A 55564-nucleotide genomic window follows, 5' to 3' on the forward strand; every position below is an offset into this window, starting at 1 on the left:
AAGATCCAGTCCTACAATTACGAGGCCACCAAGCAGGCCCTCGCCCGCGCCGTCAAGGGCGAGCCCTCCGCAAAGGTCGCCACCGAGCAGCGCGACGCCGTCAAGCATCCCTTCCAGGCCTAGGAACGAGACCACCCTGGGCAGAGCGCGCCCGCGCCGATGCCGACGGGACTGCTCCAGCGGTTGGCCGCCATCTTTCTGGGTCGCTGATTTCTGGGTCGCTGATTTCTGGGTCGCTGACCTTGCATCATATGTCCGCCGGCCGTGCGCCGGCGGATTTTCTCGCATCCCCGCGTCCGCACAGCCCCTAGGGGTCGCGGCGGATGAAGGCGCCGAAAGCCCGCGGTCCGTCGGCCACCGACACCGCGCCGGTCACGGTCAACGTCTTGACGTCGATGACCGAGAGCGTGTTGTCGAACCAATTGGCCACATAGACCTTGGTGCCATCGCCGCTGGCGGCGATGCCTTCCGGATACTCGCCCACCGCGATGATGCCGCGAGGCGCCAGTGTCGCGACGTCGAAGACGCTCACCGAGCCCGCATATTGATTGGTGACGAAGGCGAGGTCCTGGGCGAGAGCCACCCCATAAGGCCGCTCCCCCACTTTCACCGTGCCCACCACCGCCCGCTTATGCACGTCGATGACCGAGACATCGTTGGAGCCCACGTTGGCGGTGTAGGCCCGCCGGCCCTCGGCATCGAGGGTGATGCCGAACGGCCGCTGCCCCACCGCAATGACGGCGAGACGCTTCAGGCTGCGGGCGTCGATCACCGACACCGCATCGTCGTCGCGGTCGGCGGTGAGAACCAGCGCCCCATCGGGCGTCACCGCCACCCCGGAGGGCGAGCGGCCGGTTTCCGCCTGCCGGCGCAGCTCCGGCCGGTCCGGATCAATCACCAGCAGATGATGATCATACCAGTCCGCCACGAACACCGGCGTGCCCGACGGGGCAACGGCGATGCCGAGCGGACCGCCGCCCACCGGCCACCGGGCCACCACCGTGCGGCTGGCCGTGTCGATGGCCGACAGCATCTTGTCGTCGGGACTGGTGACATAGGCCCGGCGGCCGTCTCGGGTCACCGCGATGCCGGCTGGGGCGCCCGGCACCGGGATCTGCGCCACCACCGCGCCCGCCCCGCCGGCGGCGAGGTCGATGACCGCCACCGCATTGGCCGGCTGCTCGGTGATGAACGCTTCCTCCGCCCCGGCCCCGCCCGCAGCGAGAAGCAGCGCGACCGCCGCCAGGGTGGCCCGGCACGCGGTCCGGCTCACTTCTCGAACTTCGCTTTCAGGGCATCGAGCCCGGCACGGTAGACGCCGCTCACCGCCGCCACCGCGGCCTCGTCGCTCAGCTCCGGCGGCGGATCATTGTTGGGAAAGCCGCGATAGAAGGCGCCGCGCCACTCCACCTTGCTGTGGGTCGTATCCACCGGCGTGACGGTGATGGTCGAGGAATAGTTGGTGACCGGCAGAACCTTCACGTCCACTTCGGCGATCCGGTAGGAATAGCTCATCTTCTCGGGCTCGAACTTGTAGAGCACCTCGTCGATGGTGCCGCCGCCCTTCAGGGTGAGATGGCGGGTGGCATCCACCGCATTGCCGCCCTGGCCGGTGGTGGCGCCGATCACCGGATGCCAGCCCATGTCCTGGAAATTACCGATGGCGGCCCACACCTTGTCCGCGGGCGCGGCGACCTCGACGGTCTCCGTCACCTTCTTGCGGGTGGGCCCATGCGCCTCGGCCGCCAGCGGCGCGAGCACCACGGACGCCACCGCGGCGACGGTGAGAAGATGTTTCATGCGGCGTTTCCTTCCTGTCTTCCATGACGTGTTTTAGCGGTTGGGCGTGGGGTTCAGGGCGCCAGCGGCGCCTGTCCCGGTGCCAGAATGCGGTTCTTCATGAGGTAGCGCACCCCGCGCAGCCACGACTCCTCGGTATTGCCGCGGATCTCCACCTGCCCGGCGCGCAGCACCCGAGCGGGCGTGGCCACCTCTCGCACCTGAAGCGAGAAGGAGAGAATGAGGTTCGAGACCTTGCGCACCACGCCCAACACCTCCAGCTGCGCCCCCGCCGCGCGGGCGAGGTCCTCCTCGCAGCCATTGCATTTGTAGAACGGGGCGAGCTCGGTGATGCGGCTCGCCAGGGGCGCGAGATCCACCGGCGTCATCTCGCCCGAGGCGACCACCATGGCCAGCAATTCCGCATTGGCGTGGGCGAGCCAGATCTTTTGCGCCGCAACAATATCCGGCCGGGCATCCATGGTGTCATCGAAGAATTCAAAGCCAAACACGGCCGTCTTCACCGGCTCAGCCAGGGCGGTGACCGGACAGGACAACAACAGGAGCAGGATCGCAAGAAAACCGCGGCAGATCATGGTGTACACTCGAGCGCGACAGAGGGTGTCACAGCCCGCCCCATTCCGGCAAGGTGAGATTATCTTATTGTTTCCTTAGATATATCCGGTTGCACGCGCGACCTGATGATGCCTAGATCTCGGCACTGGACGCACCAGATCCAGGAACAACGACGACGATGGGGAGATGCCATGAGGAGCCTGCCTGCGCTGGCGTGCGCCGTGGCGGTAGCCGTGGCCGGCCTCTCTTCGCCGCTTGCAGCGCAGACGCCCCCCGCCCCGAACACCGCAGCGACAAGCGCCCCGGCGGCAAGCACCCGGGCAGACAGCACCCCGGTGGAGATCGGCATCGGCCTCATCACCCGCGAGGTGCCGCCGCCGCCCCTTTATGATCTGCTGGCCGTGCCCGAGGACGATGCGGTGGCTGGCGCCACCCTGGCCATCAAGGACAACAATTCCACCGGCACCTTCACCGGGCAGCATTTCACCCTCGACGCCCAGACCCTGGCTGAGGATGAGGATGCCGTGGCCGCCGCCACCGCCCTGGTGGCGCGCGGCACCCGCCTCATCGCGGTGAACCTGCCGGCCGACGAGCTCATCGCCGTGGCCGACGCGGTCCGTCCGCAGGGCGCCATCGTGTTCAACATCGGCGCCGGCGACGATGCCCTGCGCGGCGCGGACTGCCGGGCCAATGTGTTCCATGTGGCGCCGAGCCGCGCCATGCTGGCCGATGGGCTGGCCCAGTTTCTCGCGGCGCGGCGCTGGAACCGGCTGTTCCTGGTGGTGGGGCCACAGCCGGCCGACGTCGCCTATGCGGCGGCGGTGAAGCGGGCGGCCCGCAAGTTCGGCCTCACGATCGTCGCCGAGAAGCCCTGGACGCTCGGTCCCCTGGGCCGCGAGCGGGCCGACAGCATCACCCGGTCCGATGCCTTGGTGCTGACCCGTGGGGTGGATGCGGATGTGCTGGTGGTGGCCGACGAGGCCAACGATTTCGGCAATTACATTCCCTTCCGCACCGCCGCGCCACAGCTGGTGGTGGGCACCCAGGGCCTGACGGTCGGCACCTGGCACCCGGCGCAGGATGCGTGGGGCTCGGCCCAGCTGCAGAGCCGCTTCCTGCGCAGTGCCGGGCGCACCATGCGGCCCACCGATTATCAGGCGTGGCTCGCGGTGCGCATGGTGGGCGAAGCGGCCACCCGCACCCAGGGCGGCGATGCCGCGGCGATCGCCGATTTCATGCGCAGCCCGGCCTTCACCATCGCCGCTTTCAAGGGTGTGCCGCTGAGCGTGCGGCCCTGGGACCAGCAGGTGCGCCAGCCGCTGCTGGTGGCCCAGCCCCTCGGCATCGTGGCGGTGGCGCCGGAAGAAGGCTTCCTGCACCAACGCACCCCCCTCGACACCCTGGGCACCGACGCGCCCGAGACCACGTGCAAGCTGAAATAGGCCAAGCCGAAGGCCAACCGACAGGCCGCCACCGGAACGGCGGCGAAACGACAGAGCGCCCGCGCGCCACAGATTGGGAGGACACCGCCAATGACCGCCTTTCACCCCCCTGCCCCGTCGCGCCGCGGCGCCCCCCTGCGGGCGCTCGGCGTCGCGCTGATCGGCGCCGGCGCCCTTCTCGCCGCCGATGCGGCTGAGGCCTACACCGTGTTCGTCTCCAACGAGCGGGGCAATTCCATCTCGGTCATCGATTCCGAAACGCTGACCGTCACCAAGACCGCCAAGGTGGGCCGCCGCCCGCGCGGCATCACCACCAGCCCCGACGGCAAGGTGATCTATCTGTGCGCCAGCGACGAGCATGCGGTGCAGGTCATCGATCCCAGCTCCCTCAAGGTGCTGCGCAAGCTGAAGTCGGGGCCGGACCCGGAGCTGTTCGCGCTCCAGCCCTCGGGCAATCCGCTCTACATCGCCAATGAGGACGATAACCAGGTCACCGTGCTCGATGTGGAGAAGAACAAGGTCATCGCCCAGGTGCCGGTGGGCACCGAGCCCGAGGGCATGGCGGTGAGCCCCGATGGCAAGACCTTGGTGGCCACCTCCGAGACCACCAACATGGCCCATTTCATCGACACGGGCACCTTCAAGATCGTCGGCAACGTGCTGGTGGATGCGCGCCCGCGCTTTGCCGAATTCACCAGCGACGGCAAGAAGCTGTTCGTCTCCGCTGAGGTTGGTGGCACGGTGTCCGTGGTGGATCCGGAAACCCGCAAGATCATCCATAAGATCACCTTCAAGATCCCCGGCGTCTCCCAGGAGACCATCCAACCGGTGGGTGTGCGCCTGACCAAGGACGGCAAGACCGCCTTCGTGGCGCTCGGACCGGCCAACCGGGTAGCCGTGGTCAATGCCGAGACCTACGAGGTGGAGCAGTATCTGCTGGTGGGTCAGCGGGTGTGGCAGCTGGCCTTCACGCCGGACGAGAAGCTGCTGTTCACCACCAACGGCAATTCCAACGACGTCTCCGTCATCGACGTGCCGAACCGCAAGGTCATCAAGTCCATCAAGGTGGGCAATGCACCGTGGGGCGTGGTGGTCTCTCCCCAATAGGCGCGCAAAGGACCCCGCGTGATGACGGACACGCCCGACATGCCGGCGCTGGCCGTGGAGCAGGTGAGCCATAGCTTCGGCCGCCGGCTGGCGCTCGATCATGTCTCGCTGACCGTGCCGCAGGGCCGGTTCGTGGCCCTGCTCGGCCCCAATGGGGCCGGCAAGACGACCCTGTTTTCGCTGGTGACGCGGCTCTACGCCACCCGCGCCGGCGCCGTGCGCATCTTCGGCCACGATGTCGCCCGCAGCCCCTCCGCGGCGCTCAGCGAACTCGGCGTGGTGTTCCAGAGCCGCACCCTCGACCTCGATCTCTCGGTGCGGCAGAACCTCGCCTACCACGCCGCTCTGCACGGCCTCGCGGGCCGCGCCGTGAGGGCGCGGATCGACGAACTGCTGACCCTGGTGGGGCTGCAGGAGCGGGGCGCCGACAAGGTCCGCACCCTGTCCGGTGGCCAGTCGCGACGGGTGGAGATCGCCCGCGCCTTGCTGCATCGCCCGCGGCTGTTGCTGCTGGACGAGGCCACGGTGGGGCTCGATCTTGCGTCCCGCCGGACCATCGTCGCTCTGGTGCGGATGCTGGTGCGCGAGACCGGCCTCGCGGTGCTGTGGGCCACCCACATCTTCGATGAGATCGAGCCCGACGACGCGGTCTCTGTGCTCCATCGCGGCCGCATCGTCGCCTCGGGAGACGCGAAGGCCCTGGCCGCCGACGCGCCCTCGCTGGAGGCCGCATTCCGCGCCCTCACCGAGGACGCGGCGGGGGAGGCGGCATGAGCGGGGCCCCGGCGGCGTCTCCCTCCCCGACGCGGATCCTCGGCCCGCGCGGCTATGCGATCTGCCTCGGCGGCATCGTCTGGCGCGAGCTGCTGCGGTTCGTGCAGCAGAAGGAGCGCTTCCTGTCGGCGCTGGTGCGGCCGCTGGTCTGGCTGTTCATCTTCGCCGCCGGCTTCCGCTCGGTGCTCGGCGTCTCCATCATGCCACCCTATGAAACCTATGTGCTCTACGAGGTTTACGTGACGCCGGGCCTGGCGGTGATGATCCAGCTGTTCAACGGCATGCAATCCTCCCTCTCCATGGTTTACGACCGCGAGGTGGGCTCCATGCGGGTGCTGCTGACGAGTCCGTTTCCGCGCTGGTGGCTGTTGTTCTCCAAGCTCATCGCCGGGGTCGCCGTGTCGCTGGCGCAGGTCTACGTGTTCCTGGCCATCGCCCGGCTCTGGGGCGTGGACATTCCACCGCTGGGGTACCTGACCGCACTGCCGGCCTTCATCCTCACCGGCCTCATGCTGGGGGCCATCGGCCTCGTCATCTCCTCGCTGGTGCGGCAGCTGGAGAATTTCGCCAGCGTGATGAACTTCGTCATCTTCCCCATGTTCTTCGCGTCATCCGCCCTCTACCCCCTGTGGCGGGTGCGCGATGCCAGCGAGGCGCTCTATCTCGTGTGCCTCGCCAATCCCTTCACCCATGCGGTGGAGTTCGTGCGCTTCGCGCTCTATGGCGCGTTCGATCCGCTGTCGGGCGCGGTGGTGCTCGGCACCACCATCGTGTTCTTCGCCCTCGCCGTAATCGCCTACGACCCCGGGCGGGGTGTGATGGGCCGGCGCGGCGGACCGAAGGGAGAGGCCCCATGATCCGCCGCCCGCCCCTGTCCCGCAATCCTGATCCCCGAGGCTCGTCCGCCATGATCCAGCGCCCCCGTCGCGGTGCCCGCGGCCCGCTCGCTCTCCTGATCGCCAGCGCGCTGGTGCTGCTTGCGGGACCGGCGGCGGCGCAGCCACAAACCGATCCCGACTGGCCGTGCGCCCAGCGCAAGCGGCCGGACATCAGCCTCGCCACGGTGTGGACCGGTCCGGACATTGCCGCCGCCGGCCCGTGGGCCGCCGACCAGGACGCGGCCACCCTGGCCTACAAGCTCGCCTCGCGGCGCACCCCCATGGAGGAGGTGGACGGCCTGCTCGATGGCTTCGTGGCGGTGGCGGGCCCCGACGCCAAGACCCGCCTGGTGCGGGTGTTCGCCGGGGTCTACGAGATCACCAGCAGCGAGCGGGCGCAGCTCATGCACGGCATCGAACGCTATGCCCGCGGCCAGGAACGGCTCGCCGCGCGCCTGCGCGAGGAGGGCGATGCCTTAAGCCGGATCAAGGGCGCGCTGGACACGCCCGACACCCCCGAGAGCCTGGCCCTGGAAGAGAAGCTGAAGTGGGACACCCGCATCTTCGATGAGCGGGCGCGCTCCCTCACCTATGTGTGCGAGACGCCGGTGATCCTGGAACAGCGGGTGTTCGAGATCGGCCGGCGCATCACCGATCGGCTGTGATCCCGGCGCGGCTCAGCTGCCACCGCCGGGAAAGGTGTGGGTGAACACCTTGCCCTCGGTGTCCTCCGCCCGCACCGCCACCGGTTCGGCGGAGGGCCGATAGCTGAAGCGGAAGGTGGGATCCTCGCTGATGGAGATGCCACCCTCCATGCTCATCAGCAGCCGGCCGCCCTGGGTGATTTGCACCTCGCGCACGAACCAGGCCGGCGTGTAGCCCCGGGTCGCCTCGTCCATCTGCAGGCCGGAGAAGTTGGGGTGGCGGATCTGCACCTGCGCTTCGTCGCGCCCCGACGCCGCGAAGGAGCGGAACCGCATCTCGCCCAGATGGCTGATGGAGTCCGCCGTATCCTTGGTGGCCGGTGCCGAACAGCCACCCGCCGCCTTCACATAGGCCTTGGTCATGTGCAGGGCCCCGTCGCTGGTTTCGGCCACCGCGCGCACGTAGGAATAGGAGTTCACCCGCGCCCGCAGGGTGAGGGCGAAGTCTTTCTGGTCAGGGCCGAAGGCGAAGCGGGCGGCCACCGGCGACGGATTCTCGTCCACCACCACGGTCACCGCCTTGAAGCGGCGCGGATCCCCCGGCGGCAGGGTGAGCGCCACCGTGAGCGGCACCAGCGCCGCGTCTTCGGCGCGCGCCGGCGCGGTCAGGGTCACGAGCCCATCGGCCGCGCCGATGGGCTGGCCCGGAAAGATATCCGGCGCGATGCTCCGCCAGGTGGTCTCGGTGCGCTCCAGCGGGCTCTGTGCGGCGGTCTCGGCCGGGGACGCATCCGCCGGCTCCGCCGCCCGGCTCAGGGCCGGCGCAAGCAGCAGGGGAAGGCCCAGCGGCAAGGCCAGAAGCATCCGCGTCCGGGTAGCCCCGGTGCCACGCGAAGCGGTGCGCGCGCAGTGTCCTGTCATCCCCTTCCTCCCTCGCATGGGCGGACCTTGTGTGCGGCCCGTCTCAATTTGCCTCCGGCGATGCCGGATGCCAGGGTTCCACCGCAACCAGCGGCAGCCCGGCCTCCTTCCAGCCATCGACGCCGGCCGGATACCAGCCAACGGCGGTGTAGCCGGCGGCGCGGGCACGCTTGACGGCGTTCCACGACATCCAGCAGTCGCGCAGACAGTAAATCACCACGGGCGCCGCCCGGTTCCCGGCGGTCAGCGCCGCGAGGCCCTCCAGGAAATAGCGCGTGGTGGCGGCATCCAGCGCCCCGAACCCCACATTCGGCAGCCAGTGGGCGCCGGGAATGCTGTCATGGGGTGGATCGCGCCACACCGTATCGGCGGGCAGCGCCGCCGGGCGCGGCGGGCGCGGCAGCACATCCAGCAGAATGACCGCGCCGGCGCGCCACAGCCGCTCCACCTCGCCGGTGCTCACTCCCGCGACCCCATCCACCGTCAGCGGTGTCGGCGCACGATAGGGCTCCAGCCGATAGCCCGGCGGCTCCGCCGGCGGTTCAGCCCGGGCCGGCGCAGACAGGCCGGCGGCCAGCACCGCGACCGCGGCCAGCGTGCGCAGGCACGTCCGCACGGTGGCGGGGGCTGGCATAGGGCCTTGCGTCGTGGGGCATTGCGTCATGGGGTTTTGCCGCCGGTGGCGGGCAGCGCCGCGGTGATCAGTTGGTCGTCGTCGTCCAACAGCGGCACGCCATAGCTGAGCAGCACCGCATTGATCTCGCCGGCGCGCTCGGTGAGCACCCGGTTGAGCACCTGCTTCCACTGATGATCGGTGGGCCGCACCCCCATGGTGATGCGGTAGGCGAGCGGCGGGCGTTCCGCCTCGTGCAGCAGCGGCACCATCTTCAAGGGCACCTTGGAGGCCTGCACCACCGCCCCCGCGCTCGGCCCCCACAGCAGGGCGCCATCCAGGGTGCCGGAGGCCACGTCGGCCACCATCTGCTCCACCGGTGATTCATAGCGCCGATCCACCAGCAGCGAATAGGTCTTGGCACTGCCCAGCAGGTTCAGATCGAGCAGATGGTCAGCCGGCGGCGTGCCGGCGGCAAGCCCGAGCTTTGCTCCCTTCAGCCGCGGGTCGGCCAGCCGCTCCACCCCATCCAGCGGCCCGCCCGCTTTCACCACCAGCGTATAGACCGACTGGTAATAGGGATTGGTGTGCAGCACCGGATCGGCGCCGGCGGCATAGCCGATCACCACGTCGCACAGCCGCTTGCCGAGGCTGTTGCGGACGAAGCCGGGCCCCTGCGGCATGAAATAATAGCGCACGGGCACCTGCAGCGCGCCGGCGACGATCTCGGCGATCTTGTTCTCGAACCCTTCGCCGCGGGCGTTGCTGAACGGCATGTTGCTGGGATCAGCGCACACCCGCAGGGCATCCGCCGAAACCGAGCTTGGAATCTGCTGGCCATGGGCATCCGAGGGCGCCAGCAGGAGGATGGCGGCGAGCGCCGCCGTCGCCACCGAGGCGACCAGCGGCACGAAGCGCTCGCTGGCCATGCACTCGCGCCCGCCCGGCTCACTCCCCGAGACAGGCTTTTTCCGTGGCGGTGATGACCGGGGTCTTGTCTTCGCGCTTGGCAGGCCGCGCCCGGCCCAGGGCATCGTCCGATCGGGCGCGGAGATAGACATAGATGTCGTCGAGGTAGCACATGACATTCTTGTTGAGTCCAAAGGACGGCATGACCTTTTCATTGCCACCTCCCACATTCTGCCGCCCGCCGACGACCACCTCCTGGAAGTGGTCGTAATCCATGGTCTTCAGCGAATCGATCAGCGCCGGCGCATAAGTCGAGCCCATGCCGTCGGGCCCGTGACAGACGTGGCACTCGGCGTGATAGCGGCGGTAACCGGAATATGTGGCCCAATCCACGGTGCCATCCGGCTTGATATTGTATGTCGGTGCACCACTCTTATCGAAATACTTTCCGTCTTCATCCTTCACCGGGGTCGGATCCCCCTGCTTGCTGAGGGTCTGCGCCGAGACGGATAGGGGCGCCAGCGCCATGCAAAGGGCCACGGCCCCTGTGCGCATCAATGAGAGCTTTGAAAACACACGCCTTCTCCAAACACGAATCCGGGGACAAGGTGCAGGCTCCCGTTCACGGCGCCGCGCGCCATGTGGAACGTCATGCCATCGGCACCATCTGCGATCTCGCGGGCGCCGGCGTGGGAGGGAACCACGCCGGCGCCCCAGTCAAGGCTCCGGGGTCCGCCGCATCACTGCGGCAGGGTGAACACCGAGAGCTGACCACCCAGGGCGGTGTAGCTGCTGAGCGCGGAATATCCGCCCACCGCACCCAGACCGGCGTTGGGATCCGTGAGGCCCGCGGCGAGGCCGATGCCGGCCCATCCGCCCACGCCCGAGAGCACCGCAACATATTGCTTGCCCTTATGGGTGTAGGTCATGACGTTGCCGATGATGCCGGACGGCGTCTTGAAGCGGTACAGCTCCTTGCCGGTCTTGGCGTCCACGGCCTTCAGATAGCCTTCCAGCGTGCCGTAGAAGACCACGCCGCCGTCGGTGGAGAGCGCGCCGGACCACACCGAGAACTGCTCGGGCTTGGTCCAGACGATCTTGCCCTTGCGGGCATCCCAGGCGATGAAATTGCCCATGCCGCCATGGCTGTTGGGGGCCGGGAACATGGACAGGGTCGCGCCCACGTAAGGCTGGCCCGGCGTGTAGCTCACGTGGAACGGCTCATAGTCCATGCACACGTGGTTGGTGGGCACGTAGAACAAGCCGGTCTGCGGCGAGAAGGACGCCGGCTGCTGGTCCTTGGTGCCGAGGGCGGCCGGGCAGATGCCGGTGGTGTTCACGTCCTCGCCATTGTGCTCGGTGGAATACTTTTCCACCACCAGCGGCCGCCCGAAGGTGGGGCTGTTCTTGTCCATGTCCACCTTGGTGGCCCAGTTCACCGCCGGATCATACTTTTCCGCCAGCAGCAGCTCGCCGGTCTTGCGGTCGAGGGTGTAGGCGAAGCCGTTGCGGTCGAAATGCACCAGCATCGGCCGCATCTTGCCGTCGAACTCCTGGTCCACCAGGATCATCTCGTTGATGCCGTCATAGTCCCACTGGTCGTGGGGGGTCATCTGATAGACCCACTTGGCCATGCCGGAATCGGGATCGCGGGCGAAGATGGTCATGGACCACTTGTTGTCGCCGGGACGCTGGGCGGGGTTCCAGGTGGAGGGGTTGCCCGAGCCGTAATAGACCGTGTTGGTCTTCGGATCGTAGGAATACCAGCCCCAGGTGCAGCCGCCGCCGATTTTCCATTGATCGCCCTGCCAGGTCTTCAAGGACGAATCCTTGCCCACCGGCTTGCCAAGCGACATGGTCTTTTCCGGATCGAACAGGATCTCGTCGTCCGGGCCCATGGAATAGGCGCGCCAGATCTGCTTGCCGGTGTTCATGTCATAGGCGGTGAGGTGGCAGCGCACGCCGTATTCGCCGCCCGAGATGCCCACCAGGAGCTTGTCCTTCACCGGCATCACGGTGGCGGTATTGGTCTCGCCCTTCTTCGGGTCGCCGTTCACCGCAGACCACAGCACCTTGCCGGTCTTGGCATCCAGCGCCACCACCTTGGTGTCGGCCTGGTGCAGGAACACCTTGCCATCCGCATAGGCGAGGCCGCGATTGACCGTGTCGCAGCACATCACCGGAATGACGTTCGGATCCTGCTTGGGCTCATACTTCCAGATGATCCTGCCTTCGTCGTTCAGATCGAGGGCATAGACAATATTGGGGAAGGGCGTGTGCACATACATCACGTCGCCCACCACCAGCGGCGAACCTTCATGGCCGCGCAGCACGCCGGTGGAGAAGGTCCAGGCCACCTGGAGCTTGCCCACGTTCTCCGTATCGATCTGTTTCAGCTTGGAATGGCGGGTGTTCGCATAGTCGCCGGTCTGCAGAACCCACTGGCTCGGGTCCTCGGTGAGCTTCTGCACACCGTCGTTGGCCATGACCGGCGCGCTGAAAAAAGCGCTGCACGCCGCCACGGCGGTCACCGTCAAAAGTCGTCTCATCAGGGCTTCCTCCGATGGATGCGCGCCCGCGCCACCGCATGTGGAGCAGGAAACGCACTGAGCGTTGTTTTCGCCTTTGGGGGACTCCATCTACTTCGGCAGCGTGTCACGACCGGCGTGATGCCCTAGAAGCCATGCGGTGACAGGGTGTCCCGCAGGCCTGCGAACCAGCACCGCGTTCCCCGCGCGGTGCCGTTGAAGCCGAAGCTGAGAGGAACGTAAGCAAAGTTTCTCCGAGACGCAATACGCCAATAGAGCCGTTCTATATTGCAGGTGCGAAGTCGAATCGGCAGCTTAGATTTTGCAGTGCAGCGGCATGACGGGGGAGAGCGTGGATATTCCCGCAACGGCAGGTGCACCCGTTATTCCCACTCCAACTCATGAAACGTCGCGGTGGCGTTGCGCGCATTGAAGTCATCGAACAGCGCCCAGTCGGCGGCCTCCGCGCGGCCGGCCTGCCGCGCCGCCTCGTCCATGGAGCGGCCGTCGCGGACCATGCCGCGCACATCGGCCACCAGCCGTCTGAGATAGCGTTCGGTGGGCGCCGCGGCCGCCGGCCAGGGCTGCTGGGCGGGGCCATGGCCAGGCACCACCCGCGCGGCGGGACGGGCCTTCAACTGCTCCAGCAGGCTGATCCAGCCCAAGGCCTTGCCATCGATGGCCGGCACATGGCCGAGGAACAGCAGATCACCCAGGAACCAGGTGTCGGTGGCCCCATCGAACACGGTGAGGTCGGTGGCGGTGTGGGCGGTGGGCCACGCCTCCAGCAGCAGCGGCCGGTGGCCGAGATCCACGGTCAGGCTGTCGCTCACCGTCTGGTCGGGCAGCACCACCCGCGTGCCCTCGGCTCCGTCCGGCCCCACCAGGCGGCGGGTCGCCTCCAGATAGCTCTCCGCCCGCGCACGCAGCGCCTGCGGGAGATTGTGGTGGCCGATGAAGGTCACCCCGGGGCCGGCGAAGGCCGCATTGCCCAGCACGTGGTCGGGATGCATGTGGGTGTTGATGACATAGCGGACAGGCAAGGACGTGTGCGCCGCGATGGCCGCCTTGAGCCGCTCGCCGGCCTTCAGGGAACCGCCCGTGTCCACCACCGCCACCGCATCGTCGCCGATGATGAAGCCGGCGTTGCCGACAAAGCCGAGATTGCGCGGAAGCGCCAGGGCATAGGGCGCCTGGTGCACGAAGACCCCCGGCGCCACCTCCACCACCGGCAGGGGCTCGACAGCTTCAGGTTGCGCTGCAGCATGGGCGGGCAGCAGCAGGAGCGGGATAAAGATACCTGCGACCAGCCGCCGCACCCAGCCCCCTCGGTCGGCCCTCGCCCGTGTCTGCGCCATGCTGCCCTCCTCTTGTTCACCGGCGGGCGACCCCTTGCGAGCCTGGCCCCGCCTGCCGTCAGACCGGTGCCGGCGGCCTCTCCCCCGAAGCCGCGCCCGGCCGGGCCTCAGCCGCCGGTGGGGTCGCATCGAAGCACCGGGCAAGGCGCGCCGACTGGGCCTCGACCCAGGATGCGGTGCGCTCCGCCCGCGGCGTTTCCAGCACCATCTCGCCGACCACCCCCGCCGGCCGGCCGGCCAGCAGCACCAGCCGGTCCGCCAGCGTCAGCGCCTCGCGCACGTCGTGGGTCACCATGAGCACGGCGGCGCCGCGGCGGTCGGCGAAACGCTGCAGCTCGGCGCGCAGCCGCGCGGCCGCTGCCGCATCCAGCGACACGAAGGGCTCGTCCAGGACCAGCCAGTCGGGCTCCACCGCCAGCGCCCGGGCCAGGGCCACCCGGCGGGCGAGCCCCAGCGACAGCGCATGGGGAAACAGGCCGGCGTGATCGGCAAGCCCCAACTCCGCCAGCAGCGGGTGCAGATCGCGCGACCGGTCGGCGCGGGGCAGCACCAGGCGGATATTCTCCTCGACGGTGCGCCACGGCAGCAGCCGGGGCTCCTGAAACACGATGCCCATCGGCCCCTCTGCCCGCGTCACCCGCCCCTCGAAATCCGCGTCGAGCCCGGCGAGAATGCGCAAGGTGGTGGTCTTGCCGCAGCCGGAGGGGCCGAGCAGGCACACGAACTCCCCCCGGTTCAGCACCAGATGGACATCGCGCAGCACCGCCACCGTCGCACCATCCGCGCGGCGGTGGTGCTTGCGGCTGATGCGCGCCTCAAGACACTGCGGGGCGCCAGCGGCGGGCATGAGCTTCAAAGGGTTGCAGGATGAGATATTCAACGGCCAGCATCACCGCCATGAACGACAAGGCGTAGCCCAGCACAGCCCGCACATCGAACAGCTGAAAATACACCGAGATGGCATAGCCCACCCCATCGGGCCGGCCGAGCAGCTCTACCACCAGCACGATCTTCCAGACCAGCGCGAGCCCGGAGCGCGCCGCCCCGGCCACATAAGGCTCCAGCTGCGGCAGCATCACGTGCCGCAGCCGGTCGAGGGGAGCGAGGCGATAGGCGCGCGCCATCTCGTCCAGCTCCGGCGACAGCGCCCGGGTGCCCTCGCGCAGCAGCACCGTCACATTGGGCATCTTGTTCAGCGCCACCGCCACCACCGCGGCGGTCTCGGTGAGGCCGAGCCAGATGTAGCAGAGCACGGTGATGACCAGCGCCGGCGTGTTGAGCAGCAGCACCAGCCAGGGATCGAGGGCGCGATCGAGACCCGGCCGCCGGCCGAAGGCGATGCCCACCACAACGCCCACACCCATCGCCAGCAGGAAGGCCGCCACCACCCGCGCCAGGGTGATGGCGAGATTGGCCAGCAGGTCGCCGCCCACCGCCTCCCGCAGCATGAAGTCGAACACTGCCGCCGGGGGCGGCAGTGCCGGGCTGTGGGCGGCGCTGGCAGCCAGCTGCCAGCAACCGAGCAGGGCCGCCAGCGACAGCGCCTTGACGCCGACCCGGGCCATCAGCCGGCCGCTCACGGCACCGCCCCGCCGGCGGCCCAATAGAGGTTCGCCGGCAGCGCCTCCACCGGCCCCAGCAGCTTCGCCCCGCCCTGGGCCACCAGCACCGCCAGCAGCCGTCCGGCCGCCGCCGCCTCCTCCCGCGCCGAGCGTCGCGGCACACCGGCCACGAAGCCGGCCCGCAAAGCGGCGAAGGTCGCGTCATCCGGCGCCTGCATCAGCGGGCGGGCCGCCGCCCAGGCCGCGTCCGTCTGCGGCCCGGTGCCGATCAGCACCGCCTTGGTGGCGGCGACGGCGGCGGCGAACGCGGCCATGTCCGGGTCGTGGGGCCGCGCGAAATCCCCCTGAAACACATAGCCGACCAGCGCCGGCGGCGGAGCGATGCCGAAGCCCGCCACCACCGCGTCGAGGGTGATCAGCGGTGTGAAGCCCTTGGCTTGAAGGCGCGCGCCATAGGTCCAGTAGAGCAGCGCGGCGTCGAGCTCTCCCTGCTCCAGCTTGGCCGCCAGCAACGGCGGCGCCCCGAATGACAGCTGCGCCGCCGTCAGCTCCATGCCGGCCCGCGCCCGCGCATAGGCCCGCAGCAGCAGCCAGCTCTTGTCGAGAGGACCGCCGGCCACCCCCAGCCGCGCGCCGCGCAGATCAGCGAGACTGCGCAATGGCGATCCGGACGCTACCATGATGGCGCCTTCCGCCGTCGAGAACGGCAGATAGACCAGCGGGCGCCCCTCCACCCGCATGCGCGCCGCCCACAGCAGATCACTGACCACCCCATCCACCGCGCCGGTGAGAAAGGCGAGGCGGCCGGCGTCGTTGTTGGCGGCCCGGCGCAGCTCAAGGGTCAGGCCATGGGCCACATCGAGCCCGAGCGCCGTCATCGCGGCGAGCTCCCAGGCGGCGGTGCCGAACTGCAGCACACTGAGGCGAACGACACGCGGCACCGGCGTCCCCGCGGGACCAGATGCCGGCCCAGATGCCGGCCCAGATACCGGCCCTCCAGGCGCGGCGGCCGCGAGCACCCCCATCGGTGGAGCGACGGCCGCGCCAGCCACCAGCTGCAACACCCGACGGCGCGTGTGCATCGCCCGCCTCCTCCCACCTGGGCCGCGTCCGCCGGGACACACCCGTGGCGCCGCCTCTTCTCAGGTCCGATCCTGCGTGTTGCGCCGATCTTGCGGGGCCGCGCCAGGCTTGTGCAAATCCTAAGAGCCGAGATGCACGCCCACTAGAATTGCACGCCCACTTGCAGTCGCGCCTGCTGGCGCTCGAAATCGGCGAGGTCGAGCGCGGAATTCCAGCTGTCCGGCGAATCACCCGTCAGCTGGATCGACCAGGCGGCCTTGACGTACCAGGCCTCGGTGAGCTGGGCATAGAGCGTCGGCCCCATGAACAGGCCCCAGCCCTCGCGGCTGTTGAGGAAGTTGCCGTCATAGCTGGCCAGATAGCGGATCTCGCCGCCAAGAAAGACATCCTTCACCACCTGGGCGGTGAGCGCTGCGGACACTTCCAGACCGGAGCCGGAGGCCCAGATGCGCTGATCGAGATCGTTCTCGTCCCGCTCCCACTCGGGCTCGTAGACGATGTTCACGGCGCCGAACAGCACGTCCTTGATCAGCTCCTTGTCCGCCGCCAGACGGAATTCGATGCCATAGGCGGTGCCGCTCTCGCCCGACACCTCGTCATAGCGCGCCCATTCCGGCTCGATGGACAGAGACAGGCCGAACGGTGCCGTGCGGTAATCGAGGAAGCGATACTTCACCTCGAAAAAGGCGCCGCCGATGCCACCGCCATTGGTGTCATCGAGCCCCGGCACGCGGGAGATGTCGAAGCTGTTCAGCGCGGCGCCCAGGGAGACCTTCAGGTCGTCGGTCACGGCATATTCAAACTCCGCTTCCCCGGCCAGAGCGTTGTAGCGCTGCCCCCCTTTGCCCAGTCGCCCGTCCAGGGTGAAGGTCAGTTCCTTGTCCCCCTTCTCACCGGTGTCGGTGCCCAGGGTGTAGCCGAAGATGTTCTCGGTCTCGATGCCCTCCACCTCCGCAGCGCCGGCGGCGCCGGGCTTGTCGTCATCGTCATCATCCGCCCAGGCGCCGGTGGTGGCGAGGATGGTCGTTCCGGCCAGAAAAAGAGCCAGCCATTTCTTGGTGAGCGCCTGCATGTTTGCCCCGCAGCAGCGTTTCTTCCCTTGGGTTGAGTGCTAACGGTGGTAAAAGGCGCGGTCAATGCGAAGAACTCTTAGGAATCATTTATCTGCTGCGGTCGTTGCAGACGCATCACGGCCCTGCCCGTCTTCGCAGTGCAGCACCAAAACCCTGGCGTCCTGCCCGCCCGGGGGGTTGCGCACAGCGCCGGAGTGATTAAACAATTCGTCGCATTCGACTGCGTGCGGGGAAACAACCGCGGCGCCGCGACTGACGGACCGCCCCCACGGGCGCCGGTCCGGCGGTCAAAGGCGCGGCCACCCGCTAATGTTTCCCTCTGCACGGAGCTGCGCCCATGGCGGATTCCGCCCCCATCCTGCACATCATCACCCCCCTCGCCCATGTGAGCCCGTTCGACGTGAACATGGCGGTGGACGCGGGCTACACCACCATCGTCCCTTATCCGCGGGTCGCGCTGAACGAGGTGCGTGATCTCACCCAGGACATGATGTTCTCGCGGCCGCCGAGCGCGGCGCCGCGCACCGGCCTGTTCATCGGCGGCAAGGATGCGGCCCTCGCCCTCGACATGGCGGCGGAGGCGCAGGCCTCCATCTTCCCGCCGTTCGAGATCTCCATCTTTCCCGATCCCGCCGGTTCCTTCACCACCGCCGCCGCCATGATCGCCAAGGTGGAGCAGGCGCTGCTGGCGGTGCGGCCCGCGGGCCTTTCCGGCGCCAAGGTGCAGATTTACGGCGCCACCGGCGTGGTCGGCTCCATCGCCGCCGTCATCGCCGCCCAGGCGGGCGCCGCCGTCACTCTAGTGAGCCACCGCGAGATCGCTGCGGTGGAGGAGAAGGCGGCCGACTTCAAGAGCCGCTTCGGCGTCGATCTCGCCTGCGCCGCCGCCGTCACCGATGCGGAGAAGGCGCAGCTGGTGCCGGAGGCGGAGGTCATCCTGGCCACCGGCAAGGCCGGCGTGGAAATCCTGAACCCCGCCCATCTGGAAGCCGCCCGCCAGCTCATCGTCGCCGCCGACGTGAACGCGGTGCCTCCGGCGGGCATCGCCGGCATCGGCGCGCATGATGCGGCCGCCCCCCTGCCCCACGGCATCGGCATCGGCGCGCTCGCCATCGGCAACCTGAAATATGCGGTGCAGCACGAAATCCTGAAGCAGATGCGCGACACCACGACCCCCATGTTCGTGGACCTGCCGGCGGTGTTCGCTTTGGCCCGCACGCTGAAAGCCTGAGCGTCTCAGGCTCCGCCTTCGCCCGCCGCCGGCGCCCAACCCCGGCGGGCCATATTTGTCGGTCTCGAACGGACACGGCCATGACCCTGCAAGACCCCGCGGCCTCTGCCGCCCCTCGGCGGCGCCCCAGCCTCGCCGCCAGCGTCCGCCCCCTGGTGGATGCCCTCGTAAACGACGCGGACGCGCTGCGCCTCGCCCTCTCCACTGGCCCTTTGGGAGCACGCATCATCGATGCCGGCATCGCCGTTCCCGGCGGGCTGGAAGCCGGCCGGCGCATCGCCGAGATCTGCCTCGGCGGCCTCGGCCGCGTGACCTTCGAGGCGAGCACGCGCTTTTCCCCCTGGGCGACCCTGGTGAACGTCTCCACCACCGATCCGGTGCTCGCCTGCCTCGGCAGCCAATATGCCGGCTGGAGCCTCGCCGGCGGCGACTTCTTCGCCCTCGGCTCCGGCCCCGGCCGGGCGGTGGCGGCGGTGGAGGAGCTCTATGACGAGCTCGGCTTCCGCGAGGAGAGCGAGGACACCACCCTGGTGCTGGAAACCGGCGTGGTGCCCCCCGAGGCGGTGGTGGCGGAGATCGCCGCGCGCTCGCGCGTCGCGCCGGAGCGGATCACCCTCATCCTCACCCCCACATCGGCGCTGGCCGGCACGGTGCAGATCGTGGCGCGGGTGCTGGAGGTGGCGCTGCACAAGGCCCATGCCCTGCACTTCCCGCTGGAGCACATCGTGGATGGCATCGGCAGCGCGCCGGTGGCGCCGCCCTCGCCGGATTTCCTCACCGCCATGGGCCGCACCAATGATGCGGTGCTCTATGGCGGCGACGTGCAGCTGTTCGTGCGTGGCGAGGCGGCCGCCGCCCAGGAGCTGGCGCGGCACCTGCCCTCTTCCGCCTCACGCGACTATGGCCGGCCGTTCGCCGAGGTGTTCAAGGGCTATGACTGCGACTTCTACAAGGTGGATCCACTGCTGTTCTCGCCCGCGCGCGTCACGGTGACCGCCATCGACCATGGCGAGAGCTTCACCGCCGGCGGCTTCGATCCGGTGCTGATCGCCCGCTCGTTCGGGGCTTGAGGAGCCAAGACTCTGTGACCGACCTCGTGATCTTCGCCGAGCGGCTGGACTGGCACACCCGCTCGCTGCTCGCCGCCATCACGGCTCAGGACCGGCGGGCACGGATGGTCTCGCTCAAGGCGTGCGGTTTCGCCGTGGGGGAGACCGCCCATGGCCTGCTGCTGCCGGGCTTCGGCGATGAGCTGCCTGCCGCCTGCTTCGTGCGCTCGGTGCCCAACGGCACCCTGGAGCAGGTCACCCTGCGGCTCGGCGTGCTGCACGCCCTCGGCGCCCTCGGCGTGCCGGTGATGAACTCGGCCCGCGCCATCGAGCGCTGCGTGGACAAGAGCGCCACCACCTTCCTGATGGCGCATGCCGGCCTGCCCACCCCGCGCACCCTGGTGCAGGAGAGGCGCGCGGCGGCGCAGATGCTGGTGGACGCCGCCCCCGGCGACAGCGTGCTGAAGCCCATGTTCGGGGCCCAGGGCCGCGGCCTGCAGCGGCTGGAGCGCGGCGCCGCTCTGCCCGCCGAGGCGGAGGTGGGCGGCGTCTATTACCTGCAGGATTTCGTCGCCGCCCCCCATGGCCGGACCGGCCCGGATGATCCAAACGAAGAGATGCACGAGGATTTCCGCGTGTTCGTGGTGGGCGGCGTGGCGGTGGCCGCCATGGCGCGCCGCGCGCCGTCCTGGATCACCAACATCCACCAGGGCGCCGTGGGCGTGGAAGTGGCGCCGGAAGGGGTGCTGGCCGATTATGCGGTGCGCGCCGCCGCCGCGGTGGGCGCCGATTATGCCGGCGTCGACATCATCTCCGGCAGCGACGGGCGCCTGATGGTGCTGGAGGTGAACTCCATGCCCGCCTGGCGTGGCTTGTACGACGCCACGGGGAAGAATATGGCAGATTCCCTGGCCGCTCACCTGTGCGCCGCGCGCGCAGTCGTGGCCTGATAAGGCCCGTTGATCGGCCAGTGCGGGGGTTAAATGCGCGTCTTCATCTGCGAATTCGTCACCGCCGGCGGCCTCAGGGGCCAGGAGCTGCCCGAAACCCTGGTGCCCGAAGGCACCCGCATGCGCGATGCGCTGATGCGGGACATCCTGGCGCTGCCGGGGGTGGGCAGCGTGCTGCTGGCCCATGACGATCGCCTGCCGGCGCCGCAGGACTCCTCCATTCCCGTGGCCGCCGGAGACGACCCCTGGGCGGTGTGGGCGGAGCTCGCGACCGGCGCCGACGTGGTGTGGCCGGTGGCGCCGGAAACCCACGGTCTGCTGGCCCGGCTCATCGCCTTGATGCAGGAGAAGTGCAGCCACGTGGTGGCGTGCGACCTTCCCGCGGTGGAGCTGTGCTCCAGCAAGCTGCTCACCGCCCGCCAGCTGGCCATGGCCGGCCTGCCCCACGTGCCCACCTTCCGCGCTGAGGCGCCGCCGCCGGAGCTGGCCGGGCCGGTGGTGACCAAGCCGGACGACGGCGCCGGCTGCGAGAACACCCGCCGCTGGGCCTCGGCGGCCGATGCGCCGCGCGATCCCGATCTGATCATCCAGCCGTTCGTCGCCGGCACCCCGGCCAGCCTGTCGGTGCTGGTGCGACCGGAGGGCACGACCCTGCTCACTGTCAACCGCCAGCACCTGACCGAAACCGACGGCGTGCTCAGTCTCTCCGGCCTCACCGTGGGTGCCGCCGCCCGCGACGAGCGGCTGGCGCGGCTGGCGGTGGCGGTGGCGGCGACCTTCCCGGGCCTTGCCGGCATCATCGGCATCGATGTGATTCTGACCGATGCGGCGCCGGTGGTGGTGGAGGTGAACCCGCGCATCACCACCTCCTATGCCGGCCTGCACCAGGCGCTGGCGGTGAACCCGGCGGCCTTCCTGCCGCAGTTCATCCGCGACGGCCGCCTGCCCGCCATGCCCCACCTGCCGCCGGCGGCGCCGGTGGAGGTGGGCCTGCGATGAAGCCGGCGCCGGTGCTGTTCGGCTGGGACGTGGGCGGGGCCCACCTCAAGCGCGCCGCGCTCGATGCGGCGGGCCGCCTGCTGCGGGTGGACATGGCACCCTGCCCGCTGTGGCGGGGCCTTGCAGAGCTCGATGCCGCCATCGCCGCCTTGCCACAGCTGCCGGCCGCGCCCTCGGTGGTGACCATGACCGGCGAGCTGACCGACCTGTGGCCGGACCGCGCCTCCGGGGTCGTCGCCCTCGCCGCAGCCCTGGCCGCCCGCCTCGGCGCCGAAACGCGGATCTATGCCGGGCCCGATGGCCTGGTGGCGGCGGGTGCTGCGGCCGGGCATATCGACACCATCGCCTCCGCCAATTGGCATGCCACCGCCGCCGCGCTGGCGCTGCGGCTGCCCGCCGGAATCCTGGTGGACATGGGCTCCACCACCACCGACATCATCCCCTTCGCGGACCGGCGCCTCACCAGCCGTGGTTATTCCGATGCGGAGCGCATAGCGGCGGGCGAGCTCATCTATTGCGGCGCGGCCCGCACTCCGGTGATGGCCTTTGGCCCCACCCTGCCCTTCCGGGGTGCGCCGGTGCCGCTGATGATGGAATTCTTCGCCACCACGGCGGACGTGCACCGCCTCACCGGCGCCCTGCCCGAGGGGGCCGACCTCTATCCCGCGGCTGATGGCGGCGCCAAGACCCTGGAGGCGAGCGCCCGGCGGCTGCTGCGCATGGTGGGGCGCGATCTCGGCCCACCGACCCTCGACCCCGCCGCCCCCGGGCTCTGCACCCTCGACGAGGCCAAGGCCCTGGCGATGCGGGCGGCGGAAGCGCAGCTGCGGCGGCTCGACGATGCCCTGGCCCAGGTGGTGAGCGCGCCGCCGGGCGGCATCGCCCCTGATGTTCCCATCGTCGGGGCGGGCGTCGGCCGGTTCCTGGCGGCGCGGTTGGCAGAGCGCGCCGGCCGCCCCTATCTCGATGCCGGCGCCCTGCTGGCCGGCGGCGCACCCTGGGCGGAGGCGGCAGCCGATTGCGCGCCGGCGGTGGCGGTGGCCGTGCTCGCCTTCCAAGGCTGAAGGCGGCCGCCCACGAAAAAGCCCGCCGAAGACGTCTCCGGCGGGCTTTTCAGTCACTGTGCCGACGATCAGCGGGTAATGGCGAGGCCGATCAGCCCGGCGATCCCCACCGCGATGCGCCACCAGCCGAACGGCGCGTAGCCGTGGCGGGACACGAAATCCAGCAGCGAGCGGATCACCATCACCGCCGCGCAGAAGGCGGCGACGAAGCCGATGGCGATCAGCAGTCCGTCATCCAGCGAGAGCGCATTGCGGTTCTTGTAGAGGTCGTAGGTGAAGGCGCCCAGCATGGTGGGCAAGGCGAGGAAGAAGGAAAATTCCGCCGCCGCCCTCTTGTCGACCCCCATCAGCATGGCGCCGACGATGGTGGAGCCGGAACGGGACATGCCGGGGATCATGGCGAGGCACTGCCAGAAGCCGATCTTCAGCGCCAGCAGCAGCGGAAAGCCCATGGCGTTGTTGTAGCGCGGCGCCGGCACCACCTTGTCGATGAACAACAGCACGATGCCGCCGAAGATCAGGGTGCAGCAGATGAGCGCCGGCGACTCGAACAGCACGGACTTGATGAAGCCATGGGCCGCCGCGCCGATCACCGCCGCCGGCAGGAAGGCGACGATGACGCCGAGCACGAAGCGGCGGGCGCCCGGATTGGTGGGCAATTGGGTCGCCACCCGAACGAAGCGCTCGAAATAGACGGTGAGGATGGCCAGCACCGCGCCCAGCTGGATCAGCACCTCGAAGGTGCGCCCGGTGCTCTGGAAGCCCAGGAAGTGCCCGAGCAGCAAGAGGTGCGCGGTGGAGGACACGGGGATGAACTCGGTCAGCCCTTCCACGAGGCCGAGCACGAGGGCTTCAAACATATCGCCGAGAGTCATGGGCGGAGAGATCCAAGGGAGATGGCACGAGACCGGGTGGCATGAAGACGGTGACGCAGAGGAAGCGCGCGCCCAGAGGCGCCCGGCCCGCAAATCAGGCGCACCATCCTGAGAGCACAGCCATTAAGGTGCAATTACGGCGCCCGGCTCGGGCCCCGCCCCTAAAGGGACATGCCGCTGCGTCAGACCCTACGGCTCCGCTTGCGGCGCGCCCCGCATCGTTCTAGATGCGCATGAAAGGCAGCGGACAAAGGTCCCTGTTCACCATCCGCGCACATTCTCGCCGTCCGGTCCCGCATTGCAGCGCAAGTGCTCCAGGCGGGAACCAAACGGAAAGAATCCGTGGCTAAACATGAACGGGCCGGGAGAGCGCGCCGCGCTTGAACGCCCCGGCGAAACAAGCCTCATGTATCTGCATCACCATCCTTTCTGCCCCCATTCCCGGTTTGTCCGCCTGCTGCTCGCCGAATACGGGCTGGAGCCGGAGCTCGTGGAAGAACGGGTGTGGGAACGCCGGCCCGGCTTCCTCGCCCTCAACCCGGCCGGCGAAACACCGGTGATCGTGGAGGAGCAGGCCGCCTCGGTGCCCGGCCCCACCATCATTGCCGAATATCTCGACGAAACCCGCGGTCTCGCTCTGGGTGACCACCGACTGCTGCCGGACAGCCCGGCCGAGCGGGTGGAGGTGCGCCGGCTGACCAGCTGGTTCCACGAGAAGATGTATGTGGAGGCCACCGAGCCCCTGGTGCGTGAGCGCATCCACAAGCGCTACATGAACCGCCAGCAGGGTGGCGGCCCGCCCGATGCCACCGCATTGCGCATGGCCCGCGCCAATCTGCGCTATCATCTGAAATACATCGGCTGGCTGGCCAAGGCCCGCAAATGGCTGGCGGGCGAAAAGCTCACCCAGGCCGATCTGGCGGCGGCGGCCCACCTTTCGGTGGCCGATTATCTCGGTGATGTGCCGTGGGACGAGGACGAGCACGCGAGGGATTGGTATGCGCGCATCAAGTCGCGCCCGACCTTCCGCGCCCTCCTGAACGAGAGCATTCCCGGCATGCCCCCCTCCAAGACCTACGCGGATCTCGACTTCTGACGCCTGCGCGGACACCGGAGCATTTGCGGGCGCAGATCACCGATCTCGCCCGCGCCGAGGGTTTCGAGGCCATCGGCATCGCCGATCCGCGCCGGGTGCGCCCGGCCGGCGACCGCCTCGGCCAATGGGTGGCCAGCGGCGCCCATGGCGAAATGGGCTGGATGGCCGAGACATTGGAACGCCGCGCCGATCCCCTCACGTTGTGGGCGGACATGCGGTCCGTGGTGATGCTGGGGCTCAATTACGGCCCCGCCACCGATCCCCGCGCCGCCCTCGCCGATGCCGCCACCGGCGCCATCTCGGTCTATGCGCGGGGCGAGGATTATCACGAGGTCATCAAGCCGAAACTGAAACGCATCGCCCGCGCTTTGCTGGCGGCGGCGGGGGGCGGCGACGTGAAGGTGTTCGTGGACACCGCCCCGCTCATGGAAAAGCCCCTGGCCATGGATGCCGGGCTCGGCTGGCAGGGCAAGCACACCAATCTGGTGTCGCGGGACTTCGGCTCCTGGCTGTTCCTGGGCGCCATCGCCACCACGCTGGAGCTGCCGTTCAATCGGCCGGACGCGGACCATTGCGGCTCCTGCCGCGCCTGCCTCGAGGCCTGCCCCACCAACGCCTTCCCGGCGCCCTACCAGATCGACGCGCGGCGCTGCGTCTCCTACCTCACCATCGAGCTCAAGGGACCCATCCCGCGGCCGATGCGGCCGCTGATCGGCAACCGCATCTATGGCTGTGACGATTGTCTGGCCGCCTGCCCCTGGAACAAATTTGCGGCGGAGGGGGCCGAGATGAAGCTCGCCGCCCGCGCGGAAAACGCCGCCCCGCTCCTAGCCGAATTGGCCGAGCTGGATGATGCCGCCTTCCGCGCCCGCTTCCCAAAGAGCCCCATCAAGCGCATCGGCCGCGACCGCTTCATCCGCAACGTGCTGATCGCCATGGGCAATTCCAGAGACGCCGGGTTCGTGCCGGCGCTGGAGCAGAAACTCGCCGATCCGGCGCCCCTGGTGCGCGGCGCGGCGGTGTGGGCGCTCGCCCGGCTGCTGTCGGCCGCTGCCTTCCAGGTCCTCGCGCACCGCCATGCCGCTACGGAAGAAGATCCCGCCGTCGCCGACGAGTGGTCTGCCGGCTCAATGACTTGAGCGGCGGGGGTCTGATCCGCCGCCGTGTGGGTGTCGCGCCAGTTTTCAAACCCACGCTTTGTCGGTAGGATTGTGGCTTATTGAGCGAAAAGAGGGGGCGAGCAGATCTGGCGTCACGATCACGTCGCGCCCGGGCGCGAGAGTGAGAGCCGACAGACACGCGACTATGCAGAAGCCCCGCAAGCTTTATGTGAAATCCTTCGGGTGCCAGATGAACGTCTACGATTCCCATCGTATGGCGGACACCCTGGCGCGGGAGGGGTTCACCGAGACCCAGGACCCGGCTGAGGCCGATCTCGTCATCCTCAACACCTGCCACATCCGCGAGAAGGCCGCCGACAAGGTCTATTCGGAACTGGGCCGCCTGCGCAAAGCCAAGCAGGAAGCCGGTTCCGACACCATGATCGCGGTGGCCGGCTGCGTCGCCCAGGCCGAGGGCGCCGAGATCATGCGCCGCGCCCCGGTGGTGGATCTGGTGGTGGGCCCCCAGAGCTACCACCGCCTGCCCGACCTGCTGCGCGCGGCCGAGACCGGCCGCAAGATGGTGGATACCGACTTTCCGGTGGAGGATAAGTTCGACCACCTGCCGGCGCCCACCCGCGCCGCCACCCGCTCGCGCGGGCCGGCCGCGTTCGTGACAGTGCAGGAAGGCTGCGACAAATTCTGCACCTTCTGCGTGGTGCCCTATACCCGCGGCGCCGAGGTCTCCCGCCCGGCGGCAAAGATCCTCGACGAGGCCCGGCGGCTGGCCGACCAGGGGGTGCGCGAGATCACCCTTATCGGGCAGAACGTCAATGCCTTCCACGGCGAAGGGCCCGACGGGCGGACCTGGAGCCTCGCCCGGCTGCTGGAAGAGATGGCCGGAATCTCCAGGGTGGAGCGGCTGCGCTACACCACCTCGCACCCACGGGACATGGACGACGACCTCATCGCCGCCCACCGCGACCTGCCGCAGCTGATGCCCTATCTGCACCTGCCGGTGCAGTCCGGCTCCGACCGCATCCTCGCCGCCATGAACCGCAAGCACGGCCGCGACGCCTATTTCGCCATCATCGACAAGATGCGGGCCGCGCGGCCGGATCTCGCCCTCTCGTCGGATTTCATCGTCGGCTTCCCCGGCGAGACCGATGCGGAGTTCGAGGACACCATGGACATGGTGCGGCGGATCGGCTTCGCCAGCGCCTATTCCTTCAAGTACAGCCCGCGCCCGGGCACCCCGGCGGCGGACCATGCCGGCCAGGTGCCGGAAGAGGTGAAGAGCGCGCGGCTCGCCACCCTGCAGAAGGCCCTGGAGGCCTCCAAGGCCGCCTTCGATGCCTCCTGCCTGGGGCGCACCTTCGACATCCTGCTGGAGAAGCCGGGACGCCAGGACGGCCAGCTCATCGGCCGCTCGCCCTATCTCCAGAGCGTGGTGGTGAACGACCCGCCGGCGACCATCGGCGACATCATCACCGTCACCATCACCGAGGTGGGGCCCAACAGCCTCGCCGGGCGTTGCGAGGCCATCGCCACGCCCCAGCGCGCGCCGCGCCCCCGGTCCGAGCCTTCTTCATCCCCGGCGGCCATGGAGGCCTGAGCTTGCGCAGACCCGGCAGTGATCGCGATCGCCCCCCCGCCGCAGGCCCGGCCCGTGCGGCGGTGACGGCGCCTTGGGCCACCACCGAAAGCGACGCCACCGCCCAGGTGGTGCTGGCCTTCGATGACAATCGGCTGGCCACCCAGCTGTTCGGCCACTACGGCCGCAACCTCGCGCTCATCGAGCGCAAGCTGGGGGTGAAGGCGGATTCCCGCGGCAATCACGTCACCCTGGAAGGGGATCGGGAGAATTGCGAGCAGGCCCGCGCGGTGCTGGAGCACCTTTATGAGGCCTTGAAGAAGGGCCGCGACATCGCCCAGGGGGATGTGGACGGTGCCATCCGGGAAGTGACCTCCCAGGGCTCGCTGTTCGATTTCGATCCCGCCGCCCAGCGCCAGTCGTTCGATGAGATCCAGCTCCGGCGACGGCCCATCCGTGCCCGCACCGCCGCGCAGGATGCCTATATCCGCGCCCTCAAGCGGCATACCCTGGTGTTCGGCGTGGGGCCGGCCGGCACCGGCAAGACCTGGCTGGCGGTGGCCTATGCGGTGCACCTGCTGGAACGGCGGATGGTGGATCGCATTATCCTCTCCCGTCCGGCGGTGGAGGCCGGCGAGCGGCTCGGCTTCCTACCCGGCGACATGAAGGACAAGGTGGATCCCTACCTCCGTCCCATCTACGATGCCCTGTACGACCTGATGGATCGAGCCTTCGTGGAGCGGGCGCTGCAGGCCGGCGAGATCGAGATCGCCCCGCTCGCCTTCATGCGTGGGCGCACCCTCTCCAATGCGGCTGTCATCCTGGACGAGGCGCAGAACGCCACCTCCATGCAGATGAAGATGTTCCTGACCCGCCTGGGCGAGAATTCCCACATGATCGTCACCGGTGATCCCAGCCAGACCGACCTGCCCGGCGCCCAGACCTCCGGCCTGGCGGAGGCCGTGCGCCTGCTGGGCGAGGTGGAGGGCGTGGGCGTGTGCACCTTCAAGGCCGAGGACGTGGTGCGTCACGAGCTGGTGGCCCGCATCGTCGCCGCCTATGAGCGGGTCGGCACCACCCGGCCGCTGCGGCCGGAGGAGACCTGATCATGGCAGAAGCCGCAATCGCCGGCGTGCCCCCCGACGGCATCGAGATCGACGTTCTGGCGGAATCCCCCCTGTGGACCGGCCTGCCGGAGGCGGAGGCGCTGGCGGTGCGCGCCGCCCTCGCTGCCCTTGGCGCGGTGCCGGAGGAGGTGCCGACCCCGGCGGAAATGAGCATCACCCTGACCGATGATGCCCACATCCAGGTGCTTAATCGCGAATGGCGCGACATGGACAAGCCCACCAACGTGCTGTCCTTTCCCGCGCCGGAGCTGCCGGAGGACGTGGACGGCGCGCCTCAGCCCATGGGCGACGTGATCGTTGCTTATGAAACGCTTGCCCGCGAGGCCGACCTGGACGGCAAGCGCATGGAACACCATCTGATCCATCTGGTTGTGCACGGCACGCTGCACCTCCTGGGTTATGATCACATCGAAGACGACGAAGCTGAAGAAATGGAGGGCTTGGAGCGCCAGATCCTCGCCGGGCTGGGGATCGACGATCCCTACCGCCTGCCGCAGGACGGTGGCTGAAGCTGAAGAAAGACCATGTCGAACACCGACCAACCGACCGAGACCAGCTCCGCGGAGCCGCAAAGTTTTCTCGATCGATTGCGTGCCCTCCTCGGCACGTTCCGGCCCCACGGCTCGCTGCGCACCGACCTGACGGAGGTGCTGGACGCCGCGTCGAGCGCGCCTGAGGAGGAGAGCGAATTCACCCCCTCCGAACGCAAGATGTTGCGCAACATCCTGCACTTAAAGGAGGTAGGCATCGGCGACATCATGGTCCCCCGGGCCGAGATCGTCGCGGTGCGCAAGGACATCTCGCTGGGCGAGCTGCTCAAGGTGTTCGTCTCCGTCGCCCACTCGCGGCTGGTGGTTTATGACGACACGCTGGATGATCCGGTGGGCATGGTGCACATCCGCGATCTGGTGGCTCACCTGGCCAGCGGCATCACCAATTCGCCGCCCGGCAAGAAGCTGGAGCTGTCGGCGGTGGACCTCGACGGCAGCCTGGAAGATGCCGCCCTGATCCGCCGCATCCTTTATGTTCCGCCCTCCATGCCGGCCGTCGACCTCTTGGTCTCCATGCAGGCGGCGCGCACCCATCTCGCCCTGGTGATCGACGAATACGGCGGCACCGACGGCCTCGTCTCCATCGAGGACGCGGTGGAGGAAATCGTCGGCGAGATCGAGGACGAGCACGACGACGCGCCCGAGAACCTGCTCGAGGCCCAGCCCGACGGCAGTTATCTCGTCGACGCCCGCGCCCCGCTCGAATCGATCGTGGAGATCCTCGGGCCCGGCTTCGCTTCCGAAGAGGCGATGGAAGAGGTGGACAGCCTCGGCGGCCTCGTCGTGCTCATCGCCGCGCGGGTGCCGCAGCCCGGCGAGATCATTACTTTGCCGGGTCAATATCAGGTGGAGGTGCTCGACGGCGACCCCCGCCGCGTCAAGAAGCTGCGGATCATCCCCCCGGCCCGGCCGGGCCAGGCGGCCGAGAGCATCGCCTCCGGGGAGGTCTGACGACGCGGCGGCACCGGACGGGGCACCGGACGCGTTCTTTTTTTCCTCACACCTGCCCCCTAAAGCTGGCCGCCTGAAGCTGCGCCTGGAGCATCCGGCGACCACCGGATGCTGCGCCGCAGTGCGGGAGCCGCCATGACCACCAGCCACACCGCCCCTCCCCCGCCCCCCTCTGGCGCCCCGACCGTTCCCGCCGGCGGGCGCGGTGTCCGCTGGGCGGCGGCCATCGGCGGCCTGCGTGGCGGACGGCGGGCGCTCCTGGCGCTGGTGGCCGGCGCGCTCGGCGCGCTCGCCATGCCGCCCTTCGGCCTGTGGCCAGTGCTGGCGGTGTCGTTCTCGCTGCTGGTGCTGCTGCTGGACGGCAGCACCGGACCCCTGCGGGCGCGGCTGAAGGCGGCGGCCGCGGTGGGCTGGTGCTTCGGCTTCGGCTATTTCCTCGCCTCCCTATGGTGGATCGGCGCGGCGTTTCTGGTGGAGGCCGACGTCTTCGGCTGGCTCTTGCCCCTGGCGGTCATCGCCATGCCGGCGGGCCTCGCCCTGTTCACGGCGCTCGGCACCACCCTCGCCCGGCTGTTGTGGTCCAACGGGCCGTGGCGGCTGTTCGCTTTCAGCTTCGGCCTCTCCCTCGCCGAATGGCTGCGCGGCCATGTGCTGACGGGCTTTCCCTGGAACACCTACGGCTATGCCTTCGCCCAGGACCTGCGGCTGATGCAGGCCGCCGCCCTGATGGGCGTGTGGGGTCTCACCTTCTTCGCTCTGCTGCTGCTGTCGACCCCGGCGCTGGCGCTGAGCGGACGGCGCCGGGCGGCCTGGCCCATGGGCTTCGCGGCGGCGCTGATCGCGCTCGCCGCCGGCGCCGGCGCCGTGCGGCTCGCCACGACCCCGGTGGGTGACGTGCCGGGTGTGGCCTTGCGGATCATGCAGCCGAACCTCGCCCAGGACCAGAAGTTCAACTATGGCCGCGGGCGGGAAATTCTCGACGATTACCTGGCCCTGAGCGCCGGTCGGTCGCTGCGATACCCGGAAGGCTTGCGCGACGTCACCGCCCTCATCTGGCCGGAAAGCGCGCTGCCCTTCATCTACGAGCGCGAACCCTGGGCCGCCGAGGCCGTCGCGAATACTTTGCCGGATAACGTGACGCTCCTGACGGGCGCGGTGCGGCATGGCGCGCCGCCGCCGGACCAATACTCGCCCTTCTTCAATTCCATCCGCGTGATCGACCACAACGGGGCCGTGCTGCGCAGCACGGATAAAGTGCATTTGGTCCCATTTGGCGAGTATTTGCCGTTCCAGAATACCTTGGAGCGTCTCGGCCTTGAGCAACTCACACGTGTACGGGGCGGGTTCTCCGCGGCACCCGCACTCCGCGCCCTTGAGGCCCCAGGACTACCTTTGATTGCACCCCTGGTATGTTACGAAATTATCTTTCCCGGCAATGTGATTCCCCCCGGCGAGCGGCCGAGGCTGCTGCTGAACGTCACGAATGACGCCTGGTTTGGACAAACCCCAGGGCCTTATCAGCACTTCACTCAGGCCCGTCTACGTGCCGTTGAGGAAGGGCTTCCGCTGGTGCGCGCCGCCAATACGGGCATCTCCGCCATCGTCGACCCACTGGGGCGTATTGTCGCATATGGTCCGCTGGGCGAGCGCGCAGTCGTCGATGGTCCGTTACCTCAATCTCTGAAAACGGTTCCGCCGGCTGCACGGCTAGGCAGCAAGGTCGAATTCTCACTCCTTTTTGGCGCCCTTCTCCTTGCGCTTGTACCTCTTTATGGATGCATTGCACGCAAAAGTTGATCGACGCCTAGTGATTGTATGCCTATGTTCGCGGTCAATCAGGGCAGCCTTCGCATTGCGAAGTAACAATACTCTTTTCCGACATAGCCGGAGAGACCATGGCCAAGAAGGCGCCGAACCCTATTGATAAGCATGTTGGAGCACGCGTGCGGATGCGCCGCATGATGGTCAGCATGAGCCAAGAGAAACTGGGCGAGCACCTCGGCATCACGTTTCAGCAGATCCAGAAGTACGAAAAGGGGACCAACCGCATCGGGGCGAGCCGATTGCAGCAGATCTCCGTTGTGCTGGGCGTGCCCGTGGCGTTCTTTTTCGAAGGGGCCCCTTCCGTGGGGCCCGAGACTGACGGTTTCGCGGAAGCGCAATCGCCGGCCTACGTCTCCGACTTCCTTGCGACTTCGGATGGCTTGACCCTGACGCGCAATTTCATGCGCATTTCCGACGCCCGCGTGCGCCGGCGTATCGTGGACCTCGTCATCGCCATCGCCGGCGAGGCGGAGACCTGACCTTCGATTTGACGAACGTTTTCGCTTCGGCGATCTTGACCGCTCCCCGCCGCGTTGCGAGAAGAACCCTCCGCAACGCGGCGCGGGCGCAAGAAAGGCCGAAACATGGCGCGTCAATCCTACCTGTTCACCAGCGAATCCGTTTCCGAGGGTCACCCCGACAAGGTCTGCGATCGCATCTCCGACGAAGTGGTGGATCTGTTCTTCCGGACCGCTGAAACCGAGGGCTGGGATCCAAGCCAGGTGCGGGTCGCCTGCGAGACCCTCGCGACGACGAATCAGGTGGTGATTGCCGGTGAGACCCGTGGCCCGTCCACCATCACCCATGATCTGATCGCCCACACCGCGCGTCTGGCCATCAAGGACATCGGCTACGAGCAGGACGGCTTCCACTGGGAGCACGCCGACGTCGACGTTCTGCTGCATTCCCAGTCCGCCGACATCGCGCAGGGCGTGGATATCGCCGGCAACAAGGATGAAGGTGCCGGCGACCAGGGCATCATGTTCGGCTATGCGGTCCGCGAGACCCCCGAATTGATGCCGGCGCCGATCTTCTACGCCCACAAGATTCTCAAGACCCTGGCCGAGGCCCGCCACAGCGGCACCACCACCGCTCTCGGCCCCGACGCCAAGAGCCAGGTCACTGTCCGGTATGAGGACGGCAAGCCGGTGGGCGTCACCCAGATCGTGCTGTCGACCCAGCACCTGGATGAGCGGCTCTCGTCCCAGGATGTGCAGGCCATCGTCGAGCCCCATATCCGCGACACCCTGCCCGCCGGCTGGATCAGCAAGGACACCATCTGGCACGTCAATCCCACCGGCAAGTTCGTGATCGGTGGTCCCGATGGCGACTGCGGCCTCACCGGTCGCAAGATCATCGTCGACACCTACGGCGGCGCCGCGCCCCACGGCGGTGGTGCCTTCTCCGGCAAGGACCCCACCAAGGTGGACCGCTCGGCGGCCTATGCCGCCCGCTATCTGGCCAAGAACGTGGTCGCCGCGGGCCTCGCCGATCGCGCCACCATCCAGCTCGCCTACGCCATCGGCGTGTCCGACCCGCTGGCGGTCTATGTGGATCTGCACGGCACCGGCCAGGTGGAAGAGGCGAAGCTGGAGAAGGTGCTTCGCGAGGTCATGAACCTGCGCCCCCGCGGCATCCGCGAGCATCTCGGCCTCACCAAGCCGATCTATGCCCGCACCTCTGCCTATGGCCATTTCGGCCGCGCCCCCGAGGCCGATGGCGGCTTCTCCTGGGAGCGCACCGACCTGGTGGACGAGCTCAAGTCGGCGCTGGCCTGAGCCGCCCCACCCGTTGTCGTCAACCACGGCCGGGCTTGCCCGGCCGTGGGCATTTTTGACAACTCCCGTTTCTTAGACGTGCCCGTTTCCGATGCTGCCTGTCTGCGAGGGCCGCCCTCAGGTACCCTCCTGGGTCGGGCTCCTCTGCAACGCCCGGCAGGGGCATTGTGCGACCGCTACGGTAGCGTTCACTCGGGTAGCGCTCACTCAGGCCGCGTTCACTCGCGCGGCGCTTTCGGGCGTGGACATGACCGCCGGCGGTGCGCTGGCGCAAGACGAGAACCCTGAACTTGGCAAATCCCGCGAACCGGGCCTCGCCCACCGATGCCCTGAGCCCCGGCGCCTTCTATGGCCGCCGGGTCGGCAAGGCACTGCGCACCACCCAGCTGGACGCCATGAGCCGGCTGCTGCCGCGCTACCGTTTCGAGCTTGCTGCGGCGCACGATCCGCTGGCCCTATTCCCGCGCCGACCGCAGGCGCTCTGGCTGGAAATCGGCTTCGGCGGCGGCGAGCACCTGATCGACCACGCCCGGCGCCGGCCGGATGTCGGATTTCTCGGCGTGGAGCCCTTCGTCAACGGCATGGCCCGGATGCTGGTGGATCTGGAGCCGGCGAACCTCGACAACATCCGCCTGTTCGACGCCGATGCGGCGCTGCTGCTGGACCAGCTGCCCCCCGCCAGCCTGGCCGGCGTCGACCTGTTCTATCCCGATCCCTGGCCCAAGAAGCGGCATTGGAAGCGCCGCTTCGTGCGGCCCGACAATCTGGATCGCCTGGCCCGCGTCATCCGCCCCGGCGGCGTGCTGCGGGTCGCCTCCGACGTGCCGGACTATGTGGGCTGGACCCTCGCCACCGTCCGTGCCCATCGCCTGTTCCGCTGGACCGCGCGGATCGCCAGCGACTGGACCACGCCTTATCCCGAGTGGCCGGGCACCCGCTATGAAGCCAAGGCCCTGCAGGAAGGGCGCATTCCAACCTATCTCACCTTCGCGCGGCCCTGAGGGGCTCAGGCCCCCTCGCCGGCCGCCGCCAGGGCATCGAGCCCGTTGTGGTAGGTGGGATAGGCCAGCGCCACCCCCAGCTCCGTCTTCAGGCGACGGTTCGACACCCGCTTGCTGGCTCCCCAGAAGCTCAGGGCCATGGGGCTCATGGTGGCGGCCGCCACGGCGAACGGCACCGGCTCCGGTGCCGGCAGCGCCAGCAGCTGCGCCGCGTAGGCGATCGGGTCGCCCGGCGCGGTCGGCAGGTCGTCGGCCACGTTCAGCACGCCGTCGAACCGCCGGGCGATCACCGCCATCACCGCACGGCTGATGTCCTCCACATGGATGCGATTGAACACCTGGCCGGGCTTGTCGATCACCCGGGCGGTGCCGGCGCGCATCTGCGCCAGCGCATTCCGGCCCGGGCCGTAGATGCCGGCAAGGCGCAGTGCCGCCACCGGCACCTGGTTCCGGGCCCCGAAATCGAACCACGCCGCCTCTGCATCCAGCCGCCGCTGCAGCCGCGCGCTGCCGGGCCGGGGCGGCGTCGTCTCATCCACCCACGCGCCCTGATGGTCGCCGTAGACCCCAAGGGTGGTGAGATAGACCACCTGCCGCAGCCGCCCCTCGGCGGCTGAGCGGGTGAGCGCCGGCAGCGCCAGCCGCAGCAGCGGATCCCCCGCCGCATCGGGGGGTGCTGAAAGCAGCAGCACATCGCTGGCCGCGAGCCGCTGTGCCAATGCCGGGTCCAGGCGGGTGCCGTCGAACACCGCGCCCTCCACCCCCGCCGGCAGCCCGCTCAAGCTCTGTTCCTGCCGCGCCGTACCGAGCACCGGTGCGAACGCCTGCGTCCGGCTGGCCAGCAGATGCCGAGCGCAATAGCCGAAGCCCACGGCGGCAAGGGACAGGGTCATGGGCGCGCTCCCGGCTGATCTGGTGAATGGATGTCGCTCGGCTCTCTTCAAGCGCAGGGGACACCGCTTCGCGTGAAGAAAACGTCATCATGCGAAGGCTTAGGCCGTTTCGCCAGGTCCATGAACGGCAGAAACCGGCGCGCTCGCGCGGCCGGCGAGCTGCGCCGTGACCTGCTGACGGACCGCCCGCTCGGCGGCGCGGGTCACGCTCTTGCGGTCGTGTCCCGCATCGAGCTGCATGGGTGGCAGAAAGGTGACGTCCACATCGAAAGCGCCCTGGCGCAGAACATCCAGAAGATGAGGCGCCAGGTCCATGTCGCCATACCAGGCCGCGAGGGGACGATGGGTGCGGCCCATGGGCAGGCCCTGCACGCGGGTGTAGGCCACCGCCAGGGGCTGCACCGTCACCGCGTCATGGCTGGCGAAGGCCTGGCTGGCGAAGGCCTCGCCTACCGCGCCCACCAGCGCGGTGCGGAACGGCAGCACCCGATTGCCGTCGCTGGAGGTGCCCTCGGCGAACAGCACCACCGGATCGCCCCCCTGCAGCCGCGCGGCGATCTCCCGGTTGACGGCCCCGGTGGCGTGGCGGCGCTGGCGGTCGACGAACACCGTGCGCTGGAACTTGGCCAGCAGGCCGATCAGCGGCCAGCCCGCCACCTCGCTCTTGGCCACGAAGCACAGGGGCATCAATGCGCCCACCACCGGAATATCGAGCCACGAGCTGTGATTGGAGAGCAGCAGCAGCGGCCGGGCAGTAGCCGGCGCGCCATGCACATGCACCCGCACGCCCAGGGCCCACAGCAGGATGCGGTGATACAAGCGGGGGATCCGGCGCCGCAGCGGCAGGTTCAGGGCCAAGGCCAGCCATTGCAGCGGCAGGCCCACCAGGGTGGCGGCACCGATGACCAGCAGCACCGTGCCCATGCGCAGCCCGTTGAGGATGCGGGTGCCCCGCGGGCACTCCCGCCCCAGCGGGGGAATGCCAGCGTCGGCATCAGCCGGATCGGGCTTCATGGCGGTGGCGCCTATTTCGGCCCCTCGTCGTCGATGGGCACCGCATAGAGCTCGAGCCGGTGGCCGCACAGCTTGAAGCCGAGGCGGCGGGCGATCTCGTCCTGCAGCTTCTCGATCTCTTCGGAGCGGAACTCGATGACCCGGCCGGAGCGCATGTCGATCAGGTGGTCATGGTGCTCGTCGGGCATCTGCTCGTAGCGGGCGCGACCGTCGCCGAAGTCATGGCGCTCGATGATGCCGGCATCCTCCAGCATCTTGACCGTACGGTAGACCGTGGAGATGGAGATGTTGTCGTCGATGGCGGCGGCCCGGCGGTGCAGCTCCTCCACGTCGGGGTGGTCGTCGGCGCTCGACAGCACGCGCGCGATCACCCGGCGCTGCTCGGTCATCCGCATGCCCTTTGCCAGGCACGCCTCTTCGATGACACTCACTTTTCCGCTCACGCGGCACCTCCGCAAAACCGGCGCGACATGTTCGCCTTATCGCCTTGACGACGCCCTGCTGCAAGGGCTTCTCGAACAGCGGGCGGCGCCGCGACCCGCCATCGCTCAGAAATCGCGGCGCAGCAACAGGGCATCGACGCCCGCATAATAGCCCCGGCGGCGGCCGATCTCGCCATAGCCGAACGCACCATAAAGCTGCAACGCGGCCGTATTGCCCGCCTCGACCTCCAGAAAGGAGGTGGTCACGCCCTCCGCCGCCAGCCGCCCCAGATGATGCTGGAGAAGCCCGCGGCCGATGCCGCGGCGCCGGGCAGCCTGGGCCACGGCGATGGACAGGATCTCCGCTTCCGGCGCCACCACGTGGGACAGCACGAACCCCACCAGCTTGCCGCCGGCCACCGCCACATGGGCGCGGGCGGCGCGTTCCGACAACAGCCGCTCGAACTCCTCCATCTCCCAGCCGCGGGCGAAGGCCGTGGCATGGAGCGCGGCCAATGCCGCCGCATCCGCCGGCCCGCCGTCGCGATAGCGCAGCGGCGCAGGAGGGAAGAAATGGTCGATGAGGGCCATCATCGGCGGGCGATACGGGCCTTGTCCTGAGGCTTGGCATCCGGCGGCCGCAAATAGAGCGGCTTGGCCTCCGCCACCTCGGGATCGGCCGCCGCGCCCAGCCGGGCCACCCAGGCCACGTCGGGTGCCGGCACCACATCCACCGACACCGGCGGCTGCTCGCCAGCCGGCCAGAGCTCGGCCACCAGCTGAGCGCCGGAGCCCACCAGGCGGGCCGGGCCGATGGCCACCGCCCGCGCCGCCTCCCGCACCGAGGTCACCCGCGGGGCGATCAGGGTGCGGCCGCCGACACCGAACATCTGCAGGAAGACGTGGCCGTGGCGGGCATCGACAGCGCTCACCACGGGAATGGCGTCATCCAGCGCCAGGAACGGCGCCGCGAGCGCCGCCAGGGTGGTGACGCCCACCACCGGACGGTTGGCGGCCAGCGCGAAGCCCCGGGCCGCTGACAGGCCGACCCGAAGGCCGGTGAAGCTGCCGGGGCCCACGGTGACGGCGATGCGGCTGAGGTGCTCGAAATCGAGCCCCGCATGGCCCATCACCTGTTCCACCAGCGGAATGAGGCTCTCCGCGTGGCCGCGTTCCATCAGCAGCGAATCACCGGCGATGACACCGTCGTTTTCGGCGTCGAGCACGGCGGCGGAACACGCCGAAAGCGCGGTGTCTATGGCCAGAATGAACATGAACGCGGAGCCCCTCTCCGTCCCACGATTGCCTGAAATGCGCGCAAACGGAAGGGGAAGAGCGCCATCCCTCGGTTCAAACGGTTAATGGCGGATCCCGTTCAGGCCGCCTGAACCTCGCGGATCTCCGGAACGAAGTGCTTCAGCAGGTTTTCTACGCCGTTCTTGAGGGTGGCGGTAGAGGACGGGCAGCCCGAGCAGGAGCCCTTCATGTTGAGGTAGACCACCCCGTCCTTGAAGCCGCGGAAGGTGATGTCGCCGCCGTCATTGGCCACCGCCGGGCGCACCCGAGTGTCGAGCAGCTCCTTGATGGTGGCGACGATCTCCTCGTCGGCCCGATCGAAGAATTCCTCGCCCTCGGCCGCTTCCAGCGCCATGCCCTCGGTGACGATGGGCGCGCCGGACATGAAGTGTTCCATGATGGCGCCGAGAATGGCGGGCTTCAGCTGCCGCCAATCGCCCTGGCCCTTGGTGACGGTCACGAAATCCGGACCCAGCATCACCCCGTCGACGCCCCGCACCTCGAACAGGCGCTGCGCCAGCGGCGAAACGCCGGCGTCGTCGGCGGTGCGCACATCGAGCACGCCCTCGCCGAGAACATCGCGGCCGGGCAGGAACTTCAGCGTCGCCGGATTGGGCGTGGCTTCAGTCTGAATGAACATGGCCAAATCCTCAAAAAATCGGAGGGGCACGGGCCGGCGACCGCCGGGCACCTCAGCGCCCTGTCATGACCTTCAAGATAAGTCGCCCCACGGCCGAGCGGAAGGGTCGGCTTCCGGAATGTCCCGAATTGACACGGCGGCCTGCCGCTGAAGCACGCCCCACGAACAGAGCGCGTCCGAATCGCGGACCGGCGGGCGATGCCAGTTCGTTCCCAAAAAGAACCGCCCGCGGCGTCGGGGCCGCGGGCGGTTGTCGGTCGATGGCCAATGCCACCAAGGTCGGCCCGGGCAGCCCGGGCCTTGCCTCAGGTGTTCATGGAATCGAAGAAGTCCTGGTTGGTCTTGGTCTGCCGCAGCTTGTCCTGCAGGAACTCGATGGCGTCCACGGTGCCCATGGGATTGAGGATGCGCCGAAGCACATACATCTTCTTGAGGGTGTCGGCGGGAACCAGCAACTCCTCCTTGCGGGTGCCGGAGCGGGTGATGTCGATGGCCGGGAACACGCGCTTGTCGGCCACCTTGCGGTCGAGGATGACCTCGGAATTGCCGGTGCCCTTGAACTCCTCGAAGATCACCTCATCCATGCGCGAGCCGGTGTCGATGAGCGCCGTAGCGATGATGGTGAGCGAGCCGCCTTCCTCGATATTGCGGGCGGCGCCGAAGAAGCGCTTGGGGCGCTGCAGCGCGTTGGCGTCCACGCCACCGGTGAGCACCTTGCCGGAGGACGGCACCACCGTATTGTAGGCACGGCCGAGGCGGGTGATGGAATCCAAAAGGATCACCACGTCGCGACCATGCTCCACCAGGCGCTTGGCCTTCTCGATGACCATTTCGGCCACCTGCACGTGGCGGGCGGCGGGCTCATCGAAGGTGGAGGAGATCACCTCGCCCTTCACCGAGCGCTGCATGTCGGTGACTTCCTCCGGCCGCTCGTCGATGAGCAGCACGATGAGGTAGCATTCCGGGTGATTGGCGGTGATGGACTTGGCGATGTTCTGCAACAGCACCGTCTTACCGGTGCGCGGCGGCGCCACGATGAGGCCGCGCTGGCCCTTGCCGATGGGCGCCACGATGTCGATGACGCGGGCGGAGAAGTCCTTCTTGCCGGCGTTTTCCTCATGCTCGAGCTTGAGGCGTTCATCGGGATAAAGCGGCGTCAGATTGTCGAAATTGATCTTGTGCCGGGTCTTGTCCGGGTCTTCAAAATTGATGGTGTTGACCTTGAGCAGGGCGAAATAGCGCTCACCTTCCTTGGGTGAGCGGATCTGCCCTTCCACCGTATCGCCGGTGCGCAGGCCGAAGCGGCGGATCTGCGAGGGGGAGACATAAATGTCATCCGGACCGGGCAGATAATTGGCCTCCGGCGAGCGCAGGAAGCCAAATCCATCCTGCAATACCTCGACCACGCCTTCACCGATGATCTCGGTTTCGGTGGCCGCCAGCTGCTTGAGGATGGCGAACAGCAGTTCCTGCTTGCGCAGCGTGCTCGCATTCTCCACCTCGTTCTCTTCGGCGAAGGCGAGCAGCTCGACAGGCGTTTTGGATTTAAGGTCTTGAAGTTTCACTTCCCGCATATGGGAAAGCCTCGATTAAGTCTTGGGGCGTACCTGCTCGGTGGGGGACACGGAGCGGGCATCTGAGGAGGGACGGGGATCGCAGGTCTTCAGGGGCAGCCGGAGCGACAGCTTGAACCTGACGCGCGGGCCGATCCACAGCGGAACCGGACAGCCAAAAGCGCGTTCGCCTGCGTTGAGGAAAGCAGCGCGAACATATTCACGCTTGCGCCCCAGCGCAAGTGCTTCCTTCTGCTTCCTTCGTCGCGGTCTGGCTTCAGAACGGCTTCACCACCACGCAGATGACGATGCCGATCATCAGCAGGGTCGGAACCTCGTTCATGACGCGGTAGAATTTTGCCGAATGGGTGTTGGCATCCGCTGCGAACTGACGCACCCAGCGCGCCTCCAGCCCATGCACGGCGGACAGCAGCACCACCAGCAGCAGCTTCACATGCAGCCAGCCCTGGGTGATCCAGCCGCCCTCCACCACGAGATAGAGGCCGGCCAGCCAGGCGACGATCATCGCCGGGGTGCCGATGGCCTTCAGAAGACGCCGCTCCATCACCTTGAAGGTTTCCGACTGGGCTGAGCCCGCCGGCGCATCGCAGTGATAGACCAAAAGCCGCGGCAGGTAGAGCAGCGCCGCCATCCAGGCGATCACCGCAATCACGTGCAAGGCCTTGATCCAGAAATAAAGCATCGTGTCCTCCCGGCGGCCCTCAGCGGGCGGCGCGCACCCGCGCCACCATGGTTTCCACATGGGAAATGGGTGTTTCCGGCTTGATGCCGTGACCGAGGTTGAAGATGTGCCGGGTGCCCGCAAAATCCGTGCGGATCCGGTCAATCTCCTCCTCCAGGGCCGCGCCACCGGCAATCAGTCGCAACGGATCGAGATTGCCCTGCAGCGCCAGTTTTTCACCAAGACGCGCCCGCGCCGCCGGCCGGTCCGCGGTCCAGTCGAGGCCCACCGCCTGAATGCCGGTGGCCGCCAGACGCTCCAGCGCCTCCAGGCTCGCACCCTTGGGAAAGGCGATGACCCGCGCCTGCGGGTGCGCCACCTTCAGGCCACTGACGATGCGGCGCAGCGGCTCGGCGCACCAGCGCTCGAACGACAGCGGATCCAGCACGCCGGACCAGGTGTCGAAGATCTGCACGGCATCGGCGCCGGCCTCGATCTGCGCCGAAAGGTGGGCGATGGAGGCCTCCACCAGATGGTCAATGAGGCGCTGGAACAGGGCGGGATCCCGCAAGGCGAGAAGACGCGCCGGGGCCTGATCATCGGTGCCCTGCCCCGCCACCATGTAGGTGGCCACGGTCCAGGGGGCGCCGCAAAAGCCGATCAGCGCCACCTCGGGCGGCAAGGCGGCCCGCACCCGGGCGATGGCGTCATAGACCGGGCCCACCCGAGCCGGATCGAGGGTACTCGGCAGGCGGGCAAGGCGCGCGCCATCGTCCACCTTCTCCAGCCGCGGCCCCTCGCCCACCGCGAAGCTCAGGCCTACGCCCAGGGCATGGGGCACCACCAGGATATCGGAAAAGATGATGGCGGCATCGAAGGCGAATCGTCGGATCGGCTGCAGCGTCACCTCGGCGGCCAGCTCCGGCGTGTAGCACAAGGTGAGGAAATCCCCCGCCTTCGCCCGCACCTCGCGATATTCCGGCAGATAGCGGCCGGCCTGGCGCATCATCCAGAGAGGCGGCGGATTAAGGGGGGTTCCGTCCAGGACGGCGAGGAAGGGTGATCGTGTCACCGGAGAGCGGCTCATCCCGTGCCTTCAATCTAAGAGATATATTTTAAAGAGAGAGTCTTTGGAGTCTTTACGGTTGATTAACCAGTCGCAGGGCCATCGACAACCGATCCACATGTGATCCCGATTCAAGTGGGCCATTTATGCCCGTGCCCCAGGGGCGCCGAGGCCCGGTTAACAAAGGATTAACGTGCCGCCCTGGCGTGCTATTCACAATGACGCACAGGGGGGGCATGGAATCTGTCCCGCCGAGTCAAAATGTGGACAGACTTCCCCCCTTTCCCCAGGACCGGCTTGCGCCCCGCCAGGGGGCATGCCTTCCTCAACAGCCTTCCACAGCAGCGGTGGACAACGTGCCCGATCCCAGATCGCCCAATCCCAGTTACTTCCACCTGCACCTCGTATCCGACGCCACCGGCGAAACCCTGATCAACGTCGGCCGGGCCGCCTGCGCGCAATATGCGAACGTGCAACCCATCGAGCATGTCTATCCGCTGGTGCGCTCCATGAAGCAGCTCGAGCGGGTGCTGAGCGAGATTGAGAACAACCCCGGCATCGTGCTGTACACCCTGGTGGATCGCGAGCTGCGCGAGCGTCTCAAGGCGCGCTGCCAGGATGTGGGCGTGCCTTACATGTCGGTGCTGGCACCGGTGGTGCGGCTGTTCCAATCCTATCTCGGGGGTGAGCCGACCCCGCGGGTAGGCGGCCAGCATTCCCTCGACGCCGGCTATTTCAAGCGGATCGACGCGTTGAACTATACCGTCATGCATGACGACGGGCAGATGACGCACGATCTGGAAACCGCCGATGTGGTGCTGCTGGGGGTGTCGCGCAGCTCCAAGACCCCCACCTCCATCTATCTCGCCAATCGGGGCATCAAGAGCGCCAACATTCCGCTGGTGGCCAACATGCCGCTGCCGCCCGGGCTGGAGAGTCTCAAGAAGCCGTTGGTGGTGGGGCTGGTGGCGACCCCGGAGCGGATCGTGGAGATCCGCCAGAACCGGCTTCTGGGCCTCAATGCCGCCGATGCGGCGTCCTCCTATACGGACCGGCAGGCCGTTTCCGAGGAAATAGCCTTTTCACGCCGGCTATGTGCCCGTAATGGTTGGCCCCTTATCGATGTGACCCGCCGGTCCATCGAGGAGACCGCCGCCACCATCATGGCGCTCTATAACGAGCGCCGTCGTCGCGCCATCGCCGAGACCTGAACATATGGACAGCAAATCCCTCTGGCGCAGCGAGCAGCCTCTGGTTCTGGCCTCCAAGAGCGCGACCCGGCTCAGCCTGCTGGTGCATGCGGGCCTGCCGGTGGAAACAATCGCCACCGATGTGGATGAACGCAGCCTGCAGATCGCCGCCGGCGACGTCTCGCCGGAAAGCGTCGCCCTGATGCTGGCGCGGGCCAAGGCGATGGCGGGCGCGGCGGCGATGCCCGGGCGGATCGTGCTGGGGGCGGACCAGACCCTGGCCCTCGGCAGTGAGATCTACCACAAGCCCCACAGCGTGGAGGCGGCGCGCAGCCAGCTGCAGAGCTTGTCAGGGGCGACCCACGCCCTGCATTCGGCGGCGGCAGTGGTGATGGATGGCGCGGTGGTGTTCGAGGTGGTCACCTCCGCCTATCTCAGCATGCGGCCGCTGACGGAAGATATGCTCGACACCTATCTGGGCGCCGCCGGCCAGCGGGTTCTCACCTCGGTGGGGGCCTATCAGCTGGAATCCGTGGGCGTGCATCTGTTCACCCGCGTGCAGGGTGATCATTTCACCATTCTCGGCCTGCCGCTGTTGCAGCTGCTGCCTTTCTTCCGCGAGCAGGGGCTGCTGCCGTGACCCGTCGGGCCTGCATTACCGGCCATCCGGTCAGCTATTCCCGCTCGCCGCTGCTGCATGGCTATTGGCTGGAGCGCTATGGCATCGCCGGTGCCTATGAGCGGGAGGACGTGCCGCCGGAAGGCGCGGCCGCGTGGTATCGCGGGCTCGGCGCACGGCGGTATGTGGGCTGCAATGTGACGGCGCCCAACAAGGAAATCGCCTTCTCCATGCTCGACGAGGCGGATGCTTCGGCGGTGGCGCTGGGGGCGGCCAACACGCTGTGGCTGGAAGATGGGCGCCTGTGCGGCGCCAATACCGATGGCTACGGCTTTCTCGCCAATCTCGACGCGACCGTTCCGGGCTGGGATGGCTCGCGCAATACGGCCGTTGTGCTGGGCGCGGGCGGCGCCTCGCGGGCGGTGGTTCACGCTCTGGTGGGGCGTGGGTTTGAGCGCGTGATCCTGGCCAACCGCACCCTGGCGCGGGCGGAAGCGGTGGCGGCGCCCTATGGCGCAACTGTCAAGCCGATGGAATTGCGGCGGGTGGGCCAGGTGCTTGGCGCAGCGGACGTGCTGGTCAATTGCACCTCGTTGGGCATGAAGGGCAAGGCGCCCCTGGAGCTCGACCTTGCCCCGCTGCGGGCAGAAGCAGTGGTGACGGACATCGTCTATGTGCCGCTGCGCACGCCGTTCCTGAAGGCGGCGGAAGCCCGCGGGCTGCGCACGGTGGATGGCCTGGGCATGCTGCTGCACCAGGGGGTACCGGGCTTCGAGCGCTGGTTCGGCGTGCGCCCGGACGTGACGCCGGAGCTGCGCGCGCTGCTGGTGGAGGATTTGAGGGCCAAGGGCCAGCTGGAGGCGTAAGCCATGTGGATCCTCGGTCTCACCGGTTCCATCGGTATGGGCAAATCGGCCACTGCCGCTATGTTTCGCAGCTTCGGCGTGCCGGTGCATGATGCGGATGCCGCCGTGCACATGCTCTATCGTGGCGCGGCGGTGGAGCCGGTGGAAGCCGCATTCCCCGGCGTGGTGCGCGATGGCGTGGTGGATCGCACGGCGCTTGGCGCGCGGGTGCTGGGCGATGCTGCCGCCATGGCGCGGCTGGAAGCCATCGTTCATCCGCTGGTGGGCGCGCAGGAGCTCGCGTTTCTGGCGCGGGCGCGCGGCCGTGGCGCGCGGGCGGTGGTGCTGGACATCCCCTTGCTGTTCGAGACCGGCGGCAGCCGGCGCACCCATGCGGTGGTGGTGGTGAGTGCGCCGGCGGAGGTGCAGCGCGGGCGGGTGCTGGACCGGCCGGGCATGACGCAGGATAAGTTCCACGCCATTCTGGCCAAGCAGATGCCCGATGCGGAAAAGCGGCGGCGGGCGCATTTCATCGTCGATACCGGGCGCGGCTTCGAGGCCGCGCGCCACCAGGTGGCCGGCGTGCTGCGCGCCCTTTGCGGGCCCGGTCGCCGCCTGCCGGTGGAGGGATCGCCGACCTCATCTTGAACCCCGGCTTCCCGGGGTGCATCACGGGTGAGAGATCACATGGGCATCCGGCGCGGAGAGGCGAGACATGCGGGAGATCGTGCTCGACACGGAAACCACGGGCCTGGAAGCGCGCGGCGGTGACCGGCTGGTGGAAATCGGTTGCGTGGAGATGGTCAACCGCATCCTCACCGGCACGGTCTATCACGTCTATATCAATCCCGAGCGGGACATGCCGGTGGAAGCCTTCAACGTGCATGGCCTGTCCAGCGAGTTCCTCGCCGACAAGCCGGTGTTCGCCACCGTGGCCGACGCGTTCCTCGACTTCATCGCCGATGACACGCTGGTGATTCACAATGCCGCGTTCGACATCGGCTTTCTCAATGCGGAGCTGGAGCGCATCGGCCGGCCGCTGATCGCCCGCGACCGGGTGGTGGATACGCTGGCGCTGGCGCGGCGCAAGCACCCCGGAACCAGCAATCGTCTTGACGACCTCATGAACCGCTACGGCATCGACAGCTCGCGCCGCGTGAAGCACGGCGCGCTGCTCGATGCCGAATTGCTGGCCGAGGTCTACAGCGAGTTGCTCGGCGGCCGGCAGGCCAGCCTGATGGGGCTGGTGGAAGATTCAAGCGAAGCGCCGCGGCTGGTGGTGGAGGCGAAGGCGGTGCGGCCGCGTCCGACACCGCTGCCGCCGCGCATCCATGCCGAGGAGGCCACCGCTCACGCGGCCTTCGTCGCCTCCATGGGCGAGAAGGCGCTGTGGCTGAAATATGAGCCCCCGGCGGAGGATCAGCCGGGGTGAGCGGGCGGTATTGATGAGGCTGTCGCCTGATAAGAAAAATAGATAACTTCAGCCACGAACATCGAAAAAATTGATCGAATGAGAGCTCTCAGGACGGCAATCTGATCCCTTATCCGATCCATTCTTCATAAAACCCGTCTTTCCCCTCCATGGGCCTTAGAATCGATTCTAAGGCCCATGGTCGTTTTGGGCTCAGTTCATCGCCCCCTGCGTGAGCAGGTCCAGCACCGTCTCCCGCACTGCCGCTGGATCTGTGATCGGTGGCGTGCAGCGTTCGCCAATACAGACGAAGGCCGCGCCGCCCTCGGGTGCCGCCGCCAGACGGGCGGCCATCAAGCTGTCCGATCCGTTCGCGTCGGCCTGCGTGGCGGTGCGCAGGGCACGCAGGGGAAACGGCAGCGCCAGGGCAGCGGCTTTCAGCTCGGGCGCACGGGGTCCCACCACGGTGACTTCGGCGAGGCCGAGCCGGGTGTCGAAGGCATTGAGCAGCGCGCCATGGGCGAGAATATTGCCCGCGACCGCCCCGGCAAGGCCGGCGAGTATGCGATCGGCGCGGGTGCGCCACAGCTCCTTTCCCGTCACCGCGGCGAGGCGCATCAGCGCATCGACCGCCACCCCATTGGGGTTTGGCACCGCTTCGTCGTGGCTGGTGAGCGGGCGCAGAATGAGGTCTTCCGCATCGTCGGCGGTGAGGAAATAGGCGCCGCTGGCCGCATCGCGGTGGTGCTCTTCAAGGGTGTCGAGGAAGCGTGCGGCGTGCGCCAGATAGGCGGGCGCGTCGGTGGCCTCGTGCAGGGCGAGGGCCGCTTTTGCCATGGCGGCGAGGTCGGAGGAGAGCGCGGGGCCGACCCGCTTGCCCGCGCAGAGGCTGTGCACCAGCCGCCCGCCCGGCGTCATCTGCCGCAGCACGGTTTCGAACACCTGGGCACCAAGAGCGATCCAGGCCGGTTGGTTCAGGGCGCCGCCGGCGCACGCCAGGGCGGCGATGGTGAGGCCGTTCCAGTCCGCCAGGATCTTGTGATCGCGACCCGGCGGCGGCCGGCGGGCGCGCGCCGCGGCCAGTTTTGCCCGCATTGGGGCGAGCCGCCCCTCGTCCTCGGGGCTGATGGCGCCGGCATCGGTGCGGTTGAGGATATTGCCGCTCTCCCAGTTGCCGGCGGGTGTCACATCATAAAAGCGGTTGAAGATGGCGGCGTCCTCCGCTCCCAGCAGAGCGGTGATCTCCTTCGCGCTCCAGACATAGAAGCGGCCTTCGTGGCCCTCGCTGTCGGCATCGAGGCTCGCGGCGAAGGCGCCTTCCTCGGTGAGCATGTCGCGCTGCAGCCAGTCCACCGTTTCCGCCGCGCGCCGGGCAAACAGGGCTGCGCCGGTGTCGAGATGGGCGAGCGCCAGCAGCTCCAGCAGCTGCGCATTGTCGGAGAGCATCTTTTCGAAATGCGGGACGAACCAGATCTGGTCCACGGAATAGCGGGCGAAGCCACCGCCGATGTGATCATAGATGCCGCCCTCGCACATGCGGTCGAGGGTATGGGTCATGTGCGCGCGCAGCTCCGGCCGCCCCTCGCGCAGGCCGCGCCGCCAGAGGAATTCCAATAGGCCGCATTGGGGAAACTTGGGGGCGCCCTTGAGCCCGCCGTGGACGGGATCGAATCGCGCGGCGATGCGCGCCGCCGCTGTCGCCAGCTCCTGTGGCCCGAGGCTTTCGCCGGCGGCGGGGGCGCTGGCCGCCCTGAGGCTGTCCAGGATGGCATCGGTGTTCTTGGCGATCTTGTCCGGTTCATCCCGGTAGGCGGCGGAGATCTGGCGCAGCACATCCGTGAAGGCCGGCCGTCCATAGCGGGCGGTGGGCGGAAAATAGGTGCCGCCCCAGAAGGGCCGGCCCTCGGCATCGAGGAACATGGTCAGTGGCCAGCCGCCATGGTCGCCCAGCTGCTGCAGGGCCGACATGTAGATCTGGTCCACATCGGGATGTTCTTCCCGATCCACCTTGATGTTGACGAACAGCGCATTCATCAGCGCCGCCGTTTCCGCATTCTCGAAGCTCTCATGGGCCATCACGTGGCACCAGTGACAGGCGGCGTAGCCCACCGACAGCAGCACGGGCTTGCCCGTGGCCCGAGCCTCGGCGAACGCCTGCGGCCCCCAGGGCCACCAATGGACCGGGTTGTCCTTGTGCTGCAGCAGGTAGGGGCTGGTTTCTCCCGCCAGGCGGTTGGCGGAGGGCGGCGGCGAAGGGGGCGCGGAAGGCTGGGTCATGGGCAGATCCTGGAGGCGTGAGCGGTCTCTAGCGGGCGTGCGATTGTCCGGCTCCACACATGGCGTGACGGCAGCCGGCGGGTGGCCCCTCCTCTCGCAAGACTAATGCCGGCCGGCGGAAGAGCCGAGGGGCCGTGGCGCAGACAGCCGGTCTCGCGCCGCGCGCTTGGCGATGGCGGTGGCTTGGTTCATAGCTCGCACCGGTCAGCGGGTGAGCCACCCGCGCAGCGTGGTGAGGAATGGATGGCGCCCGCCGATACGATCTTCGCTCTGTCCTCGGGCCAGCCGCCCAGCGGCGTGGCCGTGGTGCGGATCTCCGGGCCCGGCGCGCCGGAGGCGTTGCGTGCGCTGGCGGGAACGCTGCCGGTGCCGCGCCGGGCGCGCTTCGGCCCCCTGCGCGGACCCGAGGGGGACATTCTCGACCAGGCGCTGCAGCTGTTCTTCCCTTGCCCCGCCAGCGCCACCGGGGAGGATGTGGTGGAGCTGCATTTGCACGGCGGCCGGGCGGTGGTAGCCGCGGTGCTGAGCGCGCTTGGTGACCGGCCCGGCCTGCGGCTGGCGCAGCCGGGCGAGTTCACTCGCCGCGCCCACGCCAACGGCAAGCTGGATCTCGCCGAGGTGGAGGGGCTGGCCGATCTGATTGCCGCCGAGAGCGAGGCGCAGCGGCGGCAGGCCCTGGCCCTCGCCTCGGGCGCCCTCTCCCGCCAGGTGGAGGGCTGGCGCGACGGGCTGGTGCGGGCCCTCGCCCTGCGGGAAGCGAGCCTCGATTTTGCTGATGAAGGTGACGTGCCGCAGGGCTTGGATGAAGAGATCCTCGCCGCCTTGGCGCCGGTGCGCGCCGGGCTCACCCAGGCGCTGCGGGACGCCGGGCGCGGCGAGCGGGTGCGTGGCGGGCTGGTGGTGGCGCTGGCCGGGCCGCCCAATGCGGGCAAGTCCAGCCTGCTCAATCGCCTTGCGGGCCGGGAGGCGGCCATCGTCTCGCCGGTGGCCGGCACCACGCGCGATGTGCTGGAGGTCCATTTCGAGATTGCCGGACAGGCGGTGACGGTGCTGGACACCGCCGGCCTGCGGGAGACGTCGGACCTGGTGGAGAGCGAGGGCGTGCGCCGGGCCCTGGCGCGGGCGGAAGCGGCGGATGTGGTGCTGTGGCTGAGCGAGGATGCGGAGCCGCCGCCCCCTGCCCTTTCCACGGCCCTGCGCCTTCGCACCAAGGTCGATCAAGGCGGGCCGGTGCCGGCCGGGTGGCAGGGCGTGTCGGTGCGCGATAGCACCGGGCTGGAGGCAGTGCTGGCGCAGATCGAAGCCCGCGCCGGCGCCTTGGCCGGGGGTGAGCCGGCGCTGGTGTCGCGGGCCCGGCAACGCCGGGAGGTGGAGGCAGCGGTCGGCCATGTGGAGCAGGCGCTGCGGCTTTCGGGGGAGGCCGGGGAACTGCAGGCCGAAGAGATGCGGCTGGCCGCCCGCGCCCTCGATCGGCTCATCGGACGGATCGACGTGGAGGATGTGCTTGACGCTCTGTTCGGCAGCTTCTGCATCGGCAAATAGGGGTTTCACGTGAAACATGGACGCCGGGGCAGCGGGGGCGGAGCGAAGCTGTTTCACGTGAAACAGGCATCGAACCCGGCCGTCTTTAGCCCGCCATCTTGACGCGCCGCGCGCAAGGGCGTTTCCAGAAGGCATGAGCACGCCCTGCCCCCTGCAGCCCCATGCCCTGCCCGTTGATGGCGGAACGTTCGATGTCGTCGTTGTCGGCGGCGGCCACGCCGGCTGCGAGGCTGCCGCCGCAGCCGCCCGCGCCGGTGCCCGCACGGCCCTCGTTACCCACCAGGTGGCGACGGTGGGCGCCATGTCGTGCAATCCGGCCATTGGTGGGCTGGGCAAGGGGCATCTGGTGCGGGAGATCGATGCACTCGACGGGCTCATGGGCCGGGTGGCCGATGCCGGGGGCATCCAGTTCCGGGTGTTGAACCGGCGCAAGGGCCCGGCGGTGCGGGGGCCGCGGGCCCAGGCGGACCGTCGTCTCTATGCCCGCGCCATGCAGCAGGCCCTCGCGCAGCAGCCGGGGCTGGTGGTGATCGAGGGCGAGGCGGCGGATCTCGACACGGCCGCCGGCCGCATCACCGGCCTGCGGCTTGCCGATGGGCGCCGGTTGCGGGCGGGCGCCGTGGTGCTGACCACCGGCACCTTTCTCAATGGGCTCATTCACATGGGCGAGGTGAGCTTTCCCGCCGGGCGGATCGGTGAGCAGCCGGCCCTCGGCCTCTCCCCTGCCCTGGCGCGGTTGGGGCTCGCCCTCGGCCGGCTGAAGACCGGCACGCCGGCACGGCTCGACGGGCGCACCATCCAATGGTCGGCTCTGGAGATGCAGGCCGGCGATGATCCGCCCGGGCCGTTCTCCGCGCTCACCACGCGCCTGCCCAACCCGCAGGTAAAATGCGGCATCACCCGCACGGTGGCGGCCACCCACGAGATCATCCGCGCGAACCTGTCGCGCTCGGCCATGTATTCCGGCCGCATCGAGAGCAGCGGGCCGCGCTATTGTCCGTCCATCGAGGACAAGATCGTCCGCTTCGGCGATCGCGACGGCCACCAGATCTTCCTGGAGCCGGAGGGGTTGGATGACGCCACCGTCTATCCCAACGGCCTGTCCACCTCGTTGCCGGAGGAGGTGCAGGTGGCCTTCCTGCGCACCATTCCCGGGTTGGAGCGGGTGGCGGTGCTGCGACCGGGCTATGCCATCGAATATGACCATGTGGACCCGCGCGAGCTGGCCCCCACTCTGGAGGCGCGCCGGGTGCCCGGCCTGTTCCTGGCCGGCCAGATCAACGGCACCACGGGCTATGAGGAGGCCGCCGCCCAGGGCCTGCTCGCTGGCCTCAACGCGGCCCGCTGTGCCGGCGGTGCCGAGGGGGTGGTGATCGACCGCGCCACCGCCTATCTCGGCGTGATGGTGGATGATCTGGTGACGCGGGGGGTGAGCGAGCCCTACCGCATGTTCACCTCGCGGGCTGAATACCGCCTCACCCTGCGCACGGACAATGCGGACCAGCGGCTCACCCCCCTGGGGCTCGACCTCGGCCTGGTTGGCGCGGAGCGCGCGGCGGTGTTCGAGGCGCGCATGGCGGCGCTGGAGGCGGCACGACGGCTGGCGGAAGACCTCAGCCTCACGCCCACCGAGGCGCAGCGCCATGGGCTGCAGGTGAACCGCGATGGCCAGCGGCGCTCAGCCTTCGATCTCCTCGCCTATCCGGAGATGGATGTGGCGCGGCTCGCCCAGGTGTGGCCGGAGCTGGGCGGGCTCGATCCGCGCATTGCCGAGCAGCTGGAGACGGACGCCAAATATGCCGTTTATCTGCAGCGGCAGGCGGCGGATATTGCGGTGCTGCGGCGGGATGAGGCGCTGCTGCTGCCGGAGCACCTTGTGTATGACGCTCTGCCCGGCCTATCCAACGAGCTCAAGCAGCGGCTCGCCCGGGTGCGGCCGCGCACGGTGGGTCAGGCCGGGCGGATGGAGGGCATGACCCCCGCCGCGCTGGCCCTGCTGGCGACTTATGCGCGGCGTGAGGGCGGCGCGCGGCGGGCGGCGGATGACCGCGCCGCATCATGACGGTGGATAACGGGGATAGCGGCGTGAGCGCAGGCAGGGTGCGGACCGACGGGGGCGACGGCGCGGCGATGGCGGCGGTGGAGGCCGCTGTTTCACGTGAAACGTTCCAGCGTCTGTCCGGCATTGTGGATCTGCTGCTGCGCTGGCAGCCCACCATCAATCTGGTGGCCCCGGCCTCCCTTCCCGCTGTGTGGCAGCGGCATGTGGCCGATTCGCTGCAGCTGGTGCAGCTCGCCCCGCCGGGCGCTCGGCGCTGGGTGGACCTCGGCTCCGGCGGCGGCTTTCCCGGGCTGGTGGTGGCGGCAGTGCTGGCCGAGCGCCCGGATGCCCGGGTGATTCTGGTGGAAAGCGACAGCCGCAAGGCGGCGTTTCTGCGCGAATCAGCGCGGGTCATCGGTCTGCCGGTGGAGGTGCATGCGGCGCGCATCGAGAAGGTGGCGGGCGCTCTGGCGCCGGGCACCCATGTGGTTTCCGCACGGGCGCTGGCGCCGCTCGTCAAACTTCTTGATCTGGCCGCACCTTTTCTCGCGGCCGGTGCATTGGCCCTGTTTCCCAAGGGGCGGGATACGGAACGCGAATTGACCGAGGCGCGCAAAGGCTGGACACTGGCGGTCGACCTTGCCCCCAGCCACACCGATCCGGAAGCGCGGATCGTGGTGGTGAAGAGCGCGCAGCGCAATTCTGGGTGAAGCGGCCCGCCGCTTTCGCCGCCCCATGACGTCATCGAAGGCTCGGAGCGTCTGTCGACGCGACCGCCCGGCTCGAACAGATCAGATGTGATCGAGGATCGTGAACCCATGACCGATCTCATTCCCACCGCGTCGGTGCCGAAGCCCGCCGCCCCTTCCGCGCGGCCGCGGGTGCTGGCCCTGGCCAACCAGAAGGGCGGGGTCGGCAAGACCACCACCGCCATCAATCTGGGCACCGCCCTTGCCGCCATCGGCGAGACCGTGCTGGTGGTGGACCTGGACCCCCAGGGCAATGCCTCCACCGGCCTCGGCATCGACCGGCGCGCCCGCCAGCGCTCCACCTATGATGTGCTGGTGGGCGAGGCGAGCCTGCGCGATACCTTGATGGAGACCGGGGTTCCCGCCCTCTATGTGGCGCCGTCCACCCTCGATCTTTCCGGACTGGAGCTGGAGATCGCCTCGGCGCGGGATCGCGCGTTCCGGCTGCGGCAGGCCATCGAGGCGCTGGCGGCGGACGTGCGGGCGCCGCGCTTCACCTATGTGCTGATTGATTGCCCGCCGTCCCTGTCGCTGCTGACGGTCAATGCCATGGCTGCGGCCGATGCCATCGTGGTGCCGCTACAATGCGAGTTCTTCGCCCTGGAGGGCCTCTCGCAGCTGATGAAGACGGTGGACCAGGTGCGGGTGGGGCTGAACCCCAACCTGGTGATTCACGGCATCGTGCTGACCATGTATGACGGCCGCAACAACCTGTCGGAGCAGGTGGTGCAGGACGTGCGCGCCTTCATGGGCGAGAAGGTCTATGAAACGGTCATCCCGCGCAATGTGCGCATCTCGGAGGCGCCGTCCTACGGCAAGCCCGCTTTGCTCTATGACCTGAAATGCGCGGGCTCGCAGGCCTATCTCAAGCTCGCCTCGGAAGTGATCCAGCGCGAGCGCGCGGCACGGGCGGCGGCCTGACTTCTCAATGGATGGACGTGTGAGGAAGACGATTCATGGCGGATGAACCGCGCTCCCGGCTCGGGCGGGGCCTTGCTGCTTTGATGGGCGAGATGAGCGACCCGGAGACCCCCGCCGCCGCAGGCGTGCCGCCGCGGGCCGGAGTGCGGCGGCTGCCCATCGAGCACGTCCGGCCGAGCCCGCGCAATCCGCGCCGCGCCTTCATCGAAGACGGGCTGGAGGATCTGGCGGCTTCCATCCGCGAGAAGGGCATCATCCAGCCCATCGTGGTGCGTCCCCTGCCCGCGCCGGACACGTTCGAGATCGTCGCCGGCGAGCGGCGCTGGCGGGCCGCGCAGCGGGCGGCTCTGCACGACGTGCCGGTGGTGGTGCTGGAACTGAACGATCGTGAAGCACTGGAAATCGCCATCATCGAGAATGTCCAGCGGGCCGATCTCAACCCCGTGGAAGAGGCCCAGGGCTACGAGGCCCTGATGGCGGAATTTGCTTATTCACAAAACGATCTGGCAAAGGTGATTGGCAAGAGTCGCAGCCATATCGCCAACACCCTGCGGCTGCTGAAGCTGCCGGAAGGGGTGAAGGTCTTCCTCGCCGATGGGCGGCTGACGGCGGGCCATGCGCGGGCCATGCTCGGCCACGATGATCCCGAGCAGCTGGCGCGGCACGTGGTGGAAAAGGGCCTCAACGTGCGCGATGTGGAAGCGCTGATGAAGACGCGCAGCGCCCTCACTTCCGGCCGGGTGCCGGCCACGCGGCCGGAGGTCGACGCGGCCTCGGCCGACAGCCGGGCGCTGGAGAAGCGGCTGGGGGATGCGCTGGGGCTGCAGGTGGCGCTGTCGAATCGCGGCGAGGCCGGTGAGCTGCGCATCCGCTTTAAGAGCTTCGATCAGCTCGATGCTCTGTGCCGGCGGCTGGGCCTGGACTGAGCCGGCCGGCGTCGCGCGCTGAACGCGCCATCAACACAGCCTAAAACGCAATCGGGGCGTCGCGCGCGGCCTATGGCCGGCGGGACGCCCCGAATTCTTTCAGACCCATTGAACCGGGCCCGCGGCACTCAGCTGGCCGGGGCGGCCTTGCGACGGGTGGGCTTCTTGGCCGGGGGAGCGGCAACCTTCTTGCGGCTCTGGCCGAGGCCCATGTTCTTCGCCAGCTCGGAGCGGGCGGCGGCATAGGCCGGGGCCACCATGGGATAGTCCTTCGGCAGGCCCCACTTCTCGCGATAAGCGTCGGGGGTCATGCCGTAGCTGGTGCGCAGGTGGCGCTTCAGCGACTTGAACTTCTTCCCGTCCTCGAGGCAGACGATGTATTCCGGAGTCACAGACTTCTTCACCGGGACGGCGGGCTTCTGCTCTTCCACCGGAGCCGCGACAGGCGCGTCGAGCTGGCCGAGGGCGCGATGCACCGCCTCGATGAGCGCGGGGAGGTCCGCGGCGGCCACGCTGTTGTTACTGACATAAGCGGCCACGATGTCCGCGGTGAAGTCGATGTGGTTCGGCGACTGCGGATTGGAGGTGGAGTCGCTCACGGGGGCATCCCTTTCTGCTTGCACGCTACGGCTGTTCGCACGGCAGCATTGTTTATCGGCTATAACTGGGAAAGTTGAACTTTCTCGAATATTTTATAGCAGAGAACTAACAGGTTACAATCAGGCCTTCCAAAAAACTTGAAAACCGAGTGATGGTGCCATTTTGATGGATATTTCGGTGCTGGTCCCGGGCGCCGGTGGCAGCATCGAAATGGCGAAAAAAAGGCCATGATTCGATTGGCGTGGAGCCTGCAACACCGCGCAATGGCGCGCCGGGCAAGGTCAATTGACAACCAAGAGATGCAATTGTGCTTCCCGCTGGGTGAGGTGTGATGTCAACGGGCGATTTCTGCTTCGGCATGACCATGGCGGCCGGGCGGAGGAAGTTGTTGGCATGGCGAGCGGGAGTGAAATCGGCCCGGAGCGCGCCGCGCCGCCCGA

At 68.4% G+C, this 55564-nt stretch carries 57 protein-coding genes (1 of these 57 cut by a window edge); 32 read left to right on the top strand and 25 right to left on the bottom strand.

Annotated features, from left to right (window positions below; genetic code table 11):
* Positions 1–123: formaldehyde-activating enzyme (locus tag MEU52_RS14410; RefSeq protein ID WP_238123599.1), on the top strand; the 123-nt coding region annotated here is incomplete at its 5' end.
* 184 nt (positions 124–307) lie between these two features.
* Here the strand turns inward: MEU52_RS14410 and MEU52_RS14415 are convergent.
* From MEU52_RS14415 to MEU52_RS14425, 3 genes are read right to left on the bottom strand one after another with little or no spacing between them, the layout of a single operon-like run.
* The gene (locus MEU52_RS14415; RefSeq protein WP_238122443.1) at positions 308–1273 is read right to left on the bottom strand and encodes a YVTN family beta-propeller repeat protein; all 966 of its coding nucleotides are present in this window, start codon (positions 1271–1273) and stop codon (positions 308–310) included.
* A complete protein-coding gene (locus MEU52_RS14420; protein ID WP_238122442.1) occupies positions 1270–1800 on the bottom strand; it encodes an SRPBCC family protein in 531 nt (176 codons plus the stop codon). Before MEU52_RS14420 ends, MEU52_RS14415 begins: the two co-directional genes overlap by 4 nt.
* Before the next feature lie 53 nt (positions 1801–1853).
* Positions 1854–2375, bottom strand: a complete 522-nt coding sequence (locus MEU52_RS14425; protein WP_238122441.1) for a DUF3280 domain-containing protein — start codon at positions 2373–2375, stop codon at positions 1854–1856.
* A 171-nt stretch (positions 2376–2546) separates the two neighbouring features.
* On the opposite strand from MEU52_RS14425, the gene MEU52_RS14430 reads away from it, so the two are divergent.
* The 5 genes from MEU52_RS14430 (at position 2547) to MEU52_RS14450 (ending at position 7221) form a co-directional block, all read left to right on the top strand.
* A complete protein-coding gene (locus MEU52_RS14430; RefSeq protein WP_238122440.1) occupies positions 2547–3797 on the top strand; it encodes an ABC transporter substrate-binding protein in 1251 nt (416 codons plus the stop codon).
* Between the two features lie 90 nt (positions 3798–3887).
* On the top strand, positions 3888–4904 hold the full coding sequence (locus tag MEU52_RS14435; protein WP_238122439.1) for a YVTN family beta-propeller repeat protein: 1017 nt from the start codon (positions 3888–3890) through the stop codon (positions 4902–4904).
* Between the two features lie 21 nt (positions 4905–4925).
* On the top strand, positions 4926–5678 hold the full coding sequence (locus MEU52_RS14440) for an ATP-binding cassette domain-containing protein (protein ID WP_238122438.1): 753 nt from the start codon (positions 4926–4928) through the stop codon (positions 5676–5678).
* Positions 5675–6535: an ABC transporter permease gene (locus MEU52_RS14445; protein WP_238122437.1), complete on the top strand. Its 861-nt coding sequence runs from the start codon at positions 5675–5677 to the stop codon at positions 6533–6535. The genes MEU52_RS14440 and MEU52_RS14445 overlap by 4 nt, the downstream gene beginning before the upstream one ends.
* Before the next feature lie 50 nt (positions 6536–6585).
* Positions 6586–7221, top strand: a complete 636-nt coding sequence (locus tag MEU52_RS14450) for a hypothetical protein (RefSeq protein WP_238122476.1) — start codon at positions 6586–6588, stop codon at positions 7219–7221.
* Between the two features lie 12 nt (positions 7222–7233).
* Here MEU52_RS14450 and MEU52_RS14455 read toward each other — a convergent pair whose 3' ends face one another.
* From MEU52_RS14455 to MEU52_RS14500, 10 genes are all read right to left on the bottom strand, one after another.
* On the bottom strand, positions 7234–8064 hold the full coding sequence (locus MEU52_RS14455) for a quinoprotein dehydrogenase-associated SoxYZ-like carrier (protein ID WP_238122436.1): 831 nt from the start codon (positions 8062–8064) through the stop codon (positions 7234–7236).
* Positions 8065–8164: 100 nt separating this feature from the next.
* Positions 8165–8755 carry a rhodanese-like domain-containing protein gene (locus tag MEU52_RS14460; RefSeq protein WP_238122435.1) on the bottom strand — a complete coding sequence of 197 codons (591 nt, stop codon included), beginning with the start codon at positions 8753–8755 and terminating at the stop codon, positions 8165–8167.
* Positions 8756–8781: 26 nt separating this feature from the next.
* Positions 8782–9663: a substrate-binding domain-containing protein gene (locus tag MEU52_RS14465; RefSeq protein ID WP_238122434.1), complete on the bottom strand. Its 882-nt coding sequence runs from the start codon at positions 9661–9663 to the stop codon at positions 8782–8784.
* A gap of 19 nt (positions 9664–9682) precedes the next feature.
* The gene (locus MEU52_RS14470) at positions 9683–10171 is read right to left on the bottom strand and encodes a c-type cytochrome, methanol metabolism-related (protein ID WP_238122433.1); all 489 of its coding nucleotides are present in this window, start codon (positions 10169–10171) and stop codon (positions 9683–9685) included.
* 212 nt (positions 10172–10383) lie between these two features.
* The gene (locus MEU52_RS14475; RefSeq protein ID WP_273546270.1) at positions 10384–12192 is read right to left on the bottom strand and encodes a methanol/ethanol family PQQ-dependent dehydrogenase; all 1809 of its coding nucleotides are present in this window, start codon (positions 12190–12192) and stop codon (positions 10384–10386) included.
* Between the two features lie 362 nt (positions 12193–12554).
* Positions 12555–13529 carry a quinoprotein relay system zinc metallohydrolase 2 gene (locus MEU52_RS14480; RefSeq protein WP_238122432.1) on the bottom strand — a complete coding sequence of 325 codons (975 nt, stop codon included), beginning with the start codon at positions 13527–13529 and terminating at the stop codon, positions 12555–12557.
* A gap of 58 nt (positions 13530–13587) precedes the next feature.
* Positions 13588–14376: an ABC transporter ATP-binding protein gene (locus tag MEU52_RS14485; protein WP_238122431.1), complete on the bottom strand. Its 789-nt coding sequence runs from the start codon at positions 14374–14376 to the stop codon at positions 13588–13590.
* On the bottom strand, positions 14345–15094 hold the full coding sequence (locus MEU52_RS14490; protein ID WP_238122474.1) for an ABC transporter permease: 750 nt from the start codon (positions 15092–15094) through the stop codon (positions 14345–14347). Before MEU52_RS14490 ends, MEU52_RS14485 begins: the two co-directional genes overlap by 32 nt.
* An 11-nt stretch (positions 15095–15105) precedes the next feature.
* Positions 15106–16032 carry an ABC transporter substrate-binding protein gene (locus tag MEU52_RS14495; RefSeq protein WP_238122430.1) on the bottom strand — a complete coding sequence of 309 codons (927 nt, stop codon included), beginning with the start codon at positions 16030–16032 and terminating at the stop codon, positions 15106–15108.
* A gap of 284 nt (positions 16033–16316) precedes the next feature.
* The gene (locus tag MEU52_RS14500) at positions 16317–17246 is read right to left on the bottom strand and encodes a hypothetical protein (RefSeq protein ID WP_238122429.1); all 930 of its coding nucleotides are present in this window, start codon (positions 17244–17246) and stop codon (positions 16317–16319) included.
* 338 nt (positions 17247–17584) lie between these two features.
* Here MEU52_RS14500 and MEU52_RS14505 point away from each other — a divergent pair, with 338 nt between their 5' ends.
* The 5 genes from MEU52_RS14505 (at position 17585) to MEU52_RS14525 (ending at position 22540) form a co-directional block, all read left to right on the top strand.
* The gene (locus MEU52_RS14505; protein ID WP_238122428.1) at positions 17585–18478 is read left to right on the top strand and encodes a methylenetetrahydromethanopterin dehydrogenase; all 894 of its coding nucleotides are present in this window, start codon (positions 17585–17587) and stop codon (positions 18476–18478) included.
* A gap of 80 nt (positions 18479–18558) precedes the next feature.
* Positions 18559–19548 (top strand): methenyltetrahydromethanopterin cyclohydrolase, encoded by a 990-nt coding sequence (gene mch, locus MEU52_RS14510; RefSeq protein WP_238122427.1) that lies wholly within the window; start codon positions 18559–18561, stop codon positions 19546–19548.
* 14 nt (positions 19549–19562) lie between these two features.
* On the top strand, positions 19563–20477 hold the full coding sequence (locus MEU52_RS14515; protein WP_238122426.1) for a RimK family alpha-L-glutamate ligase: 915 nt from the start codon (positions 19563–19565) through the stop codon (positions 20475–20477).
* A 33-nt stretch (positions 20478–20510) separates the two neighbouring features.
* Positions 20511–21476 carry an ATP-grasp domain-containing protein gene (locus MEU52_RS14520; RefSeq protein ID WP_238122425.1) on the top strand — a complete coding sequence of 322 codons (966 nt, stop codon included), beginning with the start codon at positions 20511–20513 and terminating at the stop codon, positions 21474–21476.
* Complete coding sequence (locus MEU52_RS14525) at positions 21473–22540, top strand: hydantoinase/oxoprolinase family protein (RefSeq protein WP_238122424.1); 1068 nt, start codon at positions 21473–21475, stop codon at positions 22538–22540. Before MEU52_RS14520 ends, MEU52_RS14525 begins: the two co-directional genes overlap by 4 nt.
* 68 nt (positions 22541–22608) lie before the next feature.
* Here MEU52_RS14525 and MEU52_RS14530 read toward each other — a convergent pair whose 3' ends face one another.
* Positions 22609–23415 (bottom strand): undecaprenyl-diphosphate phosphatase, encoded by an 807-nt coding sequence (locus MEU52_RS14530; RefSeq protein WP_238122423.1) that lies wholly within the window; start codon positions 23413–23415, stop codon positions 22609–22611.
* A gap of 406 nt (positions 23416–23821) precedes the next feature.
* Between MEU52_RS14530 and MEU52_RS14535 the strand changes: the two genes are divergently transcribed.
* From MEU52_RS14535 to trmB, 10 genes are all read left to right on the top strand, one after another.
* Positions 23822–24511 (top strand): glutathione S-transferase family protein, encoded by a 690-nt coding sequence (locus MEU52_RS14535; RefSeq protein WP_238122473.1) that lies wholly within the window; start codon positions 23822–23824, stop codon positions 24509–24511.
* A gap of 23 nt (positions 24512–24534) precedes the next feature.
* Entirely contained in the window at positions 24535–25650 is a 1116-nt protein-coding gene (gene queG / locus MEU52_RS14540) for a tRNA epoxyqueuosine(34) reductase QueG (RefSeq protein WP_337927139.1), read from the top strand.
* 166 nt (positions 25651–25816) lie between these two features.
* A complete protein-coding gene (miaB, locus tag MEU52_RS14545) occupies positions 25817–27226 on the top strand; it encodes a tRNA (N6-isopentenyl adenosine(37)-C2)-methylthiotransferase MiaB (RefSeq protein ID WP_238122422.1) in 1410 nt (469 codons plus the stop codon).
* A 62-nt stretch (positions 27227–27288) separates the two neighbouring features.
* Positions 27289–28311, top strand: coding sequence for a PhoH family protein (locus MEU52_RS14550; protein WP_238122471.1), 1023 nt, complete (start codon positions 27289–27291; stop codon positions 28309–28311).
* A 2-nt stretch (positions 28312–28313) separates the two neighbouring features.
* Positions 28314–28841, top strand: coding sequence for an rRNA maturation RNase YbeY (ybeY, locus tag MEU52_RS14555; protein ID WP_238122421.1), 528 nt, complete (start codon positions 28314–28316; stop codon positions 28839–28841).
* A gap of 15 nt (positions 28842–28856) precedes the next feature.
* Positions 28857–29834, top strand: coding sequence for a hemolysin family protein (locus tag MEU52_RS14560; protein WP_238122420.1), 978 nt, complete (start codon positions 28857–28859; stop codon positions 29832–29834).
* A 135-nt stretch (positions 29835–29969) separates the two neighbouring features.
* Positions 29970–31631 (top strand): apolipoprotein N-acyltransferase, encoded by a 1662-nt coding sequence (lnt, locus tag MEU52_RS14565; RefSeq protein ID WP_238122419.1) that lies wholly within the window; start codon positions 29970–29972, stop codon positions 31629–31631.
* A 98-nt stretch (positions 31632–31729) separates the two neighbouring features.
* On the top strand, positions 31730–32137 hold the full coding sequence (locus MEU52_RS14570) for a helix-turn-helix domain-containing protein (RefSeq protein ID WP_238122418.1): 408 nt from the start codon (positions 31730–31732) through the stop codon (positions 32135–32137).
* A 105-nt stretch (positions 32138–32242) separates the two neighbouring features.
* A complete protein-coding gene (metK, locus tag MEU52_RS14575; protein ID WP_238122417.1) occupies positions 32243–33436 on the top strand; it encodes a methionine adenosyltransferase in 1194 nt (397 codons plus the stop codon).
* Positions 33437–33726: 290 nt separating this feature from the next.
* On the top strand, positions 33727–34437 hold the full coding sequence (gene trmB / locus MEU52_RS14580) for a tRNA (guanine(46)-N(7))-methyltransferase TrmB (RefSeq protein ID WP_238122416.1): 711 nt from the start codon (positions 33727–33729) through the stop codon (positions 34435–34437).
* A gap of 5 nt (positions 34438–34442) precedes the next feature.
* On the opposite strand, the gene MEU52_RS14585 is transcribed toward trmB, so the two are convergent.
* From MEU52_RS14585 to hemE, 9 genes are all read right to left on the bottom strand, one after another.
* Positions 34443–35330, bottom strand: coding sequence for an NAD-dependent epimerase/dehydratase family protein (locus tag MEU52_RS14585; RefSeq protein ID WP_238122415.1), 888 nt, complete (start codon positions 35328–35330; stop codon positions 34443–34445).
* 99 nt (positions 35331–35429) lie between these two features.
* Positions 35430–36344 carry a lysophospholipid acyltransferase family protein gene (locus tag MEU52_RS14590; RefSeq protein ID WP_238122414.1) on the bottom strand — a complete coding sequence of 305 codons (915 nt, stop codon included), beginning with the start codon at positions 36342–36344 and terminating at the stop codon, positions 35430–35432.
* An 11-nt stretch (positions 36345–36355) separates the two neighbouring features.
* Positions 36356–36739 (bottom strand): Fur family transcriptional regulator, encoded by a 384-nt coding sequence (locus MEU52_RS14595; protein ID WP_238122470.1) that lies wholly within the window; start codon positions 36737–36739, stop codon positions 36356–36358.
* A gap of 153 nt (positions 36740–36892) precedes the next feature.
* Entirely contained in the window at positions 36893–37360 is a 468-nt protein-coding gene (gene rimI, locus MEU52_RS14600) for a ribosomal protein S18-alanine N-acetyltransferase (protein WP_238122413.1), read from the bottom strand.
* On the bottom strand, positions 37357–38040 hold the full coding sequence (gene tsaB / locus MEU52_RS14605) for a tRNA (adenosine(37)-N6)-threonylcarbamoyltransferase complex dimerization subunit type 1 TsaB (protein ID WP_238122412.1): 684 nt from the start codon (positions 38038–38040) through the stop codon (positions 37357–37359). The genes rimI and tsaB overlap by 4 nt, the downstream gene beginning before the upstream one ends.
* Positions 38041–38141: 101 nt before the next feature.
* Entirely contained in the window at positions 38142–38702 is a 561-nt protein-coding gene (locus MEU52_RS14610) for a NifU family protein (RefSeq protein ID WP_238122411.1), read from the bottom strand.
* Between the two features lie 305 nt (positions 38703–39007).
* Positions 39008–40276 carry a transcription termination factor Rho gene (rho, locus tag MEU52_RS14615; RefSeq protein ID WP_238122410.1) on the bottom strand — a complete coding sequence of 423 codons (1269 nt, stop codon included), beginning with the start codon at positions 40274–40276 and terminating at the stop codon, positions 39008–39010.
* Positions 40277–40532: 256 nt separating this feature from the next.
* Positions 40533–40958, bottom strand: a complete 426-nt coding sequence (hemJ, locus tag MEU52_RS14620) for a protoporphyrinogen oxidase HemJ (RefSeq protein ID WP_238122409.1) — start codon at positions 40956–40958, stop codon at positions 40533–40535.
* Positions 40959–40977: 19 nt separating this feature from the next.
* Positions 40978–42024, bottom strand: a complete 1047-nt coding sequence (gene hemE, locus MEU52_RS14625; protein ID WP_273546268.1) for a uroporphyrinogen decarboxylase — start codon at positions 42022–42024, stop codon at positions 40978–40980.
* Positions 42025–42359: 335 nt separating this feature from the next.
* Here hemE and MEU52_RS14630 point away from each other — a divergent pair, with 335 nt between their 5' ends.
* The 5 genes from MEU52_RS14630 (at position 42360) to dnaQ (ending at position 46089) form a co-directional block, all read left to right on the top strand.
* Complete coding sequence (locus tag MEU52_RS14630) at positions 42360–43214, top strand: pyruvate, water dikinase regulatory protein (RefSeq protein WP_238122408.1); 855 nt, start codon at positions 42360–42362, stop codon at positions 43212–43214.
* A 4-nt stretch (positions 43215–43218) separates the two neighbouring features.
* Complete coding sequence (locus MEU52_RS14635; RefSeq protein WP_238122407.1) at positions 43219–43833, top strand: Maf family protein; 615 nt, start codon at positions 43219–43221, stop codon at positions 43831–43833.
* Positions 43830–44678, top strand: coding sequence for a shikimate dehydrogenase (locus MEU52_RS14640; protein ID WP_238122406.1), 849 nt, complete (start codon positions 43830–43832; stop codon positions 44676–44678). Before MEU52_RS14635 ends, MEU52_RS14640 begins: the two co-directional genes overlap by 4 nt.
* A 3-nt stretch (positions 44679–44681) precedes the next feature.
* The gene (coaE, locus tag MEU52_RS14645) at positions 44682–45305 is read left to right on the top strand and encodes a dephospho-CoA kinase (RefSeq protein ID WP_238122405.1); all 624 of its coding nucleotides are present in this window, start codon (positions 44682–44684) and stop codon (positions 45303–45305) included.
* A gap of 67 nt (positions 45306–45372) precedes the next feature.
* Positions 45373–46089, top strand: coding sequence for a DNA polymerase III subunit epsilon (dnaQ, locus tag MEU52_RS14650; RefSeq protein WP_238122404.1), 717 nt, complete (start codon positions 45373–45375; stop codon positions 46087–46089).
* A 192-nt stretch (positions 46090–46281) separates the two neighbouring features.
* Here dnaQ and MEU52_RS14655 read toward each other — a convergent pair whose 3' ends face one another.
* Positions 46282–48345: a thioredoxin domain-containing protein gene (locus MEU52_RS14655; RefSeq protein WP_238122403.1), complete on the bottom strand. Its 2064-nt coding sequence runs from the start codon at positions 48343–48345 to the stop codon at positions 46282–46284.
* A gap of 243 nt (positions 48346–48588) precedes the next feature.
* Here MEU52_RS14655 and mnmE point away from each other — a divergent pair, with 243 nt between their 5' ends.
* The 5 genes from mnmE (at position 48589) to MEU52_RS14680 (ending at position 54524) form a co-directional block, all read left to right on the top strand.
* Complete coding sequence (mnmE, locus tag MEU52_RS14660) at positions 48589–49887, top strand: tRNA uridine-5-carboxymethylaminomethyl(34) synthesis GTPase MnmE (RefSeq protein ID WP_238122402.1); 1299 nt, start codon at positions 48589–48591, stop codon at positions 49885–49887.
* 133 nt (positions 49888–50020) lie between these two features.
* Positions 50021–51949, top strand: coding sequence for a tRNA uridine-5-carboxymethylaminomethyl(34) synthesis enzyme MnmG (gene mnmG, locus MEU52_RS14665; RefSeq protein ID WP_238122401.1), 1929 nt, complete (start codon positions 50021–50023; stop codon positions 51947–51949).
* A 68-nt stretch (positions 51950–52017) separates the two neighbouring features.
* Complete coding sequence (rsmG, locus tag MEU52_RS14670) at positions 52018–52638, top strand: 16S rRNA (guanine(527)-N(7))-methyltransferase RsmG (protein WP_238122468.1); 621 nt, start codon at positions 52018–52020, stop codon at positions 52636–52638.
* A gap of 108 nt (positions 52639–52746) precedes the next feature.
* A complete protein-coding gene (locus MEU52_RS14675; protein ID WP_238122400.1) occupies positions 52747–53598 on the top strand; it encodes a ParA family protein in 852 nt (283 codons plus the stop codon).
* A gap of 35 nt (positions 53599–53633) precedes the next feature.
* Positions 53634–54524: a ParB/RepB/Spo0J family partition protein gene (locus tag MEU52_RS14680; RefSeq protein WP_238122399.1), complete on the top strand. Its 891-nt coding sequence runs from the start codon at positions 53634–53636 to the stop codon at positions 54522–54524.
* Positions 54525–54652: 128 nt separating this feature from the next.
* Here the strand turns inward: MEU52_RS14680 and MEU52_RS14685 are convergent, their stop codons facing one another.
* Positions 54653–55123 (bottom strand): MucR family transcriptional regulator, encoded by a 471-nt coding sequence (locus tag MEU52_RS14685; protein WP_238122398.1) that lies wholly within the window; start codon positions 55121–55123, stop codon positions 54653–54655.
* Positions 55124–55517: 394 nt separating this feature from the next.
* Between MEU52_RS14685 and MEU52_RS14690 the strand changes: the two genes are divergently transcribed.
* Positions 55518–55564, top strand: the 5' end (the start) of a protein-coding gene (locus tag MEU52_RS14690) for a hypothetical protein (RefSeq protein ID WP_238122397.1). Its footprint extends 349 nt past the window's final position; 47 of the gene's 396 nt are visible here — the first part of the coding sequence; it begins with the start codon at positions 55518–55520; the stop codon falls past the right edge of the window.

Origin of the sequence: Xanthobacter sp. NM-25 (assembly GCF_022138605.1) — a bacterium.
Taxonomy (GTDB): Bacteria; Pseudomonadota; Alphaproteobacteria; order Rhizobiales; family Xanthobacteraceae; genus Xanthobacter.

Coding starts and splice junctions, on each gene's coding strand:
- MEU52_RS14420 (WP_238122442.1), bottom strand. CDS start 1,800: ATGAAACATCTTCTCACCGTCGCCGCGGTGGCGTCCGTGGTGCTCGCG.
- MEU52_RS14425 (WP_238122441.1), bottom strand. CDS start 2,375: ATGATCTGCCGCGGTTTTCTTGCGATCCTGCTCCTGTTGTTGTCCTGT.
- MEU52_RS14430 (WP_238122440.1), top strand. CDS start 2,547: ATGAGGAGCCTGCCTGCGCTGGCGTGCGCCGTGGCGGTAGCCGTGGCC.
- MEU52_RS14435 (WP_238122439.1), top strand. CDS start 3,888: ATGACCGCCTTTCACCCCCCTGCCCCGTCGCGCCGCGGCGCCCCCCTG.
- MEU52_RS14440 (WP_238122438.1), top strand. CDS start 4,926: ATGACGGACACGCCCGACATGCCGGCGCTGGCCGTGGAGCAGGTGAGC.
- MEU52_RS14445 (WP_238122437.1), top strand. CDS start 5,675: ATGAGCGGGGCCCCGGCGGCGTCTCCCTCCCCGACGCGGATCCTCGGC.
- MEU52_RS14450 (WP_238122476.1), top strand. CDS start 6,586: ATGATCCAGCGCCCCCGTCGCGGTGCCCGCGGCCCGCTCGCTCTCCTG.
- MEU52_RS14455 (WP_238122436.1), bottom strand. CDS start 8,064: ATGCTTCTGGCCTTGCCGCTGGGCCTTCCCCTGCTGCTTGCGCCGGCC.
- MEU52_RS14460 (WP_238122435.1), bottom strand. CDS start 8,755: ATGCCAGCCCCCGCCACCGTGCGGACGTGCCTGCGCACGCTGGCCGCG.
- MEU52_RS14465 (WP_238122434.1), bottom strand. CDS start 9,663: ATGGCCAGCGAGCGCTTCGTGCCGCTGGTCGCCTCGGTGGCGACGGCG.
- MEU52_RS14470 (WP_238122433.1), bottom strand. CDS start 10,171: ATGGCGCTGGCGCCCCTATCCGTCTCGGCGCAGACCCTCAGCAAGCAG.
- MEU52_RS14475 (WP_273546270.1), bottom strand. CDS start 12,192: ATGAGACGACTTTTGACGGTGACCGCCGTGGCGGCGTGCAGCGCTTTT.
- MEU52_RS14480 (WP_238122432.1), bottom strand. CDS start 13,529: ATGGCGCAGACACGGGCGAGGGCCGACCGAGGGGGCTGGGTGCGGCGG.
- MEU52_RS14485 (WP_238122431.1), bottom strand. CDS start 14,376: ATGCCCGCCGCTGGCGCCCCGCAGTGTCTTGAGGCGCGCATCAGCCGC.
- MEU52_RS14490 (WP_238122474.1), bottom strand. CDS start 15,094: ATGGCCCGGGTCGGCGTCAAGGCGCTGTCGCTGGCGGCCCTGCTCGGT.
- MEU52_RS14500 (WP_238122429.1), bottom strand. CDS start 17,246: ATGCAGGCGCTCACCAAGAAATGGCTGGCTCTTTTTCTGGCCGGAACG.
- MEU52_RS14505 (WP_238122428.1), top strand. CDS start 17,585: ATGGCGGATTCCGCCCCCATCCTGCACATCATCACCCCCCTCGCCCAT.
- mch (WP_238122427.1), top strand. CDS start 18,559: ATGACCCTGCAAGACCCCGCGGCCTCTGCCGCCCCTCGGCGGCGCCCC.
- MEU52_RS14520 (WP_238122425.1), top strand. CDS start 20,511: ATGCGCGTCTTCATCTGCGAATTCGTCACCGCCGGCGGCCTCAGGGGC.
- MEU52_RS14525 (WP_238122424.1), top strand. CDS start 21,473: ATGAAGCCGGCGCCGGTGCTGTTCGGCTGGGACGTGGGCGGGGCCCAC.
- MEU52_RS14530 (WP_238122423.1), bottom strand. CDS start 23,415: ATGACTCTCGGCGATATGTTTGAAGCCCTCGTGCTCGGCCTCGTGGAA.
- MEU52_RS14535 (WP_238122473.1), top strand. CDS start 23,822: ATGTATCTGCATCACCATCCTTTCTGCCCCCATTCCCGGTTTGTCCGC.
- miaB (WP_238122422.1), top strand. CDS start 25,817: ATGCAGAAGCCCCGCAAGCTTTATGTGAAATCCTTCGGGTGCCAGATG.
- ybeY (WP_238122421.1), top strand. CDS start 28,314: ATGGCAGAAGCCGCAATCGCCGGCGTGCCCCCCGACGGCATCGAGATC.
- MEU52_RS14560 (WP_238122420.1), top strand. CDS start 28,857: ATGTCGAACACCGACCAACCGACCGAGACCAGCTCCGCGGAGCCGCAA.
- lnt (WP_238122419.1), top strand. CDS start 29,970: ATGACCACCAGCCACACCGCCCCTCCCCCGCCCCCCTCTGGCGCCCCG.
- MEU52_RS14570 (WP_238122418.1), top strand. CDS start 31,730: ATGGCCAAGAAGGCGCCGAACCCTATTGATAAGCATGTTGGAGCACGC.
- metK (WP_238122417.1), top strand. CDS start 32,243: ATGGCGCGTCAATCCTACCTGTTCACCAGCGAATCCGTTTCCGAGGGT.
- MEU52_RS14585 (WP_238122415.1), bottom strand. CDS start 35,330: ATGACCCTGTCCCTTGCCGCCGTGGGCTTCGGCTATTGCGCTCGGCAT.
- MEU52_RS14590 (WP_238122414.1), bottom strand. CDS start 36,344: ATGAAGCCCGATCCGGCTGATGCCGACGCTGGCATTCCCCCGCTGGGG.
- MEU52_RS14595 (WP_238122470.1), bottom strand. CDS start 36,739: ATGCGGATGACCGAGCAGCGCCGGGTGATCGCGCGCGTGCTGTCGAGC.
- rimI (WP_238122413.1), bottom strand. CDS start 37,360: ATGATGGCCCTCATCGACCATTTCTTCCCTCCTGCGCCGCTGCGCTAT.
- tsaB (WP_238122412.1), bottom strand. CDS start 38,040: ATGTTCATTCTGGCCATAGACACCGCGCTTTCGGCGTGTTCCGCCGCC.
- MEU52_RS14610 (WP_238122411.1), bottom strand. CDS start 38,702: ATGTTCATTCAGACTGAAGCCACGCCCAATCCGGCGACGCTGAAGTTC.
- rho (WP_238122410.1), bottom strand. CDS start 40,276: ATGCGGGAAGTGAAACTTCAAGACCTTAAATCCAAAACGCCTGTCGAG.
- hemJ (WP_238122409.1), bottom strand. CDS start 40,958: ATGCTTTATTTCTGGATCAAGGCCTTGCACGTGATTGCGGTGATCGCC.
- hemE (WP_273546268.1), bottom strand. CDS start 42,024: ATGAGCCGCTCTCCGGTGACACGATCACCCTTCCTCGCCGTCCTGGAC.
- MEU52_RS14635 (WP_238122407.1), top strand. CDS start 43,219: ATGGACAGCAAATCCCTCTGGCGCAGCGAGCAGCCTCTGGTTCTGGCC.
- coaE (WP_238122405.1), top strand. CDS start 44,682: ATGTGGATCCTCGGTCTCACCGGTTCCATCGGTATGGGCAAATCGGCC.
- dnaQ (WP_238122404.1), top strand. CDS start 45,373: ATGCGGGAGATCGTGCTCGACACGGAAACCACGGGCCTGGAAGCGCGC.
- MEU52_RS14655 (WP_238122403.1), bottom strand. CDS start 48,345: ATGACCCAGCCTTCCGCGCCCCCTTCGCCGCCGCCCTCCGCCAACCGC.
- mnmE (WP_238122402.1), top strand. CDS start 48,589: ATGGCGCCCGCCGATACGATCTTCGCTCTGTCCTCGGGCCAGCCGCCC.
- mnmG (WP_238122401.1), top strand. CDS start 50,021: ATGAGCACGCCCTGCCCCCTGCAGCCCCATGCCCTGCCCGTTGATGGC.
- rsmG (WP_238122468.1), top strand. CDS start 52,018: ATGGCGGCGGTGGAGGCCGCTGTTTCACGTGAAACGTTCCAGCGTCTG.
- MEU52_RS14675 (WP_238122400.1), top strand. CDS start 52,747: ATGACCGATCTCATTCCCACCGCGTCGGTGCCGAAGCCCGCCGCCCCT.
- MEU52_RS14680 (WP_238122399.1), top strand. CDS start 53,634: ATGGCGGATGAACCGCGCTCCCGGCTCGGGCGGGGCCTTGCTGCTTTG.